Annotated in this window: 32 protein-coding genes; 26 read left to right on the top strand and 6 right to left on the bottom strand. The window is 59.7% G+C overall.

The features are described from left to right. Positions 1 to 322 precede the first annotated feature (322 nt). On the bottom strand, positions 323 to 1252 hold the full coding sequence (locus ACFFJ7_RS17995; RefSeq protein ID WP_377594208.1) for an IclR family transcriptional regulator: 930 nt from the start codon (positions 1250 to 1252) through the stop codon (positions 323 to 325). 951 nt (positions 1253 to 2203) lie between these two features. On the opposite strand from ACFFJ7_RS17995, the gene ACFFJ7_RS17990 reads away from it, so the two are divergent. The 14 genes from ACFFJ7_RS17990 (at position 2204) to ACFFJ7_RS17925 (ending at position 19165) form a co-directional block, all read left to right on the top strand. Further along, positions 2204 to 2695, top strand: coding sequence for a tripartite tricarboxylate transporter TctB family protein (locus ACFFJ7_RS17990; RefSeq protein WP_377594207.1), 492 nt, complete (start codon positions 2204 to 2206; stop codon positions 2693 to 2695). A 10-nt stretch (positions 2696 to 2705) separates the two neighbouring features. Further along, the gene (locus ACFFJ7_RS17985) at positions 2706 to 4226 is read left to right on the top strand and encodes a tripartite tricarboxylate transporter permease (protein WP_377594205.1); all 1521 of its coding nucleotides are present in this window, start codon (positions 2706 to 2708) and stop codon (positions 4224 to 4226) included. Between the two features lie 46 nt (positions 4227 to 4272). Then, positions 4273 to 5811, top strand: coding sequence for an FAD-dependent tricarballylate dehydrogenase TcuA (gene tcuA / locus ACFFJ7_RS17980; RefSeq protein ID WP_377594203.1), 1539 nt, complete (start codon positions 4273 to 4275; stop codon positions 5809 to 5811). Between the two features lie 49 nt (positions 5812 to 5860). Beyond that, positions 5861 to 6874 carry a Bug family tripartite tricarboxylate transporter substrate binding protein gene (locus ACFFJ7_RS17975; RefSeq protein WP_377594201.1) on the top strand — a complete coding sequence of 338 codons (1014 nt, stop codon included), beginning with the start codon at positions 5861 to 5863 and terminating at the stop codon, positions 6872 to 6874. A 65-nt stretch (positions 6875 to 6939) separates the two neighbouring features. Beyond that, positions 6940 to 8301 carry a CapA family protein gene (locus ACFFJ7_RS17970; protein ID WP_377594199.1) on the top strand — a complete coding sequence of 454 codons (1362 nt, stop codon included), beginning with the start codon at positions 6940 to 6942 and terminating at the stop codon, positions 8299 to 8301. Between the two features lie 24 nt (positions 8302 to 8325). Next, the gene (locus tag ACFFJ7_RS17965) at positions 8326 to 9717 is read left to right on the top strand and encodes an MmgE/PrpD family protein (RefSeq protein WP_377594198.1); all 1392 of its coding nucleotides are present in this window, start codon (positions 8326 to 8328) and stop codon (positions 9715 to 9717) included. Between the two features lie 20 nt (positions 9718 to 9737). Continuing rightward, on the top strand, positions 9738 to 10955 hold the full coding sequence (locus ACFFJ7_RS17960) for an MFS transporter (protein ID WP_377594196.1): 1218 nt from the start codon (positions 9738 to 9740) through the stop codon (positions 10953 to 10955). 182 nt (positions 10956 to 11137) lie between these two features. Then, positions 11138 to 12475 carry a CapA family protein gene (locus ACFFJ7_RS17955; protein ID WP_377594193.1) on the top strand — a complete coding sequence of 446 codons (1338 nt, stop codon included), beginning with the start codon at positions 11138 to 11140 and terminating at the stop codon, positions 12473 to 12475. A gap of 28 nt (positions 12476 to 12503) precedes the next feature. After that, positions 12504 to 13484, top strand: a complete 981-nt coding sequence (locus tag ACFFJ7_RS17950; protein ID WP_377594191.1) for a Bug family tripartite tricarboxylate transporter substrate binding protein — start codon at positions 12504 to 12506, stop codon at positions 13482 to 13484. 13 nt (positions 13485 to 13497) lie between these two features. Further along, positions 13498 to 14868, top strand: a complete 1371-nt coding sequence (locus ACFFJ7_RS17945; RefSeq protein ID WP_377594189.1) for an MmgE/PrpD family protein — start codon at positions 13498 to 13500, stop codon at positions 14866 to 14868. Between the two features lie 288 nt (positions 14869 to 15156). Continuing rightward, a complete protein-coding gene (locus ACFFJ7_RS17940) occupies positions 15157 to 15546 on the top strand; it encodes a hypothetical protein (RefSeq protein ID WP_377594186.1) in 390 nt (129 codons plus the stop codon). Continuing rightward, positions 15527 to 16936, top strand: a complete 1410-nt coding sequence (gene leuC / locus ACFFJ7_RS17935) for a 3-isopropylmalate dehydratase large subunit (protein WP_377594183.1) — start codon at positions 15527 to 15529, stop codon at positions 16934 to 16936. The genes ACFFJ7_RS17940 and leuC overlap by 20 nt, the downstream gene beginning before the upstream one ends. Before the next feature lies 1 nt (position 16937). Further along, positions 16938 to 17570 (top strand): 3-isopropylmalate dehydratase small subunit, encoded by a 633-nt coding sequence (gene leuD, locus ACFFJ7_RS17930; RefSeq protein WP_377594181.1) that lies wholly within the window; start codon positions 16938 to 16940, stop codon positions 17568 to 17570. A 29-nt stretch (positions 17571 to 17599) separates the two neighbouring features. Continuing rightward, on the top strand, positions 17600 to 19165 hold the full coding sequence (locus tag ACFFJ7_RS17925) for an MmgE/PrpD family protein (protein ID WP_377594179.1): 1566 nt from the start codon (positions 17600 to 17602) through the stop codon (positions 19163 to 19165). Between the two features lie 120 nt (positions 19166 to 19285). Here the strand turns inward: ACFFJ7_RS17925 and ACFFJ7_RS17920 are convergent, their stop codons facing one another. From ACFFJ7_RS17920 to ACFFJ7_RS17910, 3 genes are read right to left on the bottom strand one after another with little or no spacing between them, the layout of a single operon-like run. After that, positions 19286 to 20398 carry a CaiB/BaiF CoA transferase family protein gene (locus ACFFJ7_RS17920; RefSeq protein ID WP_377594177.1) on the bottom strand — a complete coding sequence of 371 codons (1113 nt, stop codon included), beginning with the start codon at positions 20396 to 20398 and terminating at the stop codon, positions 19286 to 19288. Next, positions 20382 to 21320: a MaoC family dehydratase gene (locus ACFFJ7_RS17915; protein ID WP_377594174.1), complete on the bottom strand. Its 939-nt coding sequence runs from the start codon at positions 21318 to 21320 to the stop codon at positions 20382 to 20384. Before ACFFJ7_RS17915 ends, ACFFJ7_RS17920 begins: the two co-directional genes overlap by 17 nt. Then, positions 21286 to 22536 carry a thiolase family protein gene (locus ACFFJ7_RS17910; RefSeq protein ID WP_377594172.1) on the bottom strand — a complete coding sequence of 417 codons (1251 nt, stop codon included), beginning with the start codon at positions 22534 to 22536 and terminating at the stop codon, positions 21286 to 21288. The genes ACFFJ7_RS17915 and ACFFJ7_RS17910 overlap by 35 nt, the downstream gene beginning before the upstream one ends. A gap of 147 nt (positions 22537 to 22683) precedes the next feature. Between ACFFJ7_RS17910 and ACFFJ7_RS17905 the strand changes: the two genes are divergently transcribed. The 10 genes from ACFFJ7_RS17905 (at position 22684) to ACFFJ7_RS17860 (ending at position 35838) form a co-directional block, all read left to right on the top strand. After that, positions 22684 to 23769: an ABC transporter substrate-binding protein gene (locus ACFFJ7_RS17905; RefSeq protein ID WP_377594169.1), complete on the top strand. Its 1086-nt coding sequence runs from the start codon at positions 22684 to 22686 to the stop codon at positions 23767 to 23769. 64 nt (positions 23770 to 23833) lie between these two features. Beyond that, entirely contained in the window at positions 23834 to 25372 is a 1539-nt protein-coding gene (locus tag ACFFJ7_RS17900; protein WP_377594168.1) for an AMP-binding protein, read from the top strand. Positions 25373 to 25614: 242 nt separating this feature from the next. After that, on the top strand, positions 25615 to 26808 hold the full coding sequence (locus tag ACFFJ7_RS17895) for an acyl-CoA dehydrogenase family protein (RefSeq protein ID WP_377594166.1): 1194 nt from the start codon (positions 25615 to 25617) through the stop codon (positions 26806 to 26808). Next, positions 26805 to 27386: a cysteine hydrolase family protein gene (locus ACFFJ7_RS17890; RefSeq protein ID WP_377594164.1), complete on the top strand. Its 582-nt coding sequence runs from the start codon at positions 26805 to 26807 to the stop codon at positions 27384 to 27386. The genes ACFFJ7_RS17895 and ACFFJ7_RS17890 overlap by 4 nt, the downstream gene beginning before the upstream one ends. 28 nt (positions 27387 to 27414) lie before the next feature. Further along, complete coding sequence (fabG, locus tag ACFFJ7_RS17885) at positions 27415 to 28152, top strand: 3-oxoacyl-ACP reductase FabG (protein WP_377594161.1); 738 nt, start codon at positions 27415 to 27417, stop codon at positions 28150 to 28152. Between the two features lie 14 nt (positions 28153 to 28166). Further along, the gene (locus ACFFJ7_RS17880) at positions 28167 to 29045 is read left to right on the top strand and encodes an isocitrate lyase/PEP mutase family protein (protein ID WP_377594159.1); all 879 of its coding nucleotides are present in this window, start codon (positions 28167 to 28169) and stop codon (positions 29043 to 29045) included. Positions 29046 to 29166: 121 nt separating this feature from the next. Then, positions 29167 to 31185, top strand: coding sequence for an oxidoreductase (locus ACFFJ7_RS17875; protein WP_377594157.1), 2019 nt, complete (start codon positions 29167 to 29169; stop codon positions 31183 to 31185). A gap of 136 nt (positions 31186 to 31321) precedes the next feature. Beyond that, the gene (locus ACFFJ7_RS17870; RefSeq protein ID WP_377594155.1) at positions 31322 to 33040 is read left to right on the top strand and encodes an ABC transporter permease; all 1719 of its coding nucleotides are present in this window, start codon (positions 31322 to 31324) and stop codon (positions 33038 to 33040) included. Then, positions 33033 to 34091 (top strand): ABC transporter ATP-binding protein, encoded by a 1059-nt coding sequence (locus ACFFJ7_RS17865; RefSeq protein WP_377594153.1) that lies wholly within the window; start codon positions 33033 to 33035, stop codon positions 34089 to 34091. The genes ACFFJ7_RS17870 and ACFFJ7_RS17865 overlap by 8 nt, the downstream gene beginning before the upstream one ends. A 352-nt stretch (positions 34092 to 34443) precedes the next feature. Continuing rightward, positions 34444 to 35838, top strand: a complete 1395-nt coding sequence (locus ACFFJ7_RS17860; RefSeq protein WP_377594150.1) for an MmgE/PrpD family protein — start codon at positions 34444 to 34446, stop codon at positions 35836 to 35838. Between the two features lie 72 nt (positions 35839 to 35910). On the opposite strand, the gene ACFFJ7_RS17855 is transcribed toward ACFFJ7_RS17860, so the two are convergent. Then, entirely contained in the window at positions 35911 to 36813 is a 903-nt protein-coding gene (locus tag ACFFJ7_RS17855; RefSeq protein WP_377594148.1) for a LysR family transcriptional regulator, read from the bottom strand. Between the two features lie 195 nt (positions 36814 to 37008). Between ACFFJ7_RS17855 and ACFFJ7_RS17850 the strand changes: the two genes are divergently transcribed. Beyond that, the gene (locus ACFFJ7_RS17850; protein ID WP_377594147.1) at positions 37009 to 38427 is read left to right on the top strand and encodes an MmgE/PrpD family protein; all 1419 of its coding nucleotides are present in this window, start codon (positions 37009 to 37011) and stop codon (positions 38425 to 38427) included. 57 nt (positions 38428 to 38484) lie between these two features. Next, positions 38485 to 39465: a Bug family tripartite tricarboxylate transporter substrate binding protein gene (locus ACFFJ7_RS17845; protein WP_377594145.1), complete on the top strand. Its 981-nt coding sequence runs from the start codon at positions 38485 to 38487 to the stop codon at positions 39463 to 39465. 181 nt (positions 39466 to 39646) lie between these two features. On the opposite strand, the gene ACFFJ7_RS17840 is transcribed toward ACFFJ7_RS17845, so the two are convergent. Further along, positions 39647 to 40459 carry a P-II family nitrogen regulator gene (locus ACFFJ7_RS17840; protein ID WP_512700668.1) on the bottom strand — a complete coding sequence of 271 codons (813 nt, stop codon included), beginning with the start codon at positions 40457 to 40459 and terminating at the stop codon, positions 39647 to 39649. Between the last annotated feature and the right edge of the window lie 159 nt (positions 40460 to 40618).

Below are 40618 nucleotides of genomic sequence, written 5' to 3'. Positions count from 1 at the left end.
CGGGATAGGCCCATCTCCATCAAATCTGCGTCAGAGCCAATTTTCCACGCCGAAACACAAGACAGAGGCCGCAAGTGACGTCGGCGGTGCGCTGTGGGCGTTGAGTTTCTCGCGATCGAGAAGCATTTCAACATATCGCGTGATACGGCCAACAAGATGGTGTCGTATTCGACGCCGCGCTGCAATCAGTACCGCTTGCCGATCCGGTAGCCGAAGCTGGATGCATTTGCTTCGACGATCTATCGCCGGCTTAATGGGGAGACGAAGGTGCCGCAACCCCTTAATTTCTGCGGGGTACTGTCCGGGCAAACGGTGCCAATACTCACGCTCCCGACAGCATCGGGCCGGAAAGCGGCACGACCTGGGGACTAAGGCTGTTCTCGATTATCCTGGCTATTTCGATCAGGCGGGGAGCTAATTCGTTGACCAACAGCTTTTTCGGTAACAGATAGGCCGGTCCCCCAAGATTCAGAACGTAAGTCCCACGCCGTGAGATGGAGCGGATTGGGACAGCTGCACCGTTGATGTCCTTTTGCCAGTCGCCAATCGACAGACAAAAGCCATTCTCGTTATATTCCGCGAGCACCTCCAGAAAGCGCTTGTATTCCTGCTCATAGGTCTCGGGCGCGCGGTCGCGCAGCTGGGCCAGCAGCTCGTTGCGCTCTGGTGTATCAATGGCCGTCAGATATGCCCGGCCCATGGCGCTGGACAGAATGGGAATGCGCGATCCGGCGCGAAGCCGCAGCCCGATCAGTGCATCGCCTTCAAATGCGTCAGTATAGACCATGCGAAGATCGTCGCGCGTGCCCAGCCCGACGTTGAAGTTGGCCTGATGAGCGAGGGCGTTCATCAGCGGCCGGGCGATGCGCCGCACATCGATGGATTGCTGGGCGACCTGTGCCAGCGCATGCACGCTGGGTCCCAGTTCATAGATGCGAAAACGTGGATTATAACTAAGATAACCGCATTTCGATAGCGTATAGGTCAAACGTGATATCGTCGGCCTGGTCAGACCCGTACGGTCAGCAAGCTCGGCATTGCCAAGCGCGCTATCCTCAGCGCGAAATGCATTGATGATAGCCAGCGCCCGCGCGACCGAGGCCACGAACTGCTTGTCCGTATCCAAGGCTTCCTCGGCAGTCATCGCCAGCGGTGCGCTTTCCGTAGCGGAGGTTTTGCCTGACAAGGCTTGCCGGGCGCCGCCAGAAGTTTTCGTCGCCCTTCCGATCTTGTTAGTGGCCCTGTGAGACATTCGTTCTCCGTGGATATTCAACGAAAAGCATTTTCACATATATACCGAACCCCACGCCGAATGCAATTAGGTCTGGTAATTAAGTGGCCTAACAAAACCATTTGCGAAGCATCCCTCAGCAGTTTCTCAAGCATGGCCAAGAAGCCGCTTCCCGAAGAATCCGGGCGGGAGCTGCACCGCTGGTGCCGTTCGGGATGGCGCGCCCGAAGGGCGGTCGGGCCGGCATCGACGGCCGGCAGGCGCTGCCGGGCGTGCTGTTTGTGCTCCATTGGCCCATGGATTATAAAGCTTGGTCAGCCGATGCCCGATGAGTTTTTGCGGCAGATACGGTTGACAATGCGAGACCATAGAATTTTCGGAAAATGATTTTCGACAAATCCAATATAAGAACGCACAAAAATCGGCGCGGCCGCAAAAAATTTTATCCATAAAAATCAATTAGATAATTTATTCAAATATGGCATCATCGGAAAGCTCCTCCACTTTCAAGATTTCATATTGAAAATGAATTTTTTTTATGTCTAAATGAACCCCGGAAGTGCCAAGGTTCCGGGTAACTGCCGAGTGGAGGCGGCAGACAGAGAGTCGGACTTCCGGGGGGACTGCAATATCCGTTCGGCTGCCTTTAAGTTATCGCGAGCTCAAGAGTGCGGATGAACCGCACGTTTCGTGCTAGGCAGCGGACAGCAGAGCTGAAGAGCATCGCAATGCCGAAATGAACAGTGCCGGAACGGCACGGGCGGTAGGATTATTGTCCGGATCTTTGTGCTCTTTCCCCCCCCAATTGCGGTCGCTTCAGACTGGAGCTTTCAGGTCCGGTCACAGGCGGGTGCATAACAATAATGCGGATCAACTCCGCAACATCCGGGAGGAATTCAATGTGCGTCAATACAGAACAGAGTATTTTTGCCAGCCGATCCGGTCCGCTTCCATCCGTTGCGAGCGCGTGACATGAGGATCCGTAACAAGCAAGATTTCTACAGCGGAGTAATGTTTCTGGTGCTGGGTTCTGGTTACACCCTGGCGGCGAGAAACTACAATTTTGGCACCAGCTCCTCAATGGGGCCGGGCTACTTCCCGACCGTGCTGGGGGCGATCCTGGCGGGGATCGGGCTGCTGATCATGTTCCGCGTGCTTACGCGCGACCGCGATGTTGATAATCCCATCTCACAGATCGCTTGGCGGCCGTTACTGACGGTGATCGGCAGTGCTGTACTGTTCGGCGTGCTGCTGGCGGGCGTTCCGTCACTGGGTATTCCTTCAATGGGGCTGATCGTCGCGATCATCGGGATGGTCCTGCTGGTTTCGACCGCGGACCATGAATTTACCTTTCGGGGAGCATTGGTTCTGGCGCTGTGTCTCGCGGCGTTATCCTATCTGCTCTTTGTAAAGGGGCTCAGCCTTTACTTCCGCATACTTCCCGAATTTATCAGTTTTTACTGAGGCTGACGACATGGAACTGTTTTCCCATCTCGCACTTGGTTTCAGCGTCGCCTTCTCGGTGCAGAACTTGTTTTTTGCCTTCCTGGGCTGTTTTCTGGGCACGCTGGTCGGCGTTCTGCCGGGGCTTGGGCCGCTGGCGACAGTATCTATGCTGTTGCCGATGACCTACACGCTGGGGCCGACCAGCTCCCTGATCATGCTGGCTGGCATCTACTACGGTGCCAAGTATGGCGGCTCGACCACGGCAATTCTTGTGAACCTGCCCGGGGAATCCTCGTCGGTGGTGACGGCGATCGACGGCTACAAGATGGCACAGAGTGGCAGGGCAGGGGTCGCACTGGCGGTGGCCGCCATTGGCTCGTTCTTCGCGGGCTCCATGGGCACACTGCTGCTGGCGGTCTTTGCCTTTCCGATGTCGAAACTGGCGCTCAGCTTTGGAGCGGCGGAATATTTCTCGCTGATGGTACTGGGGCTTCTTGGCGCTATCGCGCTGGGGTCCGGTTCGTTCCTGAAGACGTTGGGCATGGCGATCCTGGGCCTGCTAATCGGCATCATGGGCACCGATGTCAACAGCGGCGTCGAGCGCTTCAGCTTCGGCTTTGCCGAACTTTCCCAGGGTATAGACCTTGTGCCGATCGCCATGGGCATCTTTGGCCTTGGCGAGGTAATCCAGAACCTGACAGCCGCGCCGGAGCAGCGTTCCACGCGTGTGGCCAAGATCGTTAGTCTGGTGCCCTCGCGCGCCGATTTGCGCGAGGCCATACCCGCGATCCTTCGTGGCACGGGTATTGGCTCTGTGCTCGGCATCCTGCCCGGTGGCGGGGCGCTGCTCTCATCCTTCGCATCTTACGCCGTCGAGAAGAAGATCCCGGTCAAACCCGGCCAGATCCCGATGGGCGAGGGCAACATCCGTGGCGTCGCGGGCCCAGAGTCAGCCGATAATGCCGGGGCGCAGGCGTCGTTCATTCCCATGTTGACACTTGGCATTCCCGGCAATGCGCTGATGGCGTTGCTGGTGGGTGCGATGATGATCCACAACATCTTTCCCGGCCCGCAGGTGATGACGACCAATCCCGAACTGTTCTGGGGCTTGATCGTGTCGATGTGGCTGGGCAACATGATGCTGGTGATCCTGAACCTGCCGCTGATCGGAATCTGGGTGCGGCTGTTGTCGATCCCGTATCGCTGGCTGTTCCCCTCGATCATCCTGTTCTGTGTGATCGGCGTTTTCTCGACCAATTACAGTGTGTTCGATGTCTGGCTGGTCGCGATTTTCGGCCTGGTTGGCTATGTCTTCGCAAAGCTTGGTTGTGGCGCCGCACCGCTGATCCTCGGTGTTATCCTGGGGCCTATGCTTGAAGAATACTTGCGCCGTGCCTTGTTGCTGGCGCGTGGCGACTGGCTCGTGGTTGTATCGCGACCGCTCAGCGCTGTTCTGCTGTCCATCTCTGTTATCGTTGTACTGGCCATGATCGCGCCAGCGATCCGCAAGCGTCGCGAAAAAACCTTCGCTGCGGAGGAGGTTGGCTAGTCTCATCAACCCCATAACCGATCCTAAATATAATTGGAGGAAATACATGAACGACTATGATGTCATCGTGATCGGAGCCGGAAACGCCGCGCTGGCCGCTGCCGTGTCAGCCTGGGAGGCAGGTGCGAAGCGCACCGTCGTGCTGGAAAAGGCGCCCCGGGCCATGCGCGGCGGCAACACCCACTGGGCGGGCGGTTCTTTGCGGATCGCCTTTGACAAGCCCTCGGATCTTGAGCCTCTGGTGCCGGGTGCGGGGCAGGACTTCTTTGACGGCGTTACCCCTTACACCCGCGAGAAGTTTCGCGATGACCTGATGCGGACTACCAATGGCCGCACCGACCCCGAACTGTCCAAGGTGCTGATCAACACCTCTCTGGAAATCGTGACCTGGATGCGGCAGACGGCCGAAATCGAGTTCGAGCCGGCGTTCAACTCGAAGGTGGTCGTGAACGGAAAGCCCGTGTGGGGCTATGGCATCGCTATTCGCACCAAGCATGAAGGCGCTGGCTTGTCGCATGGCTGGTTCGAGGCGGTGGAGAAGCGTGGGATCGAGGTGCGTTATGGCACTGCGGCGCTGGATCTGGTTGTGGACGCCAAGGGTCGGGTTTCGGGCGTTAGGGTGCGCAACGAGGATGGTGTGGAAATCCTGAGCGCGCGGGCGGTGATCCTGGGCTGCGGGGGGTTTGAGGCGAATGTGCAGATGCGCACCCAGCACATGGGCCCCGAGATGGGTGGGGCCAAGGTGCGCGGCACGCCACACAACCAGGGCGACGGCATTCGTATGGCTCTTGATGTCGGCGCGATGCCGTGGGGCCAGTACAGCGGCTGCCACGCCACGCCCATAAGCGCCGACTGGGGCGAATTCGCTCCGCGCGAGCTGACGGACCGCAGCAACCGGCTGAGCTATACCTATGGCTTGATGCTGAACCGCCGTGGCCGGCGTTTCGTTGACGAGGGCGAAAACCTCAAGGGCTATACCTATGCCAAATACGGCCGCGCGGTATTGGGCCAGCCAGGCGCGCTGGCCTGGCAGATATTCGATAGCAAGGTAGTTGAATATCTTGAGCCTCGTTATTCAACCAGCAAGCCGATCACGGCCAACACGATCGAGGAACTGATCGAGAAGCTGGACATCGACGACCGCAAGCAGGCCGTCGAGACGATCCGCGCGTATAACGAGGTCGCACACGGCCCTGAAGGTTTCGACCCGCAGCGTCTGGACGGGCTGGCCACCGAAGGGCTTAACCCCGAAAAGACCAACTGGGCCCTAAAGCTGGATACGCCGCCTTACTACGCCTACAGCGCCACCGGCGGTATCACCTTTACTTTCGGCGGCATCAAAATCAACACCGAGTCCGAAGTAATTGGCACCGACTGGCGTCCCCTGCCGGGGCTTTATGCCTGTGGCGAAATGGTCGGCGGGCTGTTTTACGACAACTACCCTGCAGGCTCGGGTTTGATCGCCGGCGCGATCTTTGGCCGCATCGCGGGACGCAACGCAGCTGCCGATGCTCGCCGCCTTGGCTATGCCGAAGCGGGCAAGAAGGTGGCTGTCGCGGCCAACAACGAGGAGTGGGTGCCCTAAGGGCGCCCATCAACCCGCCATTCCGAAAAGCCCTGAAATGGAGAACGTAATGGAGATTCACGCACGGGCGGCGTGGCAAGGCGGCATCTGCGGCGTCCTTGTGGCGACCGCGATGATGCTGACAGCAGCTTTCGCTGCTCCAGCCGCGATGGCGCAATCTGCCGAAAACTACCCGCAACGGCCAGTGCGGGTGATCATTCCCTTCGCGCCCGGCGGCAGCACCGATCTGGTTGGGCGTCGTCTTGCCGAGGCTCTGGGAAAGAAACTCGGCGGCTCGTTCTATGCCGAGAATATCGCCGGTGCCGACGGTGCCATCGGTGCCGGAGAGGTAGCGCGCGCCCGGCCCGACGGCTATACGCTGCTTTACGGCAATGCCTCGGCCCTGACCATCGCGCCGGCGCTCAAGGACAATCTGCGTTATAACCCGGTAGAGAGTTTCGACGCTATCGGGCAGATCGTCACCTATCCGCTCATCTTTGCGGGCAATCCAGGTAAGCCTTTCAAAAACTTCAAGGAATTCCTAGATTACACCAAGGCTCATCCGGGCGGGGTGAATGTCGCTTCCAGCTCTACCGGCGCCTATATGGCAACGGCGGTTCTGATGCTGGAAACCGGCATGGATGTACAGATCATCCCTTACAAGGGCGGAGGCCCGGCGATGATCGACATGATCTCGGGAGAGGTGGATGCCGGCTTCGGCAGTACGGGGTCGACCTTGCCGCTGGTGCACAACGGCCAGCTTCGTGCCTTGGCGATTGCCGGTCATGAGCGCCATCCCGATCTGCCTGACGTACCGACGATTGCCGAAGCGGGCTATCCCGCGTTCGAAGCTGGTTCGTGGAACGGGCTTCTGGCACCCCAGGGCACATCTCCCGAAATCATCGCAAAGCTGAGCGAGACGATCCAGGCGGTGCTTCAGGATCCCGAGATGATTGCCTTCCTGAAAGCACAGGGCATGACCCCGGCGAAGGCGGATCCCGCCGCGTTCGAGGCCTATATCAAGACCGAGACCGAGCGTTGGAATTCCGTCGTCAAATCCGGACGGGTGAAACTGCCGCAGTAATACACGTAATGGCCAAGGAATGAACCGGTGCCGCCGGGTTTTGCCGGCGGAGTAACCGAGTCGGCATGACGGAGACCGTTTTGAACAGCAATAGTTCCTGCTTCACCCTTGCGATCGGCGGCGACACGATCATCAACCGGACCGTGGATGATAAACGCGACCGTGATGTCGCCGCGATCTGCGGGCTGTTCCGCGATGCTGATCTGGCATATGCCAATTGCGAAACACTGTTTCACGACTACGACGGGCTGGGTGTCTATCCTGCCGTGGAGGCGGGCTGGAGCTATATGCGCTCATCCCCACGGATCGCCATGGAGTTGCGGCGGCTGGGTTTTCGGCTGATGAGCACGGCGAACAACCACGCCTTTGATTACTCGTATGGCGGACTTTTCTCGACGCTTGCCGCGCTGGATGCGGCAGGGATAGCACATGCCGGGGCAGGCCCCGATCTGGCTCACGCCCGGGTGCCCGCCTTTGTCGATGCCGGCAGGTTCCGGGTGGCGCTGGTGTCCATGACCACGACCTCAACCCTGGCCAGCCGTGCAGGGATGCCCCATGACGGAATTCCGGGCCGGCCGGGTGTGAACCCGCTGCGTTTCCATTTTACCGCCGATGCCACGAACATGCAGCGCGTACTGGATCTGCACAGGGATTTCGGCTGGTGGATCGCGCGTATCGGCGAACGGGAATGGCAGATCAATCCGCCGGGCCTGCATAACACCATCACGCGCTATGTGCTGCAGGACGAGCCGGGCATGAGCCGGGTGCTGGACGAACGCGACGTCGCCGCCAATCTGCGGGCGATCCGCAACGCCCGAGCCTATGCGGACATCGTGCTAGTGCATATCCACAATCACGAATGGGACCAGGACCTCGGTACGCAATATCCCGCCTCGTTCATGCCGGAATTCGCACGCCGGGCCGTCGAGGCGGGGGCCAGCGTCGTGGTGGCGCAGGGCGGCCATGCCCCGTTCCGCGGCGTCGAGGTCCATCACGGCGCGCCGATCTTCTATGATCCGGGCGATCTGTTCTCGATGGCCTCGACCATCGAGCGCTATCCGCATGATTTCTATGAACGTCATGACCTGCTGCTGGACCGGCCGCTGGCTGAGGCGCTGACAGTGGACAGTCTGAAAGCCCGCGGCAAATACAGCACCGAGATGGTGCAGAACCCCGAAGGCGGTACGCGGCAGGGGCGGGGGCAGAACGGCTTTGTCCCCTTGGTGCACTTTGACGAACAGGCAAGGCCGGTATCGGTCGATCTGCATCCATTCGAGCATCGCCACGGCGCAAAGGCCGATATCGGGTTGCCGTTTCGCGCCTCTGATGCCCAGGCGGACATGCTGATTGCCCGACTGGCCGAGCTGAGCCAGCCCTTCGGTACCGACATCAAGTCTTCGGATGGCATCGCCCGCATTGCTTTTTAACCTGTGCTGAAGGGAGGAGTTTTCATGCAAATGGCGCAGACCATGCCACAAGAGACCGCGATCTCTGCCACCGATCAGGTGTCTGATTTCGTCCATGGACTGATCTCGGTCGAGCTCCCTGCCGACGTGCAGCAGTTCACAGTCGAGCGGATGCTGGATACGCTGGGTGTGGCTGTGGGTGCCCGGCACATGCCGCACGTGGATGCGACGCTACGCACCGTGGAATGGCTGGAGAGCGCCGGCAATGCGACGATCTATGCCGCTGACCGCAAGGTCTCGGTGCTGGATGCGATGCTGGTAAACGGCGTGATGGCACATGGCATCGACTTCGACGACACCCATGCCTTCATCCACCCCGGCGCTGCCGTGATCCCTGCGGCGCTGGCGCTCGGGGAAAGGCTCGGCGTCAGCGGCGACCATCTGATTCGCGCTGTCGTGGCCGGCTATGAGATTGCGGTGCGCGCCTCGCTGGCGGGCGGGTTAGCCCATCGCAGCCGCGGCTATCATCCGACAGGAACCTGCAATGTCTTCGGCGCGGCGGCGGCGGCGGCGGTTCTGCTGGAACTGCCTGCGGACCGCATCACCCAGGCCTTCGGCATCGCGGGCAGCATGGTGGCGGGCATCGTGCAATATCGCGACGATGGCGCTGCGACCAAGCATCTGCATGCCGGATTGGCGGCGCGCAGCGGCGTGCTTGCCGCGCTTCTGGCGCGGGACGGGCTGCACGGTCCGGGCGCAATCTTCGAGGGACGCTTCGGATTTCTGGCGATCATGGCCGATCTGGAGAACCTGCACGAGATGACCCATGAGCTGGGGAAGGACTATGCCTTCCTGCGGACAGAGACGAAACTCTACCCGATGTGCCGCCAGACCAATTCCGCGCTCGATCTAGCGCATGAGCTGGTCGACGACCATGGCGTGAAACCCGATCAGGTCGAAAGCCTGACCGTGCGCGTCACCGATTATGTCATGAACGGCAGCTGGTTCACCACGAATGAACCGCCGCCGAACATCCTGAAGGCGCGGATCAATTTTCCCTATGGCATCGCCGCGACGCTCGTACACGGCCGCCTGCTGGAGGCGCATTTCGCGGCCGACATGATCATTGATCCACGGGTGCTTGAGCTGATGCGCCGCATCACCGTGATCGAGGGTAAGGAACAGACCCGCCGCTGGCCGCCCGAACGCGGTGCGCAGATAGACTGCGTGCTGAAGGATGGCCGTACCGTCACGCTGGTTGCGCGTAATCCCAAGGGCAGTGTGTCCAGGCCGCTGGAAGTCGCTGACTTGCGCTCCAAGTTCGACGGCCTGGTCAAGCCCGTCTTGGGCGACGACCGCGCAGCCCGTTTGGCCGACGAAATCATGGCCCTGCGGACCCGTCCCGACCTTGCGGCGCTGTCCCGGGCGCTGGCCTGAGTGCGGAGCCGGGGGCGGGGATGAGGCGGCTGGCCAATTTTACTGTCGGTCCTTACCGGCGCTATTTGGGCGCATTGCTTTGCGCCCAGCTCGGCGTGCAGATTCAGACCGTCGCGGTGGGTTGGCAGGTTTATTCCAGCAGCGGCAACGCCTTTCACCTGGCGTTGATCGGCCTCACCCAGTTCCTGCCGGCGCTGGTTCTGGTCATAGGCCAGATCGTGGACCGCTGTGACCGTCGCAACGTTCTGACGGCTAGCATCCTCGGCATGGCGGCGATGGCGCTGGTGTTGTCATGGACCACTTCGCGCCAGACGCTGATGATCCTGCCGATCCTGATACTGTTCTTCGGAGCCGGGATCGGCCGGGCCTTCTACAACGCCTCGCGGCAGGCAATTCTTGCACGGATCGTACCGGAAGAAGCGCTGCCGCAGGCCGTTTCCATGAACTCCATGGCCAATCAGATGGCGATCATCATCGGGCCTATTCTGGGCGGTGTGCTCAGCGCTCACGCAAATGCCTTGCCGCATCTGGTGGCTTTCGGATTGCATGCTCTTGCATTGATCTGTGTGGCCGGAATCCCCTCAACACCGCCGGACCCGTTTGCAGCCAAGGAAGACGGATCCCGGACAGAGATGTTGCTGGGCGGGTTCAACTATCTTCGCGGCCAACCGATCCTTCTGGGGTCGATGCTGCTGGACATGCTGGTGGTGCTGTTCGGCAGCGTGGTCGGGCTGCTGCCTGTCTATGCCAACGATATCCTGAAGGTTGGCCCTGAAGGGCTTGGCGTCTTGCGCGCGAGCCTTGCGGCCGGGTCGATCATTGCGGCTTTCTGGATCGTGCGACGTCCCCTCGACGGCGCCATCGGACAAAAGCTGTTTTTGTTCGTCATGCTGTTCGGCGCCAGCTCGATTGTATTTTCGGTTTCGACAAGCATGATCCTGTCCATGTTGTGCCTGTTTCTGGCGGGTATGTTCGACATGGTCGGGCTAAGCATCCGTCAAAGCCTTTTGCAACTGAACACCGATGATCATATGCGCGGCCGCGTGCAGGCGATCAATCTGGTCTTCGTCGGTGCCTCAAACGAGATCGGCGCATTTCGCGCCGGTTCGGCTGCTGTGCTTTTGGGACCGGTCGCTGCGTTGGTGACCGGAGGGCTTATGTCCATCGGTGTAGCTGGAGTAATGATGCGAGCTTTTCCGAGTCTTTTTCGTATTAATAATCTTAAGTACAGAATATAAATTAATATAGAAGGCGTTTTTTGAATCTCCAGAGTGGAGATGGAATTTTCTATGTGATTTTTATATTTTATTTGAAGTAAAAATAATCTAGTTTTATAACAAAAATCATTTTCGAAATTTTTTTATGCTGTATCATTGCGCGTGGCTGAAAGCCTAATTCCTTACACAAACCCGGAGTGGATATGACAAAAAATCTTCGGTTGGCGCTTGCGGGCGACGCAATGATCACGCGAAAGGTTTCGGATTGTGAGCATCCGGACGTGTGTGCAATCCTTGATCTGTTTCGTAAAAGCGATCTGTCTTTCGCGAATTGTGAAATGCTTTTCCACGATTATTCGGATCCTGAGGTGTTCCCTGCGGTTGAGGCGGGCTGGAGCTATATGCGCGCGCCGAAATATGTCGCCGACGACCTGCATAAACTAGGCTTCAGGCTCATGAGCCTGGCAACGAACCACAGTTTTGATTACTCTTATGGCGGGCTTTATTCCACCATGGCCGAGTTGGACCGTGTTGGCATCGCCCATGCGGGTGCCGGCCGCGATCTGGCCCTGGCCCGCGCGCCGGCGTTCGCCGACACCCGCAATCTGCGGGTTAGCTTGGTCTCGATGACTACCAGCTCGACCGCGGCCAGCCGTGCGGGCATGCCCCATGACGGCATTCCGGGCCGGCCCGGCGTCAACCCCCTGCGTTTCCATTTCGAGGCCGGTCCGGACGAGATGGAGCAGATCCTGACAGTCAACAAGGGGCTGGGCAATTGGATTGCCAAGATCAGCGATCGTGAATGGCAAATCAATCCGCCGGGGCTGCACAATTCGATTAGCCGCTATTTCCTGCGCGACCGTCCGGGTTACGGCATCGCGCTTGATGAGAGCGATGTTCAGGCCAATCTGCGCGCCATTCGCAACGCCAAGGCTTATTCCGATATCGTTATCGTGCAGGTGCATAATCACGAATGGTCGGCCGAATTTGGCACGCAATATCCGAATGAGTGCTTTCCGCCCTTTGCGCGCATGGTAATGGATGCTGGCGCGGATATCATGATGGCGCAAGGCGGCCATGCGCCGTTCCGCGGCGTCGAGATCTATAAGGGCAAGCCGATATTCTACGATGTCGGCGATGTCTTCGCGATGGTGCGCACCATTACGAAGTATCCGCATGATTTCTATGCCCGCCATGCCGACCTTCTCGATCGGCCGATCAGCGATTGTCTTGTCGTTGATGCGCTTGAGGCACGCGCGAAGTATCAAAACCCGATGATGATCAATCCGCCGGGCGGCTATCGGCAGAACCGTTTGCAGACGGGCTACGTGCCGGTCCTGGAATACAGCCCCGAAGGCGGCCTGGAATCCATCGAGCTGCATCCCTTTGTCCATACGCACAAGATCGCGGGCCATATCGGCATGCCGTTCCGGCCGAAGCCGGAGCATGCGCGCGAGTTGATCGACCATATCCAGACGCTGAGCCAGCCCTACGGCACGGTGATCGAGAATTCTACCGGCAAAGGCATCGTCAAGCTTTAATGCCAGATCAGAAGGGGAGGAAAATAAAATGAACATTAAAAGAAATGCAATCGCGGCAATGCTACTGGTGGGGCTGGGTTTATCCGGCACTGCGGCGGCACAGGACAGTTGGCCGAGCCGTACGGTCACGCTTGTGGTGCCCTTCGCACCCGGCGGTTCAAATGACGTGGTTGGCCGGGCGATTGCGGACGGGCTGACCGCCGAGACCGGCACCAGCTTCGTGGTCGAGAACCTGCCGTCGGCCGGTGGCATTGTGGGTATGCAAAAAATCGACGGCGCCAAGCCTGACGGATACACCCTGGGTATCGGCTCGTCTTCCAGCTTCGGCACCTCGCCGGTGGTGAATACGAAGCTGCCCTATGATGTCGAGAAGGATTTTACCCAGATTACCGAACTGGCTGCGGTGCCGATGGTCATCGTCGCGACCCCGTCGTTCGAAGCTAGCAACTTTCAGCAATTCGTCGATCTCGTCCGTGCCAATCCCGGCAAATATGCCTATGCCTCTGGCGGCATCGGCACCCTGGGTCATTTCGGAATGGAGTATCTGCTGAACAAGATGGGCATGCAAATGTTGCATGTCCCATACAAGGGGGCCGGTCAGGCCAAGATCGATGTGGTGGCTGGACAGGTCCCGGTGTTGATCGAGAACTTTGCTTCCTCGGTGCAGCATATCCGCGAGGGTCAGGTGAAGCCGCTGGTGATCGCCTTTGAAAACCGCATCAACATGTTTCCCGATGTACCGATCGTGACTGAGTTCGAAGAGCTGAAGGATTTTCAGCTTGAAGGCTGGATGAGCTTGATCGGCCCGGGCGACATGGATCCCGCCCTGCAGGAAAAGATCCGCGCCGCTGCTGCCAAGGCACTTGAGCGCCCCGAAATCCGCCAGCGGCTGGAGGCGATCGGCTACTACATCCGCACCTCGACGCCTGAAGAGCTCTCGGCCCGTATCTCGACCGATCTGAAGCGGTGGCGGGATGTGGTCAAGAACGCCAACCTGACTTTCAATTGACGGCAGTAATCAAATGACGACACACAGCCAGAATCTATCCACGTTCCTGTCCGGTCTAGCCCGGTCCGATTTGCCCGAAGAGGTGGCGAGTTTCGTCACCGAGCGCATCATCGACACTGTCGGCGTTATGGTCGCCGGTTCGGTCAAGCCGCATAGCAAGGTCGTTCTTGCGACGGCGCGCGAGCTTTACGGCGAGGGCCCGATCACAGTGACCGGTGAGGCAAAGGGCCTGCCACTGCTAGAGGCGCTGCTGGTCAATGCGACCATGGCGCATGGCATCGACTTCGACGATGGGCACAATTTCCTGCATCCGGGCTGTGTGTCCGTTCCCGCATCGCTGGGGTTTGCCCAGCATGTCGAGGCCAGCGGCGCCCAGGTCATCCGCGCCGTTGCCGCTGGCTACGAAGCCTCCATCCGCGCCAGCCTCGCGGCGGGGATCGATCACCGTATCCGCGGCTATCACCCCACCGCGACCTGCAACATCTTCGGCGCCGCGGCTGCCGGCGGGTTGCTGTTAGGGCTTGATCCTGAACATATGGAATGGGCGCTGGCCATCGCCAGCACGGAATCCTCGGGGTTGGGGCAATACAAGCATGACGGCAGCCCGATCAAGCACCTGCATGCCGGCATCGCCGCGCGCAAGGGCGCGCAGGCCGCATTTCTGGCCAGGAACGGATTGCGTGGCTTCGCCGAAGCCTTCGAGGGCGATCTGGGCTTTCTGCAACTGAACGCCAACATGAAAAACGTGGTGGAACTCGATGCCGATCTCGGCAGCCGATACGAGTTGCTCAAGACGGAAACCAAGCTTTATCCTTCCTGCCGGCAGACGAGCTGTGCCTCGGATCTGGCGCTGGATCTGTATGACCTGCATGGCCTGCGCCCCGAGGCGGTCGAGCGGATCGAGGTGCGGGTTCCGGAATGGGCGATGAAGGAATGGCATATCTCGAACGAAATGCCTGCCAATAACTTGCGTGCCATTCTCAGCATCACCTATTGCGTGGCAGCTGCTATCCGTCACGGCCGGCTGACCGTGGCGGAGTTCGAGGATTCCGCGCTGCAAGACCCGGTGGTCGCCGAGTTGATCGACAAGATCACGGTGCATGAGGGCACCGAAGAAACCAAGGGCTGGCCGCCGCTTCGCGGTGCCTCGGCCGACGTCTGGCGCACGGATGGCACAAAGATCTCAGTGCGCTCGAAGAATGCCAAGGGCTCGCCGACGACGCCGTTGACCGGCAAAGACCTGCGCGCCAAGTTCATGAGCTTGGCCGCGCCGGTCTTAGGTGAAGACAAGGCGGGCGAACTGCATGGTCTGCTGGCGGAGATCGGGCAGCAACCGCGGATCGACCCAATCCTGGCCCTGCTGCGCGGACCTACGCGGCATTAACCTGATGTAAGCCTGTTTCGGTCACGCCCGCTATGAGGGCGTGGCCGCTACTTTATCGCCCGCAGGAGGATTCGGAAGCCTGTCACCTCATGCATCAATTATGAAAATTATTTTCGGGGTCTCTAAAAATACCGATGAAACAGCGTCGATAATCCGAACAATACGTTGTAATTTATACATAATTTTCAAGTCCACCGCTTTAGTTGCCGTGACAAAAATTATTGAAAATGATTTTTGATAAATCTATAAAGATTCCAACGGCCTGCCTTCGGGCGCGAGGAGAAAGGAATGAGCGGGTTATCAAAATGCCTTCGTGCATCCCCGGCCTATGTTTGCGTGGATTTGGCCCAACAGGCGCCGCGAGTTCAGCGTGCGCAGTACGTGCGGATTACTGAAGCGATTTCCTGTCAGATGGAAGCATCGGGTCGATCACAATTCGCTCAAGACAAAGAAGCGCATGGCACCGGGCGTTTCATCAGCCATGCATTGCTGGTGGGCGTTGTTCCGGGGGCACGTATCAGCCCCGCGCGGCTGCAGCGCAATGTCAAAATCATGCCGCAGGGTGGTTTCGTCCGGCGTGTCGGTTCCGAACGGGCTTGGCGGTCCCGAGCGGGACGCGATCTGCTCCCGCTTCTCGGCACAAGAGGAGGAATAGGCGATGCCCAAAACACTATATGACAAGATCTGGGCTGCACGGAGGGTCTGCGACCGCGCCGATGGTGCGGTGCTGCTGTATATCGACCGCCACTACGTGCATGAGGGCTCGTTCAAGGCTTTCGATATGTTGCGCGACGCAGGGCTCGCGCTGCACCGGCCCGATCTCACCGTGGGCGTGGCCGATCACTATGTCCCGTCGATTGGGCGTAGCCTTGGCGATGTCGAGGATGCCGGCATTCGGGGCGTGATAGGTAAGTTCAACCGCAACGTCGACGAATTCGGCCTGCATGCCTATCGCATGGACGATCCGCATCAGGGCATCGTTCACGTCGTCGGTCCCGAACAGGGACTGTCGCTGCCGGGGATGACCATTGTATGCGGAGACAGTCATACCTCGACCCATGGCGCGCTGGGAGCGCTGGCTTTCGGCATCGGCGCTTCCGAAGCTTGCCAGGTGCTGGCGACCCAGACGCTATGGCAGAAAAAATCGCGCAGCCTGCTGATCAGGGTCGACGGTACCCTGCGGTCGGGGGTCGTCGCCAAGGATATCATCCTGCGAACCATCCAGCAGATCGGCACCTCGGGCGCGGCCGGTCACACCATCGAATATGCAGGCGCGGCCATCCGGGCGTTGTCGATGCAGGCGCGCATGACTATCTGCAACATGTCGATCGAGGCGGGCGCGCGTGCCGGGCTGATTGCGCCCGACGACACCACATTCGAATGGATCGCTGGCCGGCCCTTCGCGCCGACAGGGGCGGAATGGGACCGCTATCTGGCGCGATGGCAGGGGCTGCCCGGGGACGCCGATGCCGTGCACGACCGGGTGTTCGAACTGGATGCCGAGCAGCTTGAGCCTATGGTCACCTGGGGAACTGCTCCGGATCAGGGCGGCTTTGTCACCGGCCATGTTCCGGACCCTGCCGCGTCCGCGTCCGCCGCGGAGCGCGAGACGGTGGCAGCGGCGCTCGCCTACATGGATCTTACCCCAGGCACCCCGCTGCAAGGCTTGCCGATCCAGCAGATATTCATCGGCTCATGCACCAATGGCCGTCTTGAAGACCTGCGCATCGCCGCTGCCATGTTGAAGGGGCGCCATATCGCCCCTGGAGTGACCGGAACCGTGGTGCCCGGCTCGGAATCCGTGCGGCGCGAGGCTGAGGCTCTGGGCCTCGACCGCATCTTCATGCAGGCGGGGATGCGATGGGGCCATGCCGGCTGCTCGATGTGCGTCGGCATGAACGGCGATATCGTGGCCGAGGGCCAGCGTTGCGTCTCCACCACCAACCGCAATTTCGTGGGCCGTCAGGGCAAGGGCGCGCGTACCCATCTGGCAAGTCCCGCCACCGCCGCTGCCAGTGCCATCACCGGCCGGATCACCGATCCGCGCCAATTCGCAGAGGCTGTCTGACATGCCCGAACCCTACACGACATTCCGGTCGCGGCTGATGCCGCTTGGTCTCGCAAACGTGGACACCGACCAGATCCTGCCAGCGCGCTTCCTGAACCTGACCCGGGCCGAGGGACTGGACAAGGTGCTGTTTCGCGACCTGCGCCTTGATGACGATGGCCTGCCGCGTGCCGACAGCATCCTGAATGATCCGGCCCGGCAGGGGGCCAAGGTGCTGCTGGCGCGGGATAATTTCGGCTCCGGCTCGTCGCGCGAAGGGGCTGTCTATTCACTTTATGATAGCGGCTATCGCGCGGTGCTGGCGTCCGGCTTCGGCGACATCTTCCACTCCAATGCGCTAAAAAACGGGCTTCTGCCCGTGACCTTGCCCGCCGATCAGATCGAGGCGCTGCTGACCCGTGCGCTGGCGGATCCCGGTTATAGGCTAAGCATTGACCTGAAGGCGGAGCGCGTCTTCGACGATGCCGGCGCCGAATGGCCTATCCGGATAGACCCGTTCCAGCGCGAGCTGTTGTTGAGCGGGCGGGATGAACTGAGCCATACGCTTCAGCTGATGGATCGCATCATAAGCTTCGAGGCGGCCGACACGAACGCACCGCCGCCAGTGGCAACACCCGCGATGCCGGGCGGCTGATCCGGTGCATACCGCGAGAACCGTCTCGCATGCACGGCCACGCCACGCACGGCGTGGCCGGCGTGTATTGGGAGCTTGATCCTGTACGGCAAAATATGCGGCCGGGAGAAAAACTTGCCGTGCATGCGGATATCCCGGCGGCCGGCCTGATGGCCCATCCGCGCCTGCCGCATAAGGCAGGAGTGCGTTATCAGATAAACAAAAGGGGGTTGAGGATGCATACCGAGAAGCTGGCCGCCGCAGTCATGAAGCTGCAATATCACGACCTGCCGCCTGAGGCCCGGGACGCGGCGCGCGGCGCATTCCTGGACGGGGTAGGCAATATCCTTGCCGGGTCGAGAGAAGAGCTTGGCCTGATCCTTGCCGGCCACGCGGCCGAATTCCGCGGAGCGGAGATCGCGACCGTCTTCGGCCATGGCTTCAAGACCACGCCTACCGAGGCCGCTTTCGTCAATGGCGCATTTTGCCATGCGCTGGACTTTGAACTGATGTGGATTCCGCCGACCCATCCGGCCGGCACCACGCTGCCCGCGATTCTTGCCCTGTCCGAGATGCTGCCGATCAGCGGTACGCAAGCGATCCTTGCGCTTTGTGCGGGTTTCGAGGTGCAGGGCCGCTTCCGCCTGGCGACGCTGGGTGCGGGTGAGCTGGCGGCTGAGGGCATCCACCCGCCGGGCCTGGTCGGGCCGATGGGCACGGCCGCCAGCGCGGCACGGCTTCTCGGGCTGGATCAGGGGCAATTGCGCTATGCCTTCGGCATAGCTGCCTCGCGCATCGGCGGCTTGTCGGCCAACACCGGCACCATGACGAAGTCCACCCATTCCGGCCACGCTGCCCGGATGGGGCTGGAAGCCGCCCTATTGGCGCGGCGCGGCTTTACCGCCTCTGCCTCGGTCTTCGAAACCCAGCGCGGGATCAACGAGATCTTTTTCCACGGGAAGCTTGATCTTGATGCGCTGCACGATGGTTTCGCGGCTCCTTTGCGCATGGTCAAGCCGGGGCTGATCGTGAAGCGTTTCCCGGCACAGTACACCACCCATTGGGTGATCAATGCAGCGCTGGATATCCACGAGGAACTGACCGACCCGGCAGCACAGATCGACAGTGTTCTGGTCGAGGCGGGAGCGAACAATCCTGCCCTGCACCGTCTGCCGCAAAGCGGGCTGGATGGCAAATTTTCGATTCCCTACACTGTGGCGGTGGCGCTGCTCGACGGGCATGTCAGGATCGACAGCTTCAGCGACGCGCGCTGGCAGGGGTCCGATCTGCGCGATATGCTGGGGCGGATCACCTTGCAGGGGCTCGAAGGCGTGAACGCGCTGGATTTCGAGAATACCGAGGGGCGGGTGACGGTTCGGCTGCGCGACGGGTCCGAGATCTCCCGGACAGTGACGCGCCCTCGTGGCGTGCCCGACAATCCGGTCAGTTGGAATGAAAGGCTGGACAAGTTCCGCGACTGCGCCTGCCGCGCCGTCAATCCGGAAGGGATCGATGCGCTGATCACCGCGATCACTGGTCTGGAAGAGCTGAACGACCTGTCGCAGCTGGCCCGGCTGGTCGATCGTCATGCGCTGCCGGGAGCGGATCGCGCGTGATGAGCCCCTTGCGGGGCATGGTCTTGCACGCCGGCAAACATCCCGCCGGCGTGCAACACGATTGTAACCTGCCCGAGATTTGCCGGACGGCCGGATCAAACGGTCGCGCGAAAGATCGGGTCAGTCCGGGCTGTTGTCAGCGTTGATCAATTCCCGGTTGTGCTCACCCAGACGAGGAGCGCGGCGCACGATTTGGCCGCGTTCCCCGTCGAAAACGATGGGCTGCAGGATATAGCAGAGCTTGTCGTCCGTCTGGGGGTCGACGAAATCCTGAAAAATGCCGCGTGCCCGCACTTGCGGATCATCGCGGACCTCTATCAGCTTTCGTACCGGGCCGTGCGGGATGCCGGCTGCCACGAACTCTTGCTCGATGCGGCTCATGGACATTGAGGCCAGTGCGGCCCGCAACCCGGGCAAGATGAAGTCGCGGCGTGCTATGCGCTCTTCTTCCAACAAGAGCGCGCTTTCCTGGCAGCCGGCGATCTCGCACAGGCGTTGCCATAGGGCATTCTCCGCCGAAATGCTGATGGTGAAGGGTACCCCATCCGAACTGACGAAGATGCCATACCCTGGATCGGCAGGGGGGAGGCGAGCGGGTTCGAGGCCGTTGATTGCCGGCACGATGTAGGGCGCCATCCAGGAAACGATGCTGTCCAGCATCGACACGTCGACGGTGGCTGCCGGACCGCCGCGCTCGCGCTGAAGCAGCGCAGCGAGGATTCCGGTCACAGCCGACTGTGCGGAGGCAATGTCACTCAGTACCATATCCGGCATCTGGGTTTGCTGCTCGGCTCCGGGCGTGACACGCACCAAACCGGCGACAGCCTGAAGGCTTAGATCGTGCGCGCCATGGGTCCGCATGGGTCCAGTTTGTCCATATCCTGAAATGGATACGCAGATCAAGTTCGGAGCATGGACCCGCATTTCGTCGACCGAGAGGCCGAGTCTTTCCATCACGCCCGGTCTGAAGCCCTCGACCACGACATCCGCGGTCGAGACCAGCTTCAGGAAGGACTGGCGATCTTCGCTGTCCTTCAGGTTCAGCGCAACGGCACGCTTGTTGCGATTCAATGACTCGAAATGACCCGGAAACCTGCGCGTTCTGTCGCCGACCTTCCGGTCCTCGACGATGATGACGTCTGCTCCCATATCGGCCAGAAGCATTGTCGCGAAAGGCCCCGGGTAGAGATGGGCGAGGCTGATGATGCGAATGCCCTCAAGCGGAGATGCCATCAGATTCCCCTTTCTCGGCAGGCCGATCCAGACCCGCATAGCCTCCGTCCAGCACAATCTGGTTGCGGTCGGGGACGGTCGCCTGGAACGAACCGTCACTCCAGCAGGATACCCTCAGCGTATCGCCCGGGATCACGGGCGACACCATCCGAAACCCGATGTTTGTGAACTGCGTCACGTCGAAATCCTTCAAGGCCAGAAGCGCGCAGAAGGCAATGCCGCCAGTGCACAGGCCATGCAGGATGGGACGCTCGAAGCCGGACCGTTGGGCGACGCGGGGGTCGATATGAAGCGGATTCGCGTCGCCGTTCAGCCGATAGAGTAGCGCCTGCTCCGGATGCGTTGGAACATCCACCTGCCACTCCGGGGGGCGACTCGGGCAGTTATGACGCGGCGGCGGTGCATAATCTGTACCGCCACCTCCGCCCGCTCCGAGCAGATAATGGACTTGCCGGCACTCCGCTATGACCGTTTGTGATCGGGCGTCGATGACCTCGCGCGTGGAATACAGCAGTGATGCCCGGCCCTTGCCCTTGTCGACGATACCGTTCACCGTTGTGCGTCCGATGACGGTGGCATTGGGCTCCAGCGGCGCCTTGAGCACGAGCGCCTGCTCGATGTGGAGAATCCGCTCCGGATCCAGGCCGGTCTGGCTGCGAACGGTTTCGTCACCCAGCCAAAAACCAGGATAGCCACAGATCAGTGCGAACAGGGGAAGGGGCCTGAAATCGGGAGACCACGGATCGACCAAGGAAAGCGCGCGTGGATCCAGGCTGTGGCGGCCTAGCCCTAGTGAGAGGGCGTAGAAGGCCGCGTCAAATTCACGGTAGGTGTGTTGCGCCTCGCGAACTCGCCAGTCACAAAGTGCTTCGGCGTTGAACATGCGCTCATGCAACATGGCGTTCGAGGATGGTGACGACACACGCAGCCTCCTCCAAGCCGTAGAAACCGCCGCCGTTTTCGGCAAGACCAATTCGCGCGGATTCGACCTGAGCCGGCCCGGCTTCGCCGCGCAACTGCCTCACCAGATCGTGGACCATGATTGCGCCAGTCGCCCCGATCGGATGCCCCTTCGAATGCAAGCCGCCAGAAACGTTGATCGGCAAGCGACCGCCAAGGCGCGTTGCGTTGCTCTCGACCAGGCGGCCACCTTCTCCGTATTCGCACAAACGGCAGTTTTCCATCTGCACTATCTCGGCGATGGCGGAAGCGTCGTGAATCTCCGCCAGGGAAACGTCCGCCGGTTCGACGCCTGCCATTTCGTAAGCGCGATCGGCGGCTGTACGCGTGATATGTCTGTCGAAATCCGCGGGCCTGCGGTTCGATCCGCTGGCAGCGGCGATGCCGCGGACGCGCACAGCGCGTTGAGCATCGAAACGACCCAACGAGCGGCCGGAGGTGACCACGAGCGCACAGGCGCCATCGCTCATCGGCGCGCACATGGAGCGCGTCAGCGGCCATGCGATCAGCTTGTCGGCAAGAACTTCCTCAACCGACATGGGATTCTGGTACTGGGCATTCGGATTCCATTGCGAATGCCAATGATTCTTTGCCGCGACCGCCGCGAACTGCCTTTGCGTCGTGCCGAACTGCTGCATATGGAACCGGCCCATCGCAGCATAGATGTCCATGAAAACCGAACGCTCTTCCGCGCCCTGGCGCGCTTCGTCCGGCAATGGAAGATCGGCGCCCATGGCAAGCAATTCTTGCAGGTGTTGGTCGGCCAGTTCGCGATCCCAGCTGCCCTTGAACGCATCGAACATTTCCTTGCGTTTCTCGGGGTAGTTCATCTTCTCGGCGCCGACGACGAGCGCGACTTCGTACAAGCCCGCCTTGACGGCGGCGTATGCCTGAATCAATCCCGAGCTGGAGCTGGCACAGGCATTATCGGTATTGAAAATCGGGATTCCCTCGAAACCATAGGCGCGAAGCGCTGCTTGCCCACGGACGCCGTGCTGACCTTCGAGTGCTCCCTGCCGCGTATTGCAGAACCAGGCGGCATCAATGGATACCTGCCCGATCCCCGCATCGGCCAGCGCCGCCGAGACGGCCTCTGCCGTCAGACTCTTTACCGATCTATCAAGGTGTTTCCCCAGTCGCGTCATACCGATTCCGGTAATGAAAACATCGTCGTTCATAGTTGCCCTCAATGTCTGTGCGGAACGCAGGAGCGTATTTCCCCACCCGGTCGCGCGGCGTCGTAACCGACGTTCTTGCTCGACTCTATTTACACAAAAATCATTTTCGTGTAAAGCTGATCCGAACAATCATACGGGAGGATTAACATGCTAGGAAAGGTAGTTGCTGGCGCACTCGCTCTGTTGACGCTGGCATCCGGCGTCAATGCGAGTGAGGTGCCCGCGGGATATCCGGCGGATTATCAGGCCGTGATTGACGGCTCAAAGCGGGAAGGGCGCCTGGTTATTTACGATAATATTGCCGATGCAAACTGGCAGTATGCGTTGCCCAGGTTTCGCGAAAAGTATCCTTGGATTACTATCGAGATGCCGCATCTGACCACCAACGAAGTGCATTCACGTTGGGAAATAGAGTCAAACAGCGGTGTGACGACCGGCGACATCCTGATGAATGTCGACGCGGACACCTGGGTGCGCGTTGCCGACAAGATGTTGGATTATAAGAGTCCGGAGCTGGCTGCTTTGCCAGACTTTGCGAATCCTGAGCCTGGAATCTATGTCGTTTCAACCGACCCTTTCCCCTTTGTCTACAATACGGCGCTGCTGCCCAACGGCGCGCAGATCACCAACTTGGAAAAGCTTGCCGAGGCCGTGAAGGCCGATCCGGCGACTTTTAACCAGCGCGTAACGACTTATGATCCGTTGCGGCATGCGGCTGGGATCATGATCTGGCGCGCGCTGATGAACAAACTGGGAGAAAAAGGCTGGGAGCAGGCCAAGATTATAGCGCCTATCATGCGCCCTGAGGTCAGCAGTGGGCCGATGACGGAAAAGATCGTGACGGGTGAATACGTCTTCACGGTCGCGGGAACCGGTATCGTCGCGTTTCCGAAGATGGCTCAGCCCGGCGGTGAGCTTATTGGTGTGACCTATCCTTCGGACGCGACGGTTGTGATGCAACGATACGTGGCCATTCCAAAGAACTCTAAGAACGTGAACTCAGCCAAGCTGCTGCTCGATTTCATTCTCAGCCAGGAAGGCCAGACTCTTCTGGGCAAAGGCGGCCTGACGCCGTACCGTGAAGATGTTCCTGCGGATCAGGTCAAGCATACCTATAAGAGCATCTTGAAAGAAGTGCCTGAAGAGGCGCTTGTCGTCGTGAACATGAACAAAGACGTCATCGCCTCTACGGACGCTTTTATGAAGCGCTGGCGTTCGATCGTTCAGAAATAATCGCAAATATGCGTAGGCGGGGCTCGGATTTTCGGGCCTCGCTGCCTGCCGTGAGAGCCCAGCAATGATTACACTTGAAGAGCTTATCGTCGGCGGCCGCCGGCTTGAAGGCGCGTGCCTCGACAACGCTTCCCGTCGCGCGGCAGCGGGCTTGATGGACATGGGGATCGTAGCCGGCGACCGTATCGCAATTCTCATGCGGAATGATACCGCCCAGCTGGTGGCCACGCTCGCGGCGCAGCATATCGGTGCTTATCCGGTGCAGGTCAACTGGCACAGCCAGCCCTCGGAAATTCACTATGTCCTATCGGATTCAGGCGCGCGGCTGCTGGTTGCGCACGCGGATCTGGCTGCATCGCTGTCCGCGGAAGAGCTGGCCGATATGCCCGTCCTCGTCGTTGACGTGCCAGATGACATCAGGGGCGCTTATCGCATCGCCGATCTGCCCGCGTGTCAGGCGCGGAATATCGAGAACTGGGATAGCTGGCTGAACCGGTTTGAGTCGGTCGGCGATCTCGGCGTTAGTGCGACTGAAAGCATTATCTATACTTCGGGAACATCCGGTAATCCCAAGGGCGTCCGACGGTTCGCGCCCGACGCGGAATTGGCCAAGCGCGCTGAGCAAATGCGCCAGACCGTTTTCGATATAGGCGCAGGCAGCCGTGTCATCGTTCCTGCACCGCTTTACCACACTGCTCCATTGCTGTTCGCCATGCGCGGGGTGCGAAAAGGCGAGCTTTTACTGCTGCCGACGCGCTTCCAGGCCGAGTCCTTCCTGGCGGATATCGAGCGTCACAGAATTACTCATGCCTATCTGGTTGCGCCCCTTTTCCAGCGCCTGCTTGCGTTGCCGGAAGATATAAAGTCGCGTTACGATTTGTCTTCCCTGCGGTTCTGCCTGCATGCCGGCGGTCCATGCCCGCCACTGCTGAAACGACAGATGATAGACTGGTGGGGCCCAATCATTGCCGAGTATTATGGCTCTACGGAAACCGGCCCCAACACCTTCTGCTCGGGCGCCGAATGGCTGGAGCGGCCCGGGACGGTCGGCCGGCCGATCAACGGCGTAGAGCTGCAAATCTGCGACGATCAGGGGCAGCCGGTGGTCCAGGGCGAATCAGGTGAATTGTGGGTTAACAACACGAATTATCCCGATTTCACCTATCTCAATCGTCCCGAAGATCGCGCAGCCCTGCAACGCGGAGACTACATCGCGACTGGCGATGTCGGCTATCAGGACGAGGACGGCTACGTTTTTCTGCGTGACCGGAAGCGTGAGCTGGTCATCTCGGGCGGAGTGAATATCTATCCCGCTGAAATCGAAAGAGTATTGCATGAAATGCCCGGCGTAGGTGATTGCGCTGTCTTCGGGATTCCTGACGAGGAATTCGGTGAAGGCCTTTGTGCCGTGATTCAGGTGGTACCCGGACCAGACCAGATCGCTGTAGATGACGTGCGACGCTTCGTTGAAGCACGACTTGCGCGGTTCAAAATCCCGCAGCGCATCGAAATTCGCGAATCCCTGCCACGGGACGAGGCGGGCAAGATCAGGAAGCGCGTCTTGCGCGAGCCGTTCTGGTCTGATGCGGGCCGCAAGATTTAGGGCGCGTTCCAATCAGATGGAATCAGCTGATCGATCAGAATTCGCTCAAAATAACGAATCTAGAATCTGTCCTGTTTCAACGTAAACAGGACAGATTCTGGGGCGCTTTCGTCGCGGTTTGCAGCATTTCCGGCCCAGCTCGCTTCTTTGGAAATTGACAAAAAACAGCAGGAAAAAATCTTTTTGCATCTTTTACGAAAATGATTTTCGTATATTGTTGACTTCAAGAGGGAGGGATTGCCTTGACGGAGTTCAGTGCCGCTGCGGCTGATGAGAACGAAACCCTGCGCGAGGGTATTCGACGCTACGTCCGGAACAGACTTGTGCCGCTTGAGGAACGTGTTGCTGAAGAAGGCGCCGTTCCTGACGAAGTCGTCCAGGAAATGCGCCAGCTGGGCCTCTTCGGCTTGACCGTTCCCGAGGTTTACGGCGGGCTGGGCCTGACTGTCGCCCAGGAAGTCGAGCTGGTGATCGAGCTGACGTGGGCGTCGGCGGCGTTTCGGTCCTTGCTGTCGATGAACCTCGGGGTTGGCTCGCAGGGAATTCTTGCAGATGGCACCGATGAACAGCGGAACAAGTGGTTGCCCCGCATGGCGAGTGGCGAGTTGATCGCCGCATTCGCGTTGACCGAACCCGATTCCGGATCGGACAGCGCGGCGCTTCGCACGCGCGCAAGGCTTGACGGAGACCATTATGTGCTGGACGGAAGCAAGCGCTTCATAAGCAATGCCCCGCTGGCGGGTGTCTTCACCATCATGGCGCGCACCAGCGCCGAGAGGCTGCCGGGCAACGCGCATGTCAGCGCGTTTATTGTCCCGCGTGACACGCCGGGCCTCAGCGTCGGGCAGCCGGACAAGAAAATGGGCCATTCCGGTGCTTTGACGGCCGATGTCTACTTAGATGGCGTTAGGGTTCCGGTGTCTAACCTTATCGGCGGACGCGAGGGCCGCGGCTTCCAGACTGCCATGAAGGCGCTTGATCGCGGCCGCATCAATATTTCGGCGCTTTGCGTGGGGCAGGGGCGTCGGCTGTTGCATGAAATGCTGTCGTTCTCAGCCGACCGGCACCAATTTGGAAGGCCGATTGCCGACTTTCAGCTGGTGCAGGCCATGATCGCCGACAGCCAGGCGGACCTGTATGCAGCCGAGTGCATGGTGAAGGAGACTGCAAGACGTTGCGATCGCCGCGAGAACATCTCCATGTACGCATCCTGCTGCAAGATGTTCGCCTCCGAAATGGTCGGAAGGATTGCAGACCGCGCCGTTCAGATATTCGGCGGCTCCGGTTACATGCGCGACAGCGTCGTGGAGCGCTTCTATCGTGATGTGCGGCTGTTCCGTCTTTACGAGGGTACGACCCAGATACAACAGCTGGTCATTGCCAAAGCGCTTCGTCAACAATTTGAAAAATCAACTGCGAATGGAGAAGGCCGTTGAATTCTCTTTATCTTGTTCTCGACATCCAGAACGACACTTCGAACGTTGAGGGGCCTGCGGGCGATGCGCCTATCGGTGCGCAGCTCCGTGAGCGCAAGACGATAGAAAACACCATAACGGCGATCGAGAAGGCCCGGTCAGCTGGCATCCGGGTTGGCTTCGTGCGCGTAGGCTTCTCGCCGGACTATCGTGAATGCCCGCAGAACTCGCCGATATTTTCAGCGGCCAGGAAAGCCAACCGTTTCCAGCTGGGTAGCTGGGGCACGGAGCTGCATCCCTCGCTGGACGTCCGCCCGGAGGATCTGCAGATCATCAAGCATCGCGTTAGCCCGTTCTACGCGACGCCGCTGATGGCGCAGCTCACCGCTCTGCGGATCGAGCGCATTTTCTGTTCGGGCGTGTCGACGGCCGCTGTTGTGCAGTCGACGGTTCGCGACGGGCATGATCGCGATTTCAGCATGGTTGTACTGGAGGACGGTTGCGCCGCGCAGAGCTTGGAAGAACATCAGGCATCGATGCAAAGCATTGCCCGGTTCTGCCAGGTGGTCAGCGTCGCCGACGTTGATTTTAAAGCTTAAGTCAAAAAAACGGCCGGGAGGGAACACTATGGATATGGGGCTGAGCGGGCGCGTGGCTGTTGTCACTGGCGGCGCCAACGGTATCGGCGCGGCGATCTGCCGTCAGCTGCATCAGGAAGGCGCTCGCGTGGTCGTCGCCGATCTGGATGGAGACAAAGCCGCGGCGGTGGCCAACGAGTTGGGCGAAGGCGCCAGCAGCTTTGCGGTGGATGTGACGCGGGAGGAGCAGGTTCAGGCGCTCATTGATCACACGGTCAAGACGCATGGGGCACTGAACATTCTAGTCAACAACGCCGGATTCACGCGCGATATGCGGATCACCAAGATGGCGCTCGGTGACTGGGATGCGGTCATCGATGTCATCCTGAAAGGCGCCTTCCTGTGCACCCGCGCGGCGCTCCCCCTTATGATAGACGGTGCCTCGGGCCGGATTATCAATATCTCGTCTCGCGCACACCTGGGCAATCCCGGTCAGGCCAACTACTCTTCCGCCAAGGCCGGGATTATCGGCTTCACCCGGGCGATGGCGCTTGAGGCGGGGCGTCACCATATCACCGTCAACGCGGTGGCGCCGGGAATCATAGATACGGACGCCGTTCGGCGCTTGCCTCATTACGACAAGGTGCGCACCGCGGCTGAAAAGACCACACCTATTCCGCGCATCGGTGAGCCGGAAGATGTTGCAGCGGTGGTCACCTTTCTCGCGTCCGCACATGCCAGCTATGTGACGGGCGACGTTCTGCATGTCACCGGCGGACGTTACTAATCGCGGAGGTCAACGTGAACGTTTGTACCGCCTTTCGGCAATTGATCGAGAAGCCTGAACTTGTCGTGGCGCCGGGGGCTTTTGAGTGTATTACCGCGCGTTTCATCGAACAGGCGGGATACCCGGCGGTCTATATGTCGGGCGCGGCGACAGCTGCGACCCTGGGATATCCCGACTATGGTCTGACAACGTTGACCGAGATGGCGGACAATGCCGGGCGGATCGCCGGTGCGGTCGACATTCCGGTCATCGCCGATGCGGACACCGGTTTCGGCAACCGCATGAACGCTGCGCGAACCGTCATGGAGTACGAGCGCCGCGGCGTGGCGGGGCTGCACATCGAGGATCAAAAATTCCCGAAACGTTGTGGTCATCTTGAGGGCAAGGAAATTGTTCCGCTCGCCGAATTCGTGGACAAGATCCGGGCGGCCTGCGATGCGCGCGTGAATCGGGATTTCACGATCATCGCGCGGACGGATGCCCGTTCGGTTCTGGGGCTGAATGCTGCTATAGATCGCGCCAATGCCGCATTGAGCGCCGGGGCGGATATGGCGTTCGTCGAGGCGCCCCAAACGCTTGAGGAGATGGCCCAGATCCCCTCGCGCGTCGAGGGACCGTGCATGCTGAACCTGGTCTGGAAAGGCAAGACTCCAGACGTGCCTTTTGCGAAGGCGCAGGAGATGGGGTATCGGCTGTTGATCCTCCCAAGCCTTCTGTTCAAGTCGATGATGGCGGCATGCGACAAGGCCCTGCATGAGACCGTGTCGCTGGGGCGCCATGCCGAACTCGAAACGCCAATCACGCCGCAGGCGGGTTTCGACAGGTTGGGTGGCCTGCAATGGGACCGTATTTCACAAGCTGCCTCGCCGATCCAGGATGACGATCATGGTTGAGGTGCTGAACTGTCGTCTAAGGCAGACCTGAAGTCCGAAATCGAGAAATTCTAGGCACATTACTCGCCCCGTCATGGTTGGCTGACCGTCGGAAGCCGAGTTCTCTCTGGAGGAAAGAGAATTGCAACAACAAGAACGTGCTGAGGATCCAGAGAAGGTCGATGCTTACCCTGCGCTGTTTTCGCCCATCAAGCTGGCGGAACATTCCGTGCGCAATCGTATCTTTCACACGTCCATCAACACGCATTTCAGTGATACGCCTGCGACACACGACCGCCAGATCAACTATCTTCGCAACCGCGCTCTTGGAGGCTGCGGCGCGATCGTATCCGAGCCGCTGGCCTTTGGGCCGCATCAGCCCGCAACGCGCCTGCGGATATACGACGATGTCATGCAGGACTATGGCAAGAGGTGGGCTGAGGCAGTTGAAACGCACGGCTGCCGCTTGATCGGTCAAATTCAGGATGCGGGCCGGGGCCGGCACCGCGCGGGACGGAACTATAACGCGATCGGACCTGCCTTCCTGCCAGATGATATCAGCTACACAGTCCCGAGGGCCATGTCGCACGATGATATCCGCCGGTTCATCGATCAGGCGGCCGAGGGCACACGCAGGCTGATGAGATGGGGTTTCTCCGGCGTCGAGATCTCTGCCGGGCACGGGCATATTTTTCACCAGTTCATGTCGCCGCAGTCGAACAATCGTGACGACGACTACGGTGGTTCGCATGAAAATCGTCTGCGGTTCGTGCGTGAGCTTTGCGAGGCGCTGCGCGACGCCTTGGGCAGCGGGAACATTCTGGGTATCAAGCTGCCGGGCGATGACGGCGTGCCCGGCGGGATCACGCCGGAGTTGGCAATGGACATTGCCCGCGACCTGAGCGCCGCGGTGCAACTGGATTACATCGCCTATGCCCAGGGAGCGCATCACCGTACGCTCGAAATGCATATTCCGAACGATTTCTATCCACGCGTTCCCTATCGGTCGCTGGTGCAGAGGCTGGCGGGCGCGACACCCGACGTTCCGGTCATGGCGATTGGACGCATCACGGATCCGGCTGAGGCTGAGGGTTTGCTTCAGGCCGGCGGTATCGACCTGATCGGGCTTGGCCGGCCGCTAATCACCGACCCCGGCTGGCCGATGAAGGCTCGCAGCGGCCGGGCGCGCGACATTCGATACTGCCTCAACCATAACACCTGCTGGGAAATTGCGGTTGAGCGTCATGTGTTTGTTTGCGACAACAATCCCCGTTTGGGCTGCGCTGACGAAGTGGATTTCCGTCCGCAACCGGTTGCTGAGGACAAGCGCCGGAAAGTGGTCATCGTCGGTGCCGGGGTCGCCGGACTCGAAGCGGCTTGGGTCGCGGCTGCACGCGGACATGATGTCAGCGTAATCGGGATGTCGTCCGAGGTGGGCGGCAAGGCGAGGCTTGCCGCGATGATGCCGCGTTCGGAATCTCTCTCCAGCGTTTACGATTATCAGGTCGTCGAATGTGAGCGGTTTGGCGTGCATTTTGAACTAGGGCGGGTGGCCGACGAAAAAATGGTGCTCGACCATCATCCCGACACGGTGCTTCTCGCCACAGGCAGCACGATGATATGGCCGCAATGTCTTCCCGCTGAACTCGAAGCGGAAGGATACGTCTCCGATCTGCGCACCGCCATGGCAGAGATCGTTGACTTGAAACAACGTCAGCCAGGCAAGGCTGTGATCCTGGACATGGACCAAACCGATACTGTTTATGCCTGTGCGGAAAGGCTCAATGAAGTCTTTGAGGAAGTCATCATTCTAACCCCGCGTGAGAAAATCGGCGAGGATTGCGCGATGACCACGCGCCAGACGGTTCTGCGCCGTTTTCATGAACTCGGAATCCGGTTCCACTGCCTGGTCGAGCCGCTATGGAATGACCGCTTTGTAGACGAGGGAGTGCTGGAGTACGCCAGCGTTTTCGGGGGGCGCGCTGGCGAGATCGCAGACGTCGCTTTTTTTGCCTACGCGACGCCGCGCCGACCGAACCTCGACCTCGCCGAGCCCCTGAAACGCAAGGGCGTCGATGTGCGCTTGATCGGCGACAGCAATGTTGCGCGGCAGTTGGCCTATGCCACCGCCGACGGGCACAAAGCCGGCATGAGCGTCTGAACCTTGCGCGTCGCCCTGATTGGGGCGAGGCGAAGGCAAATGCACAGGCCCCGCGGGGTTGTGCATAATCATCATTAAAAGAAAACAGGATGCCGCAAGCTCAGATGACCAGCTTTGAGGCTCAACGGAGGAGACGATGGCGCAAGCGCTGGGCGTGCAGATCTCGTCAAAGCGGATCGATGGCACCCAAACTTTTTATTGGATCGTTGCCATACTAGTGATCCTGATGGTGGTCGGGCCGCTGATCCCGGTACTTTATCAGGGCATCGTGGATGCACCCATCTATCAAGCGGACAAAAAGCTGACGCTGGATAACTTCTGGCGGCTGGTATCTGCGCCCGATGTGGGCAGGATGGCGCTCAACACGCTGTACATCGCCGTCCTTGCGACAGTCATCGCGCAAGTTGTCGGCGCCGGAATGGCAATTCTGATGGGACGGACAAACCTGCCGGGGCGGACCTGGCTGGGCGAGCTGTTCCTGTGGCCGCTCTATGTCGGCCACTTGGTTATTGCGTTCGGGTGGCTGACGATGTACGGCCCATCGGGCTTCGTCACCATCGCCGTAAAGACAACCGTCGGCATTGCTCCATGGGATCTTTACACGCTGACCGGAATGGGCGTCGTGGCCGGCGTCACACTGGCACCGATGACCTATCTGCTGTGCCTCGGGATGGCGCTGAAGGCTGACGGTCAGATGGAAGATGCCGCCCGCTCGGTGGGTGCAAGCCCTGCCCGTGCGCTCTGGTCGGTGACAATTCCTTTGATGCGTCCGGCTCTAGTGTACTCCGCGATGCTTAACTTCGTGATCTCGATCGAGCTTCTGTCGATACCGCTGCTTTTCGGATCGCCTGTAAGTATCCAGACGATTACGACCTACATCTATCAGAACGGGCTGCGGGCTATCGGAATGCCCGACTACGGGCTGGTTGGCGCGGCGGCGATCATTCTTTTGGTGATCGTATCTTTTATGATCTGGCTGCAAAACCGTCTCGTCCTAAAGTCGGAGCGCTTCGTATCAGTGCGTGGCAAGGCCGCGCGTATTAGCCGGCTGAATCTGGGATGGGCTAAGTGGCCGTTGACGGTATTGGTCTGCGCTTATGTGTTCTTCTTTGTTGTCCTCGTGGTGGGCGGCGTCATGCTGCGCGCATCGGTCAGCTTCCTCACGCCTTTGATACCCATTTCGAAGGTGCTGACCTGGGCGAACTTCCTGACCATCTGGAATAGTGAAACCTTTATGCGGGCAATCACGAATTCCATCCTCATCTCGACGATAGGCGGCGCCATCGGCGTGGCGGTGGTCCTGATGGTGGTTCTTGTCGCGATGCGCTCAAACTTCCGTTATCGCCGTGTTCTCGAATACGTTGCGCTCTATCCGCGCGCCGTGCCGGGTATCATCGCGGGCCTTGGCTTCTTCTACATGATGATCTGGTTGCCGGGGTTTGATCAGTTCCGCGGTACCATCTGGATAATCATCGCAGCTTTTGTCATGCGCTATCTGCCTCTGGGCTTCAACACGCTAGCCCCTGCTATCGGCCAGATCAGCAACGATCTGGACAAGGGCGCGCGGAGCGTCGGCGCGAGTTGGTGGACGGCTTCTCGCCAGGTTGTCATACCGCTGATCAAACCTGCGATCTTCGGAGCCTTCTGCCTGTTGTTCATTCAGTTTTTCAAGGAATACGTCACGGCGTCATTCTTGACGCAGTCTGGCTCGGAGATTATCGGCACCTCTATGCTGGCGCTCTGGAACAATGGCGAAAACGGTGCTGTGTCAGCCCTGGCAACAATACAGATCGTCATTACGCTTGTCTTTGTCATTGCCGCCCGCCGCATTCTGGGAGTGAAAATGTATGGCTGATCTTGTTATCGAAAACTTCTCGCGCAGTTATGCCAGCTTCAAGGCTGTCGATGACATGTCGCTTACCGTCAAGGGCGGCGAGTTTCTGACCTTTCTCGGCCCCTCAGGTTGCGGCAAGTCGACGACGCTGTTTTCCATCGCTGGCCTCGACACGCCAACAGCTGGCTCGATAAGGATCGGCGACCGCTATTTCTATGATAGTTCTCGCTCGATCTCCGTTCCTGCGGAAAAGCGGAACCTCGGTCTGGTGTTTCAAAGTTATGCCCTGTGGCCGCACATGACCGCACGTCAGAACCTTGCGTTTCCGCTCAAGCTCAGAAAGATATCCGGGCGCGCGCAGCAGGCAGCGATTGAGGAAGCCCTGACGCTTGTCGAGATGCTTGAGTTCGCTGACCGCTATCCGTTCGAGCTTTCGGGCGGCCAGCAGCAGCGCGTGGCGCTGGCGCGTGCGCTTGTCTACCGTCCTGAGGTGCTGCTTCTGGATGAGCCCCTGTCCAATCTCGATGCAAAACTGCGCGAGCGAGCCAGGGTCTGGCTGCGCGAATTGCAGCAACGCCTCGGGGTCACAACAATCTATGTTACCCACGATCAGTTCGAGGCGCTGGCTATCTCGGACCGGATCGTTGTCATGAACCGGGGCAAGATCTTGCAGATCGGCACGCCGCAAGAACTCTACGAGCGTCCTGCAACTCCTTTCGTTGCAGACTTCCTCGGTTCGGCCAACTTCTTCGACGGCAGGGTTATCGCCAACGACGACGGCATCGCAACCATTCAGCTGGCGAATGATGCTCAAATGCGTGTTCCCAGTTCAGTCGGACCGGGGAGGGCAGTCAAAATGGCCGTTCGCCCCGAGCGGATTGAACTTGTCGATGGACCACAGCAGAACACGCTAGAGGTGGACATTGGCCCGCCGGTCTATCTTGGGTCCGTCTATCAGTACGAGGCCACACTTTCTTCGGTGGCATTCCGTATCCAGTCGCCGCGCCAGATCGCGGCAAAGCGGGTCTTTGCGCACATCCCGTCCGAAGCAGCAATCCTGTTTCCTAGCTAGGCGAATGGGGCGCATCGGGCAAGCTAACCGCTAGCCTTGGCGAGCAGTGTTGTATCACTGGCCGGAACCGGCAACGTGCTTGCCGGTTCCGGCCACGCGATCGCGTCGATCCTGCTGACCCATGCGAAGTATTGATGATAATAAAATGGTTGACAGTTTGCAGAAGTATCGAATTGTCTGGCATTTATATTTGTTAAAAATGTAATTTTTATTCTTATAAAGAAGAATTGTGCGTATTTTATGGAATATTATATGGTTTATTCTCCCTTTTACATCTCCGTAAGCGTGATAGATGGTGTAATTAATCTATGTAGCTGTTCTGGATCGATAAATTATTGAAAGGCGATGCCCAATGATCGGCAGTGAAGCAGTAACCCGGCAGGTTGTCGATCTGATCGCGGGGGTGCGTTTTGACCTGTTGTCACCCGAGACGGTTGCAGTGGTGCAAAACGTGCTGGTGGACACGTTGGGTGTCATCGTGGCGGGTATCGACGAACCGCTAGGCGTATGTCGGATCATTTGCGACCATATCGAGCAAATGGGGGGCAACTCGCAGGCGACAGTATTCGGCACCGATGTACGGACCTCGGTCGTCCAGGCTGCCTTCGCCAATGGCATAGCGGCTCATGCCTTGGATTTTGACAGTACCTTCTTTCCGCTGACCCATCCTTCATCACCTACAATTCCCGCGATCCTGGCAGTAGCGGAATGGAAGGGGTTGCCCGGTACCAAGGTGATAGAAGCTATTGCTGTTGCTTTCGAGCTTCAGGGGCGCATGCGTCTTGCCGCTCACGGGTGGTCAGCCGGGCAGGGCTTTCACAAGCCGGGCGTCGTCGGCACACTTGGCGCGGCGGCAGGCGTTGCCAAACTGCTTGAACTGCCGTCACGCGAGTTTGGCATGGCGCTTGGACTGGCAGGCTCGCGCGCGGGTGCGCTCGCGGTGAATACAGGCACTATGACCAAATCCAGCCACGCCGGCCATGCCGCGCGAATGGGCGTTGAATGCGCCCTTCTGGCCCAAGCTGGCTGGACTGCCACGGAGGATGTGTTCGGCGAAAAAGGCATACTCGATACCTTTGTCGGTACCGATGTCGAATATTCTGCATTGACGGAGAATTTTGGCGATCCCTTTTACATGGTAAGCCCGGGTGTCGGATTTAAGAAATATCCCTGCAATTATTTTACGCATCGTGTGATAGATGCAGCGTTACACCTGCGGGCCGAAATGCAGATCGAGCCCGATGAAATCGAGCAAGTCATCGTCACTTTCCCGCGCTTTGACTATGTCAATCGCCCAGCGCCGCGATCCGGTCTCGATGCGAAGTTTAGTGTGCAATACACGGCCGCTATCGCGCTTCTGGACGGTGTGGTCGGCGTGGATTCGTTCTCGCAGCCGCGCAGGGATGCTGTGGACGTCGCCTCCTTGCTGCCCAGGGTTTCGCTTGTGATGGACGACGCAATCCCGTCAGATTTCATGAAGATGTGGTGTGACGTGGAAATTCGGATGCGTGGGGGGCGTGCTCAGTCAAAAACAATGAAGGAACTGACCGGCTGGATAGGTAGTCCACTGCCGCGCGAGGCCCTTATAAGCAAGTTCCGTTCCTGTGTTTCAGGCCGCATCTCTGCTGCCTCGGCCGACGCGGTTCTCCTGTTCATCGAGAATCTGTCGCTTGAAGAAGACGTAAGCGTCCTTGCAAGCCTCCTGAGAACTGGGAACCAGACTAACGTCGATAATGCGAACGCATGAAGCGGTATCCTGACGGATCTCAGGAAGCCGCTCTCCACTGTTCAAGGGCAGAACCGCTTTGGGGCTGGTAGCTTACGACGGGTTTGAGCCGCGGAAGGTCCGATACAGGTGGCGCTCGAAGTTCACCACGGCCTTGGAGCGTATGCGGCCTTTTACGGAGACGATGGCGATGTTGTTTTTCTGCAGCGCTTCGTCAAGCAGCGGCCGGCAGAGAAGGTTGCCATTCTTGACCTCAGGGAGCCCCGCGATAGCAGCGGCGATTGTCGCCAACGGCGGCTTGCGGGCCATCGCCAGGCGCAGCGCTACTGAATCGCTTTCGACGCTGACCGTGAGTTGGATGCCGGCCTGCCGTGCCGCCGCGTCCACCAGCTGCCGTGATTGCGAGCGGGCGGGGGCGAGAGCCAGCGGAAATCCGGCGAGATGTGCGATCGATAACGCTGGCTGATGGGCCAGCGGATGCTCCGACGACAGGAAAGCAACGAGCGGCTGTTCGAGCAGAGCCAAGAGTTTCAGCGCAGGATCGTGGGCTGCGTTGTAAGCGATGCCGATCTCCGCTACCCCCTGATTGATCAGCTCTATGACCCGTCGCGATGTGCCGACACGCACATCGAACTGGATTTCCGGGTAAGTTTTCTGGAAGGAGGAGATCAGCTCCGCCAGCAGCTGTTCCGCGAAAGGTTCGACTGAGGCCAGCCGGATCTTTCCCTTGTTCAGCCCCTCTAGCGCAGTAATCTCGTCATGCGCCAAAGTCAGGCTCGCGTGGATGGTTCGCGCCGTATAGAGGAAGATCCTGCCAGCTTCAGTCAGCTCGACGCCGCGCGCCAGCCGCGAAAGCAGTTGGGCGCCGACGCTTTTCTCCAGGTTATCGACCTGCCGGCTCAGTGCCGATTGGGAAATATGAATATTCTCGGCCGCCTGGCGAAAAGAGCCCGCGTCGACGACGGCGATGAAGTACTGAAGAGCTTCGAGCTGCATTGAACATCCTCCCCCGATATCCTGCCTTGGCGGCGGTTCATTTTTTCTGGCACGGCGATCGGCGGATCGCTTCGCTTGAAGTGATGCCGTTTCGACATCGGTAATTATCTGTGCCGAGTGCATACAGTGAAACGGGCCAAAGTTAAATTTCTCTCATCGCAGCAAGCCCGCTGCTGTCAGGGAGGAATGAGAGCGATGGAACATTCGCCAGGCCAAACCACGACGGGGTCGTCGTTCGATCGGGAGCTTTCCGGGGACGCTTCGGCGCCGGTCTACCCGCATCTGCCCGCACTTGCAGCCTATGTCGCGGAAACGCCGTCCTCGTCGATTGTGCCGGAGGCGATCGAGTACGCCAAGTTTGCCGCCATCGATTTCATAGGCGCCGCGATAGCCGGCACGCTTGAACCTATTTCCAAGATCGTGGAAAGCCATATAACGGCTTGTTCCAAGGGCACGTGCACCTTGATCGGTGCGCAGGCCCGCGTCAGCGCTGTCGATGCGGCTTTCTTCAACGGGACGGCTGGACATGCGATCGACTACGACGATTCAAGCTTCGTCCAGGGAGGACATCCGACCTGCACCCTGCTGCCGGCGGTTCTCGCGGTAGGCGAGGAGCGTGCCAGCAGCGGCCGCGAAATCCTTGAGGCATATGTCGTCGGCTACGAAATCACTATGAAATTCTCGCGCGCCGTGAATTTCGAGCATTACTTCAAAGGTTGGCATCCGACGTCGACGCTGGGCGCACTCGGTGCCGCGGCTGCCGTCGCACGGCTCATCCGCCTTGACGCGACGAAAGTGCAGCACGCTCTCGGGATTGCTGCCTCCCTCGCATCCGGGATCAAGTCGAACGTCGGTACGGTCACCAAGCCCTTCCAGGCAGGGCATGCTAGCCACAAGGGAGCCCTTGCCGCACTGATGGCGCAGGCCGGCGTTACCGCGTCCGAAGGGGCGCTGGAAGCCAAACAGGGCTTCTTCGAGGTCTATAACGGACCCGGAAAATACGATCTGGACAGCATGTCGTTTTCGCCTGTGCTGGAGATCATCGATCCTGGTCTGCGTTTTAAGCGCTATCCTTGCTGCGGTTCGACACATTCTGCGATCGACGCCGCTCTCAGGGTCGCCGCAACCCATGCCCCGGCACCGGACGATATCCGGTCGGTCGAGGTGGCAATCGAGCGGCGGCGAGCCCACCACACTGACCGTCCGACATACAACAGCGGCTACGAAGGCAAGTTCAGCCTGCAATATCTGGTCTCGGCAGCCTTGACGGACGGTAAGCTCGGGGTCGCCCATTTCACGGACGAGTCCGCTGCGCGCCAGGAGCTGCGCCGGCTCGCGGACCGCGTCAAGGTGCTGCCCGTCGACTGCGGCAACACCCTTTCGGACGTCTGCGACCTGACGGTACATATGGTCGACGGAAGCACGCTTAAGGTCCATCTGGATAGCGCCGAAGGGCGCACGACGGTGGATTATCCGAAGTGGATGCGGACAAAATTCCTTGATTGCGCCCAGGAAGTGTTCGACCTGGCACAGTCGGAGCGCCTTCTGGCAGCGCTGATGGCGCTGGACAAGGAAGAGGATATCCGCCGGTTCACGACGTTGCTCAGGGAATAAGGGGCATAAATACAAACAACCCTTGGGTAGATTTGGCTAGAATGGGAGGATTTGGCCATGCTCAACCGTAGGCAGATGATGATGGCAATGGCGGCGTTGCCAGCCGCGACAACACGATCTTGGGCCGCCGAGGCCGACAACTATCCTAGCCGAATGGTGCGGATCATTACCGGATCAGCATCGTCGAGTTCAGATCAGATTGCCCGCTACGCCGCCTTTAAACTGTCGCCCCGCTTGGGGCAGAGTTTCATCATCGAAAATCGCGCGGGCGCCGGCGGGACGATTGGGACTGCCGAAGTGGCCAAGTCGCCGCCGGACGGCTATACGCTGACTATCGCGCATCTCAGCACACATGTATCGCCGACAGTAATCTATCCGAATCTCTCCTACGATCCGACGGCCGACTTTGCGCCGATCAGCCTGCTGATGGAGAGTCCGCTCGTTCTGGTCGTCCACCCGTCCGTGCCCGCGAATTCGCTCGAGGAACTGATGGCCCTCGCGCAATCGCGAAAAGACAATCCGCTCACCTGGAGTTCGGCCGGCTCGGGCAGCCTCGGCCAACTGACGGGAGAGTTGTTCACGCAGCACGCCAAGACCAACTTCCTTCACGTTCCCTATCGCGGCGGCGGCCCCGCCTTGCTCGCCGTGGTGACGGGAGAGGTGATGTTCACTTTCGCCTCACCAATCAATGCTCAGGCACAGGTGGCGGGTAAGATGGTCAAGGCGCTGGCGGTCTCCAGCCGGCAGCGGTTCCCGATCCTGCCCGACACGCCGGGCCTGGACGAACTCGGCCATCCAGAGATGGAGGCCATTCTCTGGCAGGGCATCATGGCGCCATCCAAGACGCCGCCGGCCATCATCGCGAAGCTCAATCGGGAGATCCGTAGTTGTTTCGATACGCCTGAAACGCGTGAAGAGCTTATGAAACAGGGCGCCGTCGTGAAAACGTCCTCACCTGAGGAGTTCCGCGCTTTCCTCAAATCAGAGCTTGAAAAGTGGACGCCGGTTATCAAAGCAGCCAACATCAAGCCTGAATAGAGCGTTTTAGTACACAATAACGATCCGCGCGGACGTTCGTATTGCCGCGCGGATTTTTCGCAACCACACGGGTGGCAACCTATGGAAATGCTGACGCACGGCCGTGTCGGAGAGAGGACAAAAGGCTGAGGCGCTGGCGAGGGTGCTGTCGGATGCCGCGGGATATGGACTTCCGCTTGGTTCAGAGCGCGTCGACGCCGGTTTCGCCTGTACGTATGCGGACGGCTTGCTCGACGGCGCAGACGAAGAGCTTGCCGTCGCCGACCTTGCCCGTGCCGGCGGAGTGCCGGATCGCCGCCAGCACCTGATCCACGAGTTCGTCGGCGACCACGGTTTCCAGACGGATCTTGGGCAGGAAGTTCACGACATATTCGGCGCCCCGATACACTTCCGTGTGTCCTTTCTGGCGACCGAAACCCTTGACGGAAAGGGCCGGAAAGAGGGAGGAAAGAAGCGCGGCCCGCGTTTCGGCCAGTTCGTTCAGAACCAGCGCGCCGCCGGCGATCTCGGCTAGGATGGCGAGCAGCCCGGTCCCGGCCGAGGGTTCGAGAACCCGGTCGGCGGGCGTGATGGCGGCGGCGGTCGCCGCGATCAGGCCGAGGGGGATCGGGGTCGAGAACTGCTGGAAGGTCTGGGCTTCCTCGGACCGGCGGGTATGCGTCGGCAGCAGCCCGGCGATCTTCGCCAGCAGCGGCAGGCAATCGACCGCAGACCCGGCTTTACGGAAAAGCGCCTTTCCGTATTTGCGCAGAAACAGGACGGTCGCTGCCTCGCAGGCGTCGTAGGCGGTTTTCCAGTCCCAGGCGCCGGCGGAATCGGAAGCGCCGAAGGCCGCTTCCATCGCGTCGCGCAGCGTGGCGGCGTCGATACGCTGACCGCGTTCGAGGTGCGGTAGCAGCAGCCCCGCCGCCACGAAGATGGACGCAGCGGTATCGGTGTCGGAGGTGAGCGGAAGCGACGCGGCGGACTGCACCGTCGCGGATGCGGAAATCATGTTCATGGGGGAAGACCTCGGGAGAGCGGGACAGGATCGAGCCGCGCGGCGCTCTCTCTCGACCGCACCAACTCAAATCCGTCCCGGCCTCCCTCTGTCTTGTGTTTCGGCGTGGAAAATTGGCTCTGACGCAGATTTGATGGAGATGGGCCTATCCCG

The sequence above is a fragment of the Pseudochelatococcus lubricantis genome, from assembly GCF_042432495.1.
GTDB classification, from domain to species: domain Bacteria; phylum Pseudomonadota; class Alphaproteobacteria; order Rhizobiales; family Beijerinckiaceae; genus Pseudochelatococcus; species Pseudochelatococcus lubricantis.
Note: the sequence above shows the minus strand (reverse complement) of the source record. Positions and strands in the feature narration are given on the sequence as shown.

Bases quoted from the DNA above. Each gene is read 5' to 3' on its own strand.
- leuD (WP_377594181.1), top strand. From the start codon at position 16,938: ATGCCCGAACCCTACACGACATTCCGGTCGCGGCTGATGCCGCTTGGT.
- ACFFJ7_RS17945 (WP_377594189.1), top strand. From the start codon at position 13,498: ATGACGACACACAGCCAGAATCTATCCACGTTCCTGTCCGGTCTAGCC.
- fabG (WP_377594161.1), top strand. From the start codon at position 27,415: ATGGATATGGGGCTGAGCGGGCGCGTGGCTGTTGTCACTGGCGGCGCC.
- ACFFJ7_RS17910 (WP_377594172.1), bottom strand. From the start codon at position 22,536: ATGAACGACGATGTTTTCATTACCGGAATCGGTATGACGCGACTGGGG.
- ACFFJ7_RS17925 (WP_377594179.1), top strand. From the start codon at position 17,600: ATGCACGGCCACGCCACGCACGGCGTGGCCGGCGTGTATTGGGAGCTT.
- leuC (WP_377594183.1), top strand. From the start codon at position 15,527: ATGCCCAAAACACTATATGACAAGATCTGGGCTGCACGGAGGGTCTGC.
- ACFFJ7_RS17940 (WP_377594186.1), top strand. From the start codon at position 15,157: ATGAGCGGGTTATCAAAATGCCTTCGTGCATCCCCGGCCTATGTTTGC.
- ACFFJ7_RS17970 (WP_377594199.1), top strand. From the start codon at position 6,940: ATGACGGAGACCGTTTTGAACAGCAATAGTTCCTGCTTCACCCTTGCG.
- ACFFJ7_RS17870 (WP_377594155.1), top strand. From the start codon at position 31,322: ATGGCGCAAGCGCTGGGCGTGCAGATCTCGTCAAAGCGGATCGATGGC.
- ACFFJ7_RS17950 (WP_377594191.1), top strand. From the start codon at position 12,504: ATGAACATTAAAAGAAATGCAATCGCGGCAATGCTACTGGTGGGGCTG.
- ACFFJ7_RS17960 (WP_377594196.1), top strand. From the start codon at position 9,738: ATGAGGCGGCTGGCCAATTTTACTGTCGGTCCTTACCGGCGCTATTTG.
- ACFFJ7_RS17975 (WP_377594201.1), top strand. From the start codon at position 5,861: ATGGAGATTCACGCACGGGCGGCGTGGCAAGGCGGCATCTGCGGCGTC.
- ACFFJ7_RS17840 (WP_512700668.1), bottom strand. From the start codon at position 40,459: ATGATTTCCGCATCCGCGACGGTGCAGTCCGCCGCGTCGCTTCCGCTC.
- ACFFJ7_RS17965 (WP_377594198.1), top strand. From the start codon at position 8,326: ATGCAAATGGCGCAGACCATGCCACAAGAGACCGCGATCTCTGCCACC.
- ACFFJ7_RS17855 (WP_377594148.1), bottom strand. From the start codon at position 36,813: ATGCAGCTCGAAGCTCTTCAGTACTTCATCGCCGTCGTCGACGCGGGC.
- tcuA (WP_377594203.1), top strand. From the start codon at position 4,273: ATGAACGACTATGATGTCATCGTGATCGGAGCCGGAAACGCCGCGCTG.
- ACFFJ7_RS17845 (WP_377594145.1), top strand. From the start codon at position 38,485: ATGCTCAACCGTAGGCAGATGATGATGGCAATGGCGGCGTTGCCAGCC.
- ACFFJ7_RS17920 (WP_377594177.1), bottom strand. From the start codon at position 20,398: ATGGCATCTCCGCTTGAGGGCATTCGCATCATCAGCCTCGCCCATCTC.
- ACFFJ7_RS17995 (WP_377594208.1), bottom strand. From the start codon at position 1,252: ATGTCTCACAGGGCCACTAACAAGATCGGAAGGGCGACGAAAACTTCT.
- ACFFJ7_RS17955 (WP_377594193.1), top strand. From the start codon at position 11,138: ATGACAAAAAATCTTCGGTTGGCGCTTGCGGGCGACGCAATGATCACG.
- ACFFJ7_RS17990 (WP_377594207.1), top strand. From the start codon at position 2,204: ATGAGGATCCGTAACAAGCAAGATTTCTACAGCGGAGTAATGTTTCTG.
- ACFFJ7_RS17860 (WP_377594150.1), top strand. From the start codon at position 34,444: ATGATCGGCAGTGAAGCAGTAACCCGGCAGGTTGTCGATCTGATCGCG.
- ACFFJ7_RS17850 (WP_377594147.1), top strand. From the start codon at position 37,009: ATGGAACATTCGCCAGGCCAAACCACGACGGGGTCGTCGTTCGATCGG.
- ACFFJ7_RS17985 (WP_377594205.1), top strand. From the start codon at position 2,706: ATGGAACTGTTTTCCCATCTCGCACTTGGTTTCAGCGTCGCCTTCTCG.
- ACFFJ7_RS17900 (WP_377594168.1), top strand. From the start codon at position 23,834: ATGATTACACTTGAAGAGCTTATCGTCGGCGGCCGCCGGCTTGAAGGC.
- ACFFJ7_RS17865 (WP_377594153.1), top strand. From the start codon at position 33,033: ATGGCTGATCTTGTTATCGAAAACTTCTCGCGCAGTTATGCCAGCTTC.
- ACFFJ7_RS17905 (WP_377594169.1), top strand. From the start codon at position 22,684: ATGCTAGGAAAGGTAGTTGCTGGCGCACTCGCTCTGTTGACGCTGGCA.